Source organism: Pseudomonas entomophila L48 (assembly GCF_000026105.1).
In the GTDB taxonomy this organism is placed as follows: domain Bacteria; phylum Pseudomonadota; class Gammaproteobacteria; order Pseudomonadales; family Pseudomonadaceae; genus Aquipseudomonas; species Aquipseudomonas entomophila.
Map to the genome: position 1 here is coordinate 1,549,607 of NC_008027.1, position 56,336 is coordinate 1,605,942.

General features: G+C 61.6%; 51 protein-coding genes and 1 pseudogene (2 of these 52 running past the window's edge). 35 read left to right on the top strand and 17 right to left on the bottom strand.

Annotated features, from left to right (window positions below):
* The 3 genes from PSEEN_RS06865 to PSEEN_RS06875 all read left to right on the top strand — a co-directional run.
* Positions 1-818, top strand: partial view of an ABC transporter ATP-binding protein gene (locus PSEEN_RS06865; protein ID WP_011532763.1) — the 3' portion only. The gene continues 1,015 nt to the left of window position 1, outside the view; only the last 818 of its 1,833 coding nucleotides appear in the window; the start codon falls outside the window, past its left edge; its stop codon occupies positions 816-818.
* A gap of 219 nt (positions 819-1,037) precedes the next feature.
* Positions 1,038-3,494, top strand: coding sequence for an EAL domain-containing protein (locus tag PSEEN_RS06870; protein ID WP_011532764.1), 2,457 nt, complete (start codon positions 1,038-1,040; stop codon positions 3,492-3,494).
* Between the two features lie 38 nt (positions 3,495-3,532).
* Positions 3,533-4,318 carry an iron-containing redox enzyme family protein gene (locus PSEEN_RS06875; protein ID WP_011532765.1) on the top strand — a complete coding sequence of 262 codons (786 nt, stop codon included), beginning with the start codon at positions 3,533-3,535 and terminating at the stop codon, positions 4,316-4,318.
* 70 nt (positions 4,319-4,388) lie between these two features.
* Here PSEEN_RS06875 and PSEEN_RS06880 read toward each other — a convergent pair whose 3' ends face one another.
* The 4 genes from PSEEN_RS06880 to PSEEN_RS06895 form a co-directional block, all read right to left on the bottom strand.
* Positions 4,389-5,129, bottom strand: a complete 741-nt coding sequence (locus tag PSEEN_RS06880; RefSeq protein WP_011532766.1) for a YciK family oxidoreductase — start codon at positions 5,127-5,129, stop codon at positions 4,389-4,391.
* A 150-nt stretch (positions 5,130-5,279) separates the two neighbouring features.
* A complete protein-coding gene (gene mupP, locus PSEEN_RS06885; protein ID WP_011532767.1) occupies positions 5,280-5,951 on the bottom strand; it encodes an N-acetylmuramic acid 6-phosphate phosphatase MupP in 672 nt (223 codons plus the stop codon).
* 2 nt (positions 5,952-5,953) lie between these two features.
* Entirely contained in the window at positions 5,954-6,652 is a 699-nt protein-coding gene (ubiG, locus tag PSEEN_RS06890) for a bifunctional 2-polyprenyl-6-hydroxyphenol methylase/3-demethylubiquinol 3-O-methyltransferase UbiG (protein ID WP_011532768.1), read from the bottom strand.
* Between the two features lie 63 nt (positions 6,653-6,715).
* Positions 6,716-8,041 (bottom strand): TRZ/ATZ family hydrolase, encoded by a 1,326-nt coding sequence (locus tag PSEEN_RS06895; RefSeq protein WP_044487826.1) that lies wholly within the window; start codon positions 8,039-8,041, stop codon positions 6,716-6,718.
* 111 nt (positions 8,042-8,152) lie between these two features.
* On the opposite strand from PSEEN_RS06895, the gene mtnA reads away from it, so the two are divergent.
* The 21 genes from mtnA to PSEEN_RS07000 all read left to right on the top strand — a co-directional run bounded on the left by mtnA (position 8,153) and on the right by PSEEN_RS07000 (position 35,393).
* Positions 8,153-9,229, top strand: a complete 1,077-nt coding sequence (gene mtnA, locus PSEEN_RS06900; RefSeq protein ID WP_011532770.1) for an S-methyl-5-thioribose-1-phosphate isomerase — start codon at positions 8,153-8,155, stop codon at positions 9,227-9,229.
* A 247-nt stretch (positions 9,230-9,476) separates the two neighbouring features.
* Positions 9,477-12,239: a DNA gyrase subunit A gene (gene gyrA, locus PSEEN_RS06905; protein ID WP_011532771.1), complete on the top strand. Its 2,763-nt coding sequence runs from the start codon at positions 9,477-9,479 to the stop codon at positions 12,237-12,239.
* Positions 12,240-12,370: 131 nt separating this feature from the next.
* Complete coding sequence (gene serC, locus PSEEN_RS06910) at positions 12,371-13,456, top strand: 3-phosphoserine/phosphohydroxythreonine transaminase (protein WP_011532772.1); 1,086 nt, start codon at positions 12,371-12,373, stop codon at positions 13,454-13,456.
* Positions 13,456-14,550, top strand: coding sequence for a prephenate dehydratase (pheA, locus tag PSEEN_RS06915; RefSeq protein WP_011532773.1), 1,095 nt, complete (start codon positions 13,456-13,458; stop codon positions 14,548-14,550). Before serC ends, pheA begins: the two co-directional genes overlap by 1 nt.
* A 178-nt stretch (positions 14,551-14,728) precedes the next feature.
* Positions 14,729-16,969 (top strand): bifunctional prephenate dehydrogenase/3-phosphoshikimate 1-carboxyvinyltransferase, encoded by a 2,241-nt coding sequence (locus PSEEN_RS06920; protein ID WP_011532774.1) that lies wholly within the window; start codon positions 14,729-14,731, stop codon positions 16,967-16,969.
* The gene (gene cmk / locus PSEEN_RS06925) at positions 16,966-17,652 is read left to right on the top strand and encodes a (d)CMP kinase (protein WP_011532775.1); all 687 of its coding nucleotides are present in this window, start codon (positions 16,966-16,968) and stop codon (positions 17,650-17,652) included. Before PSEEN_RS06920 ends, cmk begins: the two co-directional genes overlap by 4 nt.
* 124 nt (positions 17,653-17,776) lie before the next feature.
* Positions 17,777-19,453 carry a 30S ribosomal protein S1 gene (gene rpsA / locus PSEEN_RS06930; RefSeq protein WP_011532776.1) on the top strand — a complete coding sequence of 559 codons (1,677 nt, stop codon included), beginning with the start codon at positions 17,777-17,779 and terminating at the stop codon, positions 19,451-19,453.
* A 313-nt stretch (positions 19,454-19,766) separates the two neighbouring features.
* Complete coding sequence (gene ihfB, locus PSEEN_RS06935) at positions 19,767-20,063, top strand: integration host factor subunit beta (RefSeq protein WP_011532777.1); 297 nt, start codon at positions 19,767-19,769, stop codon at positions 20,061-20,063.
* A 14-nt stretch (positions 20,064-20,077) separates the two neighbouring features.
* Entirely contained in the window at positions 20,078-20,308 is a 231-nt protein-coding gene (locus tag PSEEN_RS06940) for a lipopolysaccharide assembly protein LapA domain-containing protein (protein WP_044487829.1), read from the top strand.
* Positions 20,309-20,631: 323 nt separating this feature from the next.
* Positions 20,632-21,672, top strand: a complete 1,041-nt coding sequence (locus PSEEN_RS06945; protein WP_011532778.1) for an LPS O-antigen chain length determinant protein WzzB — start codon at positions 20,632-20,634, stop codon at positions 21,670-21,672.
* Between the two features lie 668 nt (positions 21,673-22,340).
* Entirely contained in the window at positions 22,341-23,810 is a 1,470-nt protein-coding gene (locus tag PSEEN_RS06950; RefSeq protein ID WP_044487831.1) for a flippase, read from the top strand.
* Complete coding sequence (locus PSEEN_RS06955) at positions 23,810-25,012, top strand: EpsG family protein (protein ID WP_011532781.1); 1,203 nt, start codon at positions 23,810-23,812, stop codon at positions 25,010-25,012. Before PSEEN_RS06950 ends, PSEEN_RS06955 begins: the two co-directional genes overlap by 1 nt.
* Positions 25,009-26,220: a glycosyltransferase family 4 protein gene (locus tag PSEEN_RS06960; protein ID WP_011532782.1), complete on the top strand. Its 1,212-nt coding sequence runs from the start codon at positions 25,009-25,011 to the stop codon at positions 26,218-26,220. Before PSEEN_RS06955 ends, PSEEN_RS06960 begins: the two co-directional genes overlap by 4 nt.
* Positions 26,217-27,254 (top strand): polysaccharide biosynthesis protein, encoded by a 1,038-nt coding sequence (locus tag PSEEN_RS06965; protein WP_011532783.1) that lies wholly within the window; start codon positions 26,217-26,219, stop codon positions 27,252-27,254. The genes PSEEN_RS06960 and PSEEN_RS06965 overlap by 4 nt, the downstream gene beginning before the upstream one ends.
* A 4-nt stretch (positions 27,255-27,258) precedes the next feature.
* The gene (gene wbjC / locus PSEEN_RS06970; protein WP_011532784.1) at positions 27,259-28,374 is read left to right on the top strand and encodes a UDP-2-acetamido-2,6-beta-L-arabino-hexul-4-ose reductase; all 1,116 of its coding nucleotides are present in this window, start codon (positions 27,259-27,261) and stop codon (positions 28,372-28,374) included.
* Between the two features lie 22 nt (positions 28,375-28,396).
* Complete coding sequence (gene wecB / locus PSEEN_RS06975) at positions 28,397-29,527, top strand: non-hydrolyzing UDP-N-acetylglucosamine 2-epimerase (RefSeq protein WP_011532785.1); 1,131 nt, start codon at positions 28,397-28,399, stop codon at positions 29,525-29,527.
* Between the two features lie 13 nt (positions 29,528-29,540).
* Positions 29,541-30,791 (top strand): glycosyltransferase family 4 protein, encoded by a 1,251-nt coding sequence (locus PSEEN_RS06980; RefSeq protein ID WP_044488691.1) that lies wholly within the window; start codon positions 29,541-29,543, stop codon positions 30,789-30,791.
* Entirely contained in the window at positions 30,791-31,756 is a 966-nt protein-coding gene (locus PSEEN_RS06985; protein WP_011532787.1) for a UDP-glucose 4-epimerase family protein, read from the top strand. Before PSEEN_RS06980 ends, PSEEN_RS06985 begins: the two co-directional genes overlap by 1 nt.
* Positions 31,753-32,763, top strand: coding sequence for an MraY family glycosyltransferase (locus tag PSEEN_RS06990; RefSeq protein WP_011532788.1), 1,011 nt, complete (start codon positions 31,753-31,755; stop codon positions 32,761-32,763). The genes PSEEN_RS06985 and PSEEN_RS06990 overlap by 4 nt, the downstream gene beginning before the upstream one ends.
* An 86-nt stretch (positions 32,764-32,849) precedes the next feature.
* On the top strand, positions 32,850-34,844 hold the full coding sequence (locus PSEEN_RS06995; RefSeq protein ID WP_011532789.1) for a polysaccharide biosynthesis protein: 1,995 nt from the start codon (positions 32,850-32,852) through the stop codon (positions 34,842-34,844).
* 210 nt (positions 34,845-35,054) lie between these two features.
* On the top strand, positions 35,055-35,393 hold the full coding sequence (locus tag PSEEN_RS07000) for a ComEA family DNA-binding protein (RefSeq protein WP_011532790.1): 339 nt from the start codon (positions 35,055-35,057) through the stop codon (positions 35,391-35,393).
* Positions 35,394-35,449: 56 nt separating this feature from the next.
* Here PSEEN_RS07000 and PSEEN_RS25990 read toward each other — a convergent pair whose 3' ends face one another.
* A complete protein-coding gene (locus tag PSEEN_RS25990) occupies positions 35,450-35,617 on the bottom strand; it encodes a DUF2897 family protein (protein ID WP_011532791.1) in 168 nt (55 codons plus the stop codon).
* Between the two features lie 183 nt (positions 35,618-35,800).
* On the opposite strand from PSEEN_RS25990, the gene pyrF reads away from it, so the two are divergent.
* Positions 35,801-36,502: an orotidine-5'-phosphate decarboxylase gene (gene pyrF, locus PSEEN_RS07005; RefSeq protein ID WP_011532792.1), complete on the top strand. Its 702-nt coding sequence runs from the start codon at positions 35,801-35,803 to the stop codon at positions 36,500-36,502.
* A gap of 142 nt (positions 36,503-36,644) precedes the next feature.
* Here the strand turns inward: pyrF and PSEEN_RS07010 are convergent, their stop codons facing one another.
* On the bottom strand, positions 36,645-37,646 hold the full coding sequence (locus PSEEN_RS07010; protein WP_011532793.1) for an NADP-dependent oxidoreductase: 1,002 nt from the start codon (positions 37,644-37,646) through the stop codon (positions 36,645-36,647).
* Positions 37,647-37,823: 177 nt separating this feature from the next.
* Here PSEEN_RS07010 and PSEEN_RS07015 point away from each other — a divergent pair, with 177 nt between their 5' ends.
* Complete coding sequence (locus tag PSEEN_RS07015; protein ID WP_011532794.1) at positions 37,824-38,585, top strand: SDR family oxidoreductase; 762 nt, start codon at positions 37,824-37,826, stop codon at positions 38,583-38,585.
* A gap of 5 nt (positions 38,586-38,590) precedes the next feature.
* Here the strand turns inward: PSEEN_RS07015 and PSEEN_RS07020 are convergent, their stop codons facing one another.
* Entirely contained in the window at positions 38,591-39,436 is an 846-nt protein-coding gene (locus PSEEN_RS07020; protein ID WP_011532795.1) for a lipopolysaccharide kinase InaA family protein, read from the bottom strand.
* A gap of 48 nt (positions 39,437-39,484) precedes the next feature.
* A complete protein-coding gene (locus PSEEN_RS07025) occupies positions 39,485-40,672 on the bottom strand; it encodes an MFS transporter (RefSeq protein WP_011532796.1) in 1,188 nt (395 codons plus the stop codon).
* Between the two features lie 122 nt (positions 40,673-40,794).
* On the opposite strand from PSEEN_RS07025, the gene PSEEN_RS07030 reads away from it, so the two are divergent.
* From PSEEN_RS07030 to PSEEN_RS27255, 3 genes and pseudogenes are all read left to right on the top strand, one after another.
* On the top strand, positions 40,795-42,192 hold the full coding sequence (locus PSEEN_RS07030) for an aminotransferase-like domain-containing protein (protein ID WP_011532797.1): 1,398 nt from the start codon (positions 40,795-40,797) through the stop codon (positions 42,190-42,192).
* 968 nt (positions 42,193-43,160) lie between these two features.
* Positions 43,161-43,388, top strand: a pseudogene (locus tag PSEEN_RS27250) (HAMP domain-containing protein); the annotation flags it as partial.
* Positions 43,383-44,246, top strand: a complete 864-nt coding sequence (locus PSEEN_RS27255; RefSeq protein WP_420806623.1) for a methyl-accepting chemotaxis protein — start codon at positions 43,383-43,385, stop codon at positions 44,244-44,246. The pseudogene PSEEN_RS27250 and the gene PSEEN_RS27255, both read left to right, overlap by 6 nt.
* Before the next feature lie 80 nt (positions 44,247-44,326).
* On the opposite strand, the gene PSEEN_RS07040 is transcribed toward PSEEN_RS27255, so the two are convergent.
* Positions 44,327-45,517 carry a benzoate/H(+) symporter BenE family transporter gene (locus tag PSEEN_RS07040; protein ID WP_011532799.1) on the bottom strand — a complete coding sequence of 397 codons (1,191 nt, stop codon included), beginning with the start codon at positions 45,515-45,517 and terminating at the stop codon, positions 44,327-44,329.
* A 145-nt stretch (positions 45,518-45,662) separates the two neighbouring features.
* On the opposite strand from PSEEN_RS07040, the gene PSEEN_RS07045 reads away from it, so the two are divergent.
* Entirely contained in the window at positions 45,663-46,265 is a 603-nt protein-coding gene (locus tag PSEEN_RS07045) for a glutathione S-transferase family protein (RefSeq protein ID WP_011532800.1), read from the top strand.
* A 74-nt stretch (positions 46,266-46,339) separates the two neighbouring features.
* Here the strand turns inward: PSEEN_RS07045 and PSEEN_RS07050 are convergent, their stop codons facing one another.
* From PSEEN_RS07050 to PSEEN_RS07070, 5 genes are all read right to left on the bottom strand, one after another.
* On the bottom strand, positions 46,340-46,711 hold the full coding sequence (locus tag PSEEN_RS07050) for a glutaredoxin family protein (protein WP_011532801.1): 372 nt from the start codon (positions 46,709-46,711) through the stop codon (positions 46,340-46,342).
* Between the two features lie 59 nt (positions 46,712-46,770).
* Entirely contained in the window at positions 46,771-47,316 is a 546-nt protein-coding gene (gene folE / locus PSEEN_RS07055; RefSeq protein WP_011532802.1) for a GTP cyclohydrolase I FolE, read from the bottom strand.
* Positions 47,317-47,385: 69 nt separating this feature from the next.
* On the bottom strand, positions 47,386-47,946 hold the full coding sequence (locus tag PSEEN_RS07060; protein WP_011532803.1) for a Smr/MutS family protein: 561 nt from the start codon (positions 47,944-47,946) through the stop codon (positions 47,386-47,388).
* A gap of 207 nt (positions 47,947-48,153) precedes the next feature.
* Positions 48,154-48,474, bottom strand: a complete 321-nt coding sequence (locus tag PSEEN_RS07065) for a hypothetical protein (protein WP_011532804.1) — start codon at positions 48,472-48,474, stop codon at positions 48,154-48,156.
* 88 nt (positions 48,475-48,562) lie between these two features.
* Positions 48,563-49,156, bottom strand: a complete 594-nt coding sequence (locus tag PSEEN_RS07070) for a cysteine hydrolase family protein (protein ID WP_011532805.1) — start codon at positions 49,154-49,156, stop codon at positions 48,563-48,565.
* Between the two features lie 179 nt (positions 49,157-49,335).
* Between PSEEN_RS07070 and prmB the strand changes: the two genes are divergently transcribed.
* Positions 49,336-50,244 carry a 50S ribosomal protein L3 N(5)-glutamine methyltransferase gene (gene prmB, locus PSEEN_RS07075; RefSeq protein ID WP_011532806.1) on the top strand — a complete coding sequence of 303 codons (909 nt, stop codon included), beginning with the start codon at positions 49,336-49,338 and terminating at the stop codon, positions 50,242-50,244.
* 87 nt (positions 50,245-50,331) lie between these two features.
* Here the strand turns inward: prmB and PSEEN_RS07080 are convergent, their stop codons facing one another.
* A complete protein-coding gene (locus PSEEN_RS07080; RefSeq protein WP_011532807.1) occupies positions 50,332-51,114 on the bottom strand; it encodes a hypothetical protein in 783 nt (260 codons plus the stop codon).
* Between the two features lie 124 nt (positions 51,115-51,238).
* The gene (locus tag PSEEN_RS07085) at positions 51,239-52,198 is read right to left on the bottom strand and encodes an alpha/beta hydrolase (RefSeq protein ID WP_011532808.1); all 960 of its coding nucleotides are present in this window, start codon (positions 52,196-52,198) and stop codon (positions 51,239-51,241) included.
* A gap of 191 nt (positions 52,199-52,389) precedes the next feature.
* Between PSEEN_RS07085 and aroC the strand changes: the two genes are divergently transcribed.
* From aroC to PSEEN_RS07100, 3 genes are all read left to right on the top strand, one after another.
* Complete coding sequence (gene aroC / locus PSEEN_RS07090) at positions 52,390-53,481, top strand: chorismate synthase (protein WP_011532809.1); 1,092 nt, start codon at positions 52,390-52,392, stop codon at positions 53,479-53,481.
* Positions 53,482-53,598: 117 nt separating this feature from the next.
* Positions 53,599-54,753: an MFS transporter gene (locus PSEEN_RS07095; protein ID WP_011532810.1), complete on the top strand. Its 1,155-nt coding sequence runs from the start codon at positions 53,599-53,601 to the stop codon at positions 54,751-54,753.
* The gene (locus tag PSEEN_RS07100) at positions 54,753-55,289 is read left to right on the top strand and encodes an oxidase (protein ID WP_011532811.1); all 537 of its coding nucleotides are present in this window, start codon (positions 54,753-54,755) and stop codon (positions 55,287-55,289) included. Before PSEEN_RS07095 ends, PSEEN_RS07100 begins: the two co-directional genes overlap by 1 nt.
* 4 nt (positions 55,290-55,293) lie before the next feature.
* Here the strand turns inward: PSEEN_RS07100 and PSEEN_RS07105 are convergent, their stop codons facing one another.
* Positions 55,294-55,566 (bottom strand): DUF3509 domain-containing protein, encoded by a 273-nt coding sequence (locus PSEEN_RS07105; RefSeq protein WP_011532812.1) that lies wholly within the window; start codon positions 55,564-55,566, stop codon positions 55,294-55,296.
* Between the two features lie 268 nt (positions 55,567-55,834).
* Here PSEEN_RS07105 and PSEEN_RS07110 point away from each other — a divergent pair, with 268 nt between their 5' ends.
* Positions 55,835-56,336 carry the 5' portion of an ankyrin repeat domain-containing protein gene (locus PSEEN_RS07110; protein ID WP_011532813.1) on the top strand. It continues 20 nt past the right edge of the window, so 502 of the gene's 522 nt are visible here — the first part of the coding sequence; its start codon is at positions 55,835-55,837; its stop codon lies off the right edge, out of view.

The following is a 56,336-nucleotide window of genomic DNA, read 5'->3' on the forward strand; positions in this document are numbered from 1 at the left end:
CGGCAGGTGGTGCGCTGAGCCGGCTCAATGAGCTGCTGGCGCGTGCCGACGAACCGCAGTATCCGGCGGCCAGCGATCCGTTCGCCGGGCGCGAGACGGTGGGGCTTGAAGTGCGCGACCTGCGTTTTGCCTACGCCGATGAACCGGTACTCGACCAGCTCAACCTGTCCATTGCCCCGGGCGAGAAGGTGGCCATCGTCGGGGCCAGTGGCGGTGGCAAGAGCACCCTGGTGCAGTTGCTGCTGGGGTTGTACAGCGCCCAGGCCGGAACCATTCGCTTCGGTGGCGCCAGCCTGCAGGAGATCGGCCTGGAGACGTTGCGCGAGAACGTCGCGGTGGTGCTGCAGCACCCGTCGCTGTTCAACGACAGCGTGCGCGCCAACCTGACCATGGGCCGCGACTGCAGTGACGAAGCCTGCTGGCAGGCGCTGCGCATCGCCCAGCTGGACGCCACTATCGCCGCCTTGCCCCAGGGGCTGGACAGCGTGGTCGGGCGTTCCGGGGTGCGCTTGTCCGGAGGCCAGCGCCAGCGATTGGCGATTGCCCGCATGGTGCTGGCCGAGCCCAAGGTGGTCATCCTCGACGAAGCCACCTCGGCACTGGACGCGGCCACCGAGTACAACCTGCACCAGGCCCTGGCGCGTTTCCTCAGCGGCCGCACCACCCTGATCATCGCTCACCGCCTGTCGGCGGTGAAGCAGGCTGACCGGGTGCTGGTGTTCGACGGCGGGCATGTGGCCGAGGATGGCGGTCACCAGCAGTTGATCGCCGAGGGTGGGCTGTACGCCAAGCTGTACGGGCATTTGCAGCAGACTTGAGAGACTGTGCGGGCTTCGCCAGCAAGGCTGGCTCCTACAGGGCGGCAGCGCGGCCCCTGTAGGAGCGGATTCATCCGCGAAAGCGCCCCATCAGGCACCGACAATACCGCAGAGTTGATACTTTCGACGGTCATCCCGCTCCCACAGGCATGGCAAATGGCCTACGCTGTGCTTGTCTAGGTCGATTCGTGCCTTATCTGCCGCAGTGACAGGGACCACATGAAGGGAAATCGGACGCTCGAGGCACCAAGGCTGCTGGGTATCATCTGGCCTTTCGTCGCCGTTGTGGTCTTCCAGGTGCTGCTGGGCAGCCTGAGCCTCTATGCATTGTCCGCCATGCGCGCCTATGTGGCGGGCGAGAGCCTGTGGTCCAAGGCGCAGAAAGATGCCATCTACTATCTGAGCCTCTACGCCGAAGACCGTGACCCGCGGACGTTCGAACGCTACCAGCGAGCCATCCTCGTACCCAAAGGTGACCATGACCTGCGCCTGGCCCTGGATCGCCCCGAGCCGGATCTTGAGGCCGCACGCACGGGTATCCTGCAGGGGGGCAACCACCCCGACGACGTTGCCCGGATCATCTGGTTCTACCGCAATTTCCGCCATATCAGCTACATGGAAACCGCCATTGACCTGTGGGATATCGGTGACGACTACCTGCGCCAGCTCGATGTGCTGGCCGTGCAGATGCGCGACGGCTTCAACGCCGGTGGCGTCGAGGCGCGGCAGGTGCTGGACTGGAAGGCGCATATCGTTGCCATCAACGATGGCGTGACGCCTGCCGCCAGGGCATTCAGCGATGCGCTGGGCGAAGGCTCGCGGGTACTGCTCAAGGTGCTCATGCTCACCAACCTCGCCACGGCGCTGTTCCTGATCGCCATGGCCTGGCGGCGCTCGAGCAAGTTGCTGGCCCAGCGCCAAGCCTTCGCCATCGCCTTGCAGGAGGAGAAGGAGCGGGCGCAGATCACCCTGGAGTCGATCGGTGACGCGGTGATCACCGCCGATGTCCACGGCTGCATCGCCTACATGAACCCCGCTGCCGAGCAGTTGACCCACTGGCAGGCCGCCCAGGCCCAGGGGTTGCCGCTGGCGGCGCTGTTCAGCCTGCTCGACGAAAGCGCCGAAAGCGACAGTCGCACCCTGGTCGAGCAGGTGCTCAGTGGCAGCCTCAAGGGCGGGGCCGAGCATGCCCGGCTGATCCAGCGCCTGGACGGCAGCACCGTGTCGGTCAACCTGGTGGGGTCGCCCATCCTCACCGAGGGGCAGGTCAGTGGCATCGTCGTGGTGCTGCACGACATGACCCAGGAGCGCCAGTACATCGCCAACCTGTCCTGGCAGGCCACCCATGACGCACTCACCGGCCTGGCCAACCGACGCGAGTTCGAGTATCGCCTGGAACAGGCGCTCAATGCCCTGGCGCGTCAGGCCGGGCGTCATTCGCTGATGTTCCTCGACCTCGATCAGTTCAAGCTGGTCAATGACACCTGCGGGCATGCCGCGGGCGATGAGTTGCTACGGCATATCTGTGCGGTGCTGCAATCCGGCCTGCGCGAGGGTGATACGCTGGCCCGGCTGGGCGGTGACGAGTTCGGCGTGCTGCTGGAGAACTGCCCGCCGGATCAGGCCGAACGCATCGCCGAGCACCTGCGCCAAGCGGTGCAAAGCCTGCATTTCGTCTGGAAGGGGCGGCCCTTCGTCACCACGGTCAGCATTGGCCTGGTGCACATTGCCCAGCCGCCCGGCACCCTGGAAGCCTCGCTGCGCGCCGCCGACATGGCCTGCTACATGGCCAAGGAGAAAGGCCGCAACCGGGTCCAGGTGTACCATGCCGACGACAGCGAGCTGTCCATGCGTTTCGGCGAGATGGCCTGGATCCAGCGTCTGCACGTGGCCCTGGAAGAAAACCGCTTCTGCCTCTATGCCCAGGAAATCGCGCCCCTGCGCCCGCAGGAGGGGGCCGGGCATCTTGAGATCCTGCTGCGCCTGCACGACGAGAACGGCCGTACCATCCTGCCGGACAGCTTCATACCCGCCGCCGAACGCTATGGCCTGATGACTGCTCTTGATCGTTGGGTGGTGCGCAGCGTGTTCCAGGTGGTGCGCCAGTGCCTGGACGAAGGCCGTGAGGGGCCGCTGGCGATGTGCGCGATCAACCTGTCGGGGTCGAGCATCGGCGATGACAAGTTCCTCGACTACCTGCAGCGGCTGTTCGAGGAGTTTTCCATTCCGCCTTGGTTAATTTGTTTTGAAATTACCGAAACCAGCGCGATCGCCAATCTGGGCAGTGCGATTCGATTCATCAATGAATTGAAGGCACTGGGCTGCAAGTTCTCCCTGGATGACTTCTGTGCCGGAATGTCGTCATTCGCCTATTTGAAGCATTTGCCTGTAGACTTCCTGAAGATCGACGGAAGTTTCGTCAAGGACATGCTCGATGACCCGATCAACCGGGCGATGGTCGAAGTGATCAATCACATCGGCCACGTCATGGGCAAGCGGACCATCGCCGAGTTCGTCGAGACCCCGTTGATCGAGCAGGCGTTGCAGGAGATCGGCGTGGATTACGCCCAGGGCTACCTCATCGAACGCCCGCAGGTCTTCACCTGCGACAGCCTGCAGCGCCAACGGATTGCCGCGAGGCCCCTCCTGCACCGGGCGCCGGGGACCTTTCGCTGAACTTTGCCCGGTCATCACAGGGAATCAAGGAGCTGACAGTGATTGACTCGTTCGTAAGGATCGGACCATTGATGGATCCGGCCAGTTATCCGGATTGGGCCCAGCAACTGATCGAGGATTGCCGCGAAAGCAAGCGCCGAGTAGTCGAGCACGAGTTCTATCAGCGCCTGCGCGATGGCCAGCTGCGGCCGGCCACCATCCGCCAGTACCTGATAGGTGGCTGGCCGGTGGTCGAACAGTTCTCGTTGTACATGGCCCACAACCTCACCAAGACCCGTTACGCCCGCCACCCCGGAGAAGACATGGCGCGGCGCTGGCTGATGCGCAACATCCGCGTCGAACTCAACCACGCCGACTACTGGGTGCACTGGTGCCAGGCCCATGGCATTCACCTGCACGAGTTGCAGGCGCAGGAAGTGCCGCCGGAGCTCAACGGGCTGAACGACTGGTGCTGGCGGGTGTGCGCCACCGAGTCGCTGGCCATCTCGATGGCGGCCACCAATTACGCCATCGAAGGTGCCACGGGCGAATGGTCGGCGGTGGTCTGCTCGACCGACACCTACGCCCAGGGCTTCCCCGAGGAAACCCGCAAGCGCGCGATGAAGTGGTTGAAGATGCACGCCCAATACGACGATGCCCATCCGTGGGAAGCGTTGGAGATCATCTGCACCCTGGCTGGCGAGAACCCCACGCTGGGGCTGCGCACCGAACTGCGCAGGTCGATCTGCAAGAGCTACGACTGCATGTTCCTGTTCCTGGAGCGTTGCATGCAGCTGGAAGGGCGTCAGCAGGGGCGGGTGCGCCCGGCGCTGGCGGCAGGCTGAAAAAATTCGCCGGCAAGCCGGCTCCTACATGGTCGATCCCGTAGGAGCCGGCTTTCCGGCGAACAGAGCCTTACTGCGCGTTCAGCGCCTGCCCGTTCACGTCCTTGCTGTCCGGCCCCATCAGGTACAGGTACACCGGCATGATCTCTTCAGGCAGCGGGTTGTTCTGCGGGTTCTCGCTCGGGTAGGCCTGGGCCCGCATCGCCGTGCGCGTGGCGCCTGGGTTGATGCTGTTGGCGCGTACCGGCGCGACACCTTCGAGTTCATCGGCGAGCGTCTGCATCAGCCCTTCGGTGGCGAACTTCGATACGCCATAGGCGCCCCAGTAGGCCCGCCCCTTGCGCCCGACGCTGCTGGAGGTGAACACCACCGAGGCGTCCTCCGACAGCTTGAGCAGCGGCAGCAGGGTGCTGGTGAGCATGAAGGTGGCGTTGACGTTGATGTGCATCACGCGCATGAAATTGTCGCCGGACAACTGCTCCAGCGGTGTGCGCGGGCCGATGATCGACGCGTTGTTGAGCAAGCCGTCGAGGCGCCCGAACTGCTCCTCGATCATCACCGCCAGTTCGTCGTACTGGTGGGGCAGGGCGGTTTCCAGGTTGAATGGAATGACCACCGGCTGTGGGTGGCCGGCGGCTTCTATCTGGTCGTACACCTCGTTGAGGTTGGCCTCGGTCTTGCCCAGCAGCAGCACGGTGGCGCCCAATGCTGCATAGGCTTTCGCGGCGGCGGCGCCGATGCCACGGCCGGCGCCGGTGACCAGGATGATCCGGCCCTTGAGCAGGTCGGGGCGGGCGGTGTAGTCAAACATCGGTCTGTCCTTAAATCGTTTGCGATCAATGGGGGCTGCCATGCAGCCCATCGCGACACAAGGCCGCTCCCACAGGCGACAGGTGACCCTTGTGGGAGCGGCCTTGTGTCGCGATGGAGGGCGTAGCCCTCCCTGGTGCGCGAAATCGGATCAGCAGCCGCACAGCGCGCTGTCGATCACCTTGCGCAGTTCCAGCGGGTGGTCCACCACCACGTCGGCGCCCCAGTTGTTGGGGTTGTCCTCTGGATGAATATAGCCATAGCGCACGGCCGCGGTGCGGGTGCCGGCGTCGCGGCCGGACTCGATGTCGCGCAGGTCGTCACCGACGAACAGTACGCTGGCCGGGTCGAGGTCGAGGGTCTTGCAGGCCAGGATCAACGGCTCGGGGTCGGGCTTGCTGTTCTTCACGTGGTCCGGGCAGATCAGCAGTGCCGAGCGCTCGGCCAGGCCCAGCCGTTGCATGATCGGCTCGGCGAAGCGCACCGGCTTGTTGGTGACCACGCCCCACAGCAGGTTGCCTTTCTCGATGTCGGCCAGCAGTTCCGGCATGCCGTCGAACAGCTTGCTGTGCACCGCGCAATCGCGCTGGTATCGCTCGAGGAACTCCAGGCGCAACGCTTCGAAGCCTTCCGCGTCCGGGTCCATGGCGAAGGTCGCGGCGACCATGGCCCGGGCACCACCGGAAATCACGTCGCGGATGCGTGCGTCGTCGATGGTCGGCAGGCCGCGGTCGGTGAGCATTGCCTGGCAGATGGCGATGAAGTCCGGCGCCGTGTCCAGCAGGGTGCCGTCCATGTCGAAGAGTACTGCTCGCAGGCGCATGCTCATTCCTCGCGCAGGGTCTGGATCATGTAGTTGACGTCGACGTCGTTGCTCAGCTTGTAGTGCTTGGTCAGCGGGTTGTACGTGAGGCCGATGATGTCCTTCACTTCCAGCCCGGCGACGCGGCTCCAGGCGCCCAGCTCGGAAGGGCGGATGAATTTCTTGAAGTCATGGGTGCCGCGCGGCAGCATCTTGAGGATGTATTCGGCGCCGATGATGGCTAGCAGGTAGGCTTTTGGGTTGCGGTTGATGGTCGAGAAGAACACCTGGCCGCCCGGCTTGACCATGCGGTAGCAGGCGCGGATCACAGACGATGGATCGGGCACGTGCTCGAGCATCTCCAGGCAGGTGACCACGTCGAACTGCTCGGGCATCTCCTCGGCCAGGGCTTCGGCGGTGATCTGCCGGTACTCGACGTCCACGCCGGACTCCAGCTGGTGCAGCTGGGCTACCGCCAGCGGCGCCTCGCCCATGTCGATGCCGGTGACGGTGGCGCCGCGCTGGGCCATCGCCTCGCTGAGGATGCCGCCGCCGCAACCGACGTCCAGGACTTTCTTGCCTGCCAGGCTCACGCGCTCGTCAATCCAGTTGACCCGCAGCGGGTTGATGTCGTGCAGGGGCTTGAACTCGCTCTCGCGGTCCCACCAGCGATGGGCCAGGGCCTCGAACTTGGCGATTTCGGCGTGGTCGACGTTGCTCATGTGAACAGTCCTCTGAAACTTCGATGAAAGTGCTACAGGCCGGCAGCCGTGGCTGCCGGCCGGCTATTCGTTGCGCCCGCCGATGCGGGCTCCCCAGGCGCGGGCGGTACTGGCCAGCGCGGCTTCGTCCATCTGCGTCAGGCAGCGATCCTGAACCAGGGCGTGGCCGGCGACCCAGACGTCTTTCACGCAGTCGCGGCCGGTGGCGTAGATCAGTTGCGAGACCGGATCGTGCACCGGTTGCTGCTGCAGGCCGGAGAGGTCGAAGGCGACCAGGTCGGCGGCCTTGCCCACTTCCAGCGAGCCGGTAATCGCTTCCAGCCCCAGTGCCCGGGCGCCATTGAGCGTGGCCATGCGCAGGGCGCGATGGGCGTCCAGGGCCGTGGCCGAGCCTGCGACCGCCTTGGCCAGCAGGGCGGCGGTACGGGTCTCGCCGAGCAGGTCGAGGTCGTTGTTGCTGGCGGCGCCATCGGTACCGACCGCTACATTCACGCCAGCCTGCCACAGGCGCTCCACCGGGCAGAAGCCACTGGCCAGCTTGAGGTTGGATTCGGGGCAGTGGACCACGCTGGTGTTGCTTTCTACCAGCAGCGCCAGATCTTCGTCGCTGACCTGGGTCATGTGCACCGCTTGCAGATTGGGGCCGAGCAGGCCCAGGCGGGCGAGGCGGGCCAGCGGGCGCTCGCCGTTACCCTTGAGGGCCTGCTCGATTTCGCCAGCGGTCTCGTGGATATGCATGTGCACGGGCGCGTCGAGCTGGTCGGCGATGATGCGGATCTTCTCCAGGTTCGCGTCGCTGACGGTATAGGGGGCGTGCGGGCCAAGGGCGACGGTGATGCGCGGGTGGTGGCGCAGGTCGCCGAACAGCTCGATGGCCAGGTGCAGGCCTTCTTCCGGCGTGCGGGCGCCGGGAATGGGGAAGTCCAGCAGGGGGACGGCGATCTGCGCGCGGATGCCACTGCGGTGCACGCGGTCGCAGGCTTCGCGAGGGAAGAAGTACATGTCGGCGAAACAGGTGATACCGCCCTTGAGCTGTTCAGCAATGGCAAGGTCGGTGCCGTCGCGCACGAAGGCTTCATCGACCCAGCGCCCTTCGGCCGGCCAGATGTGCTCCTCGAGCCAGGTCATCAGCGGCAGGTCGTCGGCCAGCCCCCGGAACAGCGACATGGCGGCATGGCCGTGGGCGTTGACCAGGCCGGGGGTGAGCAGGCAATCGGGGAGTTCCCGCACCTGATTCGCCAAGGGCGCGCGCTCGCGCGGGCCGAGCCAGGCGATCTGGCCATCGCGGATGCCCAGCGCATGATTTTCCAGCACCACGCCAGCCGGCTCCACGGGTACCAGCCAGCGTGGCGCCAGCAACAGGTCTAGAGGGGGCATGGAGGAGGGCATGCGCGGTATATACCAGGGTCGGTTCGGTTAAACGCGCAGTATACCCGAGCGGCCGCGGCTGAGGGTCGCTATAATCGCCGCCTTTTGATGCCAGGGCGACGGGGAGAGGCGATGCGCGAGCAACTGATGGCGGCGGAGACGGTGACGGGCATCGAATGGCACGATGGCGCGCTGCACCTGCTCGACCAGCGCCTGCTGCCGCTGGAACAGTGCTGGCTGACCTGCACCGATGTGGCGCAGGTGGCCGAGGCGATCAGCGAAATGGTGGTGCGCGGCGCCCCGGCAATCGGCATTAGCGCCGCCTACGGGCTGGTACTGGCGCTGCGTCAGCGCCTGGCTGAAGGCGAGGGGTGGGAGGAGTCCCTGGAAGAGGACTTCCTGATGCTGGGCGAGGCGCGCCCCACGCCGGCCAACCTGTTCTGGGCGCTCAACCGCATGCGTGAGCGCTTGCAGCGCCTGCGCCCGGGCGATGATGTGCTGGCAGTCATGGAGGCCGAGGCGATCGCCATTCATGAAAGTGACCGTGAGGCCAACCTGACCATGGCCCAGTTTGGGGTCGAGCAGATCCGCAAGCACCAAGGCAGCGAACAGGCCCTGCTCACCCATGGCAACGCCGGGGCCCTGGCCACCGGTGGCTTCGGCACTGCCTTGGGGGTGATTCGCGCCGCCACGCTGGAGGGGATGGTCGAGCAGGTTTATGTCTGTGAATCCCGTCCGTGGCTGCAAGGGTCACGTCTCACTGCCTGGGAGTTGGCCGCCGACGGCGTGCCGGTGACCGTGGTTGCCGACGCGGCGGCAGGGCATCTGATGAAGACCAAGGGCATCAGCTGGGTGGTGGTCGGCGCCGACTGCATTGCCGCCAACGGTGACGTCGCGGCGAAGATCGGCACCTACCAGATAGCGGTGGCGGCCATGCATCACGGGCTGCGCTTCATGGTGGTGGCGCCCAGCAGCAGCATCGACCTGAACCTGGCCACGGGCGAGGATATTCCGCTGGAAACGCGAGGCGTGGAAGAGCTGCTGGAAGTGGCTGGCATTCAGGTGACGGCCGACGTCGAGGTATACAACCCGGTGGTCGATGTCACGCCGGCCGATCTGATCGACGTGATCGTCACCGAAAAGGGTGTGGTCGAGCGCCCGGATGCGGCGAAAATAGCCCAGCTGATGTGTCGCAAACGCCTCCATTGAGGCGTTTTTCAATTCATTCGGATGGTGGTGCACGGCAACCTGCCACATCTCCCATGCGTCCAGCGTTTGTGATACCATCCGGCAGTTTCCAAGGCCGTTCTTTGCAGCGGCCTTCATTGCGCAGATCCATGGCACAACTCATTGATTTGTCGTATGTCGTCGCTTCCCTTCACGCAGCGGCGGCGAGCTTCGTTCGTCCTACGAGGGACCAGGCGAAGTTTCACCAGAAAAAGGAATCAGGCTTCTCATGGGCGAACTGGCCAAAGAAATCCTCCCGGTCAATATCGAAGACGAACTGAGACAGTCTTACCTCGACTACGCGATGAGCGTGATTGTCGGGCGAGCGCTGCCCGATGCGCGTGACGGCTTGAAGCCCGTGCATCGACGCGTTCTCTATGCGATGAGCGAGCTGGGCAACGACTGGAACAAGCCGTACAAGAAATCCGCCCGTGTGGTCGGTGACGTGATCGGTAAGTACCACCCGCACGGCGACACCGCCGTGTACGACACCATCGTGCGCATGGCGCAGCCGTTCTCGCTGCGCTACCTGCTGGTCGATGGCCAGGGCAACTTCGGTTCGGTGGACGGCGACAACGCCGCGGCCATGCGATACACCGAAGTGCGCATGGCCAAGCTGGCCCACGAACTGCTGGCCGACCTGCACAAAGAGACCGTCGACTGGGTTCCTAACTACGACGGCACCGAGCAGATCCCGGCGGTCATGCCGACCAAGATCCCCAACCTGCTGGTCAACGGCTCCAGCGGTATCGCCGTGGGCATGGCCACCAACATCCCGCCGCACAACCTGGGCGAAGTGATCGATGGTTGCCTGGCGCTGATCGATAACTCCGACATCACGGTCGATGAACTGATGCAGTTCATCCCGGGGCCGGACTTCCCGACAGCAGGCCTGATCAACGGTCGTCAGGGCATCATCGAGGCCTATCGCACCGGCCGTGGCCGCATCTATATGCGCGCCCGCTCGGAAATCGAAGACATCGACAAGGTTGGCGGCCGCCAGCAGATCGTCGTCACCGAACTCCCCTACCAGCTGAACAAGGCGCGTCTGATCGAGAAGATCGCCGAGCTGGTCAAGGAGAAGAAGATCGAAGGCATCACCGAGCTGCGCGACGAGTCCGACAAGGACGGCATGCGCATCGTCATCGAGCTGCGCCGCGGCGAGGTGCCGGAGGTGGTGCTCAACAACCTCTACCAGCAGACGCAACTGCAGAGCGTGTTCGGCATCAACATCGTCGCCCTGATCGACGGTCGTCCGCGCCTGCTGAACCTGAAGGACCTGCTCGAGGCGTTCGTCCGTCACCGCCGTGAGGTCGTGACGCGTCGTACCGTGTTCGAGCTGCGCAAGGCCCGTGAGCGCGGCCACATTCTTGAAGGTCAGGCGGTTGCGCTGTCCAACATCGATCCGGTCATCGCCCTGATCAAGGCTTCGCCGACGCCGTCCGAGGCCAAGGAAGCCCTGATCAGCACCGCCTGGGAATCCAGTGCCGTGCAGGTGATGGTCGAGCGTGCCGGCGCCGACTCCTGCCGCCCGGAAGACTTGCCGGAGCAGTATGGCCTGCGTGAAGGCAAGTACTACCTGTCGCCGGAACAGGCCCAGGCCATCCTCGACCTGCGTCTGCACCGCCTGACCGGCCTGGAGCATGAAAAGCTGCTGGCTGAGTACCAGGAAATCCTGGAGCAGATCGGTGAGCTGATCCGCATCCTCAGCAGCGCCGAGCGCCTGATGGAAGTGATCCGCGAAGAGCTCGAAGCGATCCGTGCCGAGTACGGCGATGCCCGTCGCACCGAAATCCTCGACGCCCGTCACGACCTCAACTACGGCGACATGATCCCCGAAGAAGAGCGCGTGGTGACCATCTCCCACGGCGGCTACGCCAAGACGCAACCGTTGTCCGCCTACCAGGCCCAGCGCCGTGGCGGCAAGGGCAAGTCGGCGACCGGCGTGAAGGACGAGGACTACATCGAACATCTGCTGGTCGCCAACAGCCATGCGACGCTCCTGCTGTTCTCCAGCAAGGGCAAGGTTTACTGGCTCAAAACTTATGACATTCCCGAGGCCTCCCGCGCCGCCCGTGGTCGTCCGCTGGTCAACCTGCTGCCGCTGGAAGAAGGTGAACGCATCACCGCCATGCTGCAGATCGACCTGGAAGCCCTGCAGCAGCACGCCGATCCGGAAGAAGAGCTGGAAGACGGTGACGACGGTGTGATCGAGGGTGAGCTGGTCGAGGTCGAGGAAGCCGACGAGGAAGATGGCGATACGCCTGAGTGGGCTGCCGAGCCTACCGGCGCCTACATCTTCATGGCCACTGCCTCCGGTACCGTCAAGAAGACCCCGCTGGTGCAGTTCGCCCGTCCGCGCTCCAACGGCCTGATCGCCCTGAAGCTCAAGGAAGGTGACACCCTGATCGCCGCCGCTATCACCGACGGTGCCAAGGAAGTCATGATGTTCTCCGACGCCGGCAAGGTGATCCGCTTCGCCGAGAGCGTCGTGCGCGAAATGGGCCGTACTGCCCGTGGTGTGCGTGGCATGAAGTTGGGCAAAGGGCAGCGCATCATTTCCATGCTGATTCCGGAGTCCGGCGCGCAGATCCTCACCGCCTCCGAGCGCGGCTTCGGCAAGCGTACGCCGCTGTCGAAGTTCCCGCGTCGTGGCCGTGGTGGTCAGGGTGTGATCGCCATGGGCACCAAGGGGCGCAACGGCCTGTTGACCGGTGCTATCCAGGTGCAGGAAGGCGAAGAGATCATGCTGATCTCCGACCAGGGCACGTTGGTGCGCACGCGGGTTGGTGAGGTGTCCAGCCTGGGCCGTAACACCCAGGGTGTGACGCTGATCAAGCTGGCCGCCGACGAGACGTTGGTCGGCGTGGAGCGTGTCCAGGAGCCATCCGAGGAAGAGCTCGACGAACTGATCGAGACGGACGAGGAGGGCGCCCCGCTCGATGCGGTGGGCGAGGACAACGCGGGTGCTGAAGAGGCGCCTCAGGAATAAGTGAAGCAACAACCCGAGCGGGGCGACCAAGGTCGCCCCGTTTGACTGATTGGAACAGGCAACGCCGCTCCTACAGGGCTTGGCGAGCCTGCAAGTTACGATTTGTTCTATTTGGCAGAGCGAGAGTGGATGTGAGCAAACGAGCCTTTAACTTCTGCGCAGGCCCGGCCGCGCTTCCCGATGCTGTCCTGCAGCGTGCCCAGGCCGAAATGCTGGACTGGCGCGGCAAGGGCCTGTCGGTGATGGAAATGAGCCATCGCAGCGACGACTACGTGGCCATCGCCGAAAAGGCCGAACAGGACCTGCGCGACCTGCTGTCCGTCCCCTCCAACTACAAGGTGCTGTTCCTGCAGGGCGGCGCGAGCCAGCAGTTCGCCGAGATTCCGCTGAACCTGCTGCCGGAAAACGGCGTCGCCGACTACGTCGAGACCGGTATCTGGTCGAAAAAGGCCATCGAAGAGGCGCGCCGCTTCGGTAGCGTCAACGTTGCCGCCAGCGCCAAGGCTTACGATTACCTGGCGATTCCGGGCCAGAACGAATGGAAGCTGAGCAAGAACGCTGCCTACCTGCACTATGCGTCCAACGAAACCATCGGTGGCCTGCAGTTCGACTGGGTGCCCGAGGCCGGTGACGTGCCGCTGGTGGTTGATATGTCCTCGGACATCCTCTCGCGCCCGATCGATGTTTCCCAGTACGGCCTGATCTACGCCGGCGCACAGAAGAACATCGGCCCCAGCGGCCTGGTCGTGGTGATCGTGCGCGAAGACCTGCTGGGGCGTGCCCGCAGCAGCTGCCCGACCATGCTCGACTACAAGGTCTCGGCCGACAACGGCTCGATGTACAACACCCCGGCCACCTACTCCTGGTACCTCTCGGGCCTGGTGTTCGAGTGGCTCAAGGAGCAGGGTGGCGTCGAGGCGATGGAGCAGCGTAACCGCGCTAAGAAAGACCGCCTGTACGGGTTCATCGACAGCAGCGAGTTCTACACCAACCCGATCAGCCACAACGCCCGCTCGTGGATGAACGTGCCGTTCCGCCTGGCCGACGAGCGCCTGGACAAAGCCTTCCTCGCGGGTGCCGATGCCCGCGGCCTGCTGAACCTCAAGGGGCATCGTTCGGTTGGCGGCATGCGCGCCTCGATCTACAACGCCTTGGGGCTGGAAGCGGTCGAAGCCCTGGTCGGCTACATGGCCGAGTTCGAGAAGGAGCACGCTTGATGTCCGATCAGGAACTCAAGGCGCTGCGCGTTCGCATCGACAGCCTCGACGAGAAGATCCTCGAGCTGATCAGCGAGCGTGCCCGTTGCGCCCAGGAAGTCGCCAAGGTCAAGACCGCCACCCTCGCCGAAGGCGAGAAGCCGGTGTTCTACCGCCCCGAGCGCGAGGCGGCGGTGCTCAAGCGCGTCATGGAGCGCAACAAGGGGCCGCTGGACAACGAAGAGATGGCGCGGCTGTTCCGCGAAATCATGTCGTCGTGCCTGGCCCTGGAAGAGCCGCTCAAGATCGCCTACCTCGGCCCTGAGGGCACCTTCACCCAGGCGGCGGCCATGAAGCACTTCGGCCATGCGGTGGTCAGTCGCCCGATGGCGGCCATCGACGAGGTGTTCCGCGAGGTGGCGGCCGGTGCCGTCAACTTCGGCGTGGTGCCGGTGGAGAACTCCACCGAAGGTGCGGTCAGCCATACACTGGACAGCTTCCTCGAGCACGACATGGTGATCTGTGGCGAAGTCGAGCTGCGTATCCACCACCACCTGTTGGTGGGTGAGAACACCAAGACCGACAGCATCACCCGCATCTACTCCCATGCCCAGTCGCTGGCCCAGTGCCGCAAGTGGTTGGACGCCCACTATCCGAACGTCGAGCGCGTGGCGGTGTCCAGCAATGCCGAGGCGGCCAAGCGGGTGAAGGGCGAGTGGAACTCGGCGGCGATCGCCGGTGACATGGCGGCCAACCTGTACGGTCTGACCCGCCTGGCCGAGAAGATCGAGGACCGCCCGGACAACTCCACGCGCTTCCTCATGATCGGCAGCCAGGAAGTGCCGCCGACCGGCGACGACAAGACCTCGATCATCGTCTCCATGAGCAACAAGCCGGGTGCGCTGCATGAGCTGCTCGTGCCGTTCCATGAGAACGGCATCGACCTCACGCGCATCGAGACCCGTCCGTCGCGTAGCGGCAAATGGACGTACGTGTTCTTCATCGACTTCGTCGGCCATCACCGTGACCCGCTGATCAAGGCGGTACTGGAGCAGATCAGTCAGGAGGCCGTGGCGCTGAAGGTGCTGGGTTCCTATCCGAAGGCGGTGCTTTGATTTGAGATTACTGGGGCCGCTTTGCGCCCCATCGCGACACAAGGCCGCTCCCACAGGTATTGTGCAGGCCTTGAAACTGTACTGGATCCTGTGGGTGCGGCCTTGTGTCGCGATGGGCTGCAACGCAGCCCCAATGGGTCTCGCAGATTGCCTAGATTTCTGAACAGGGTTCGCACTCGTGGTTGATGCTGTAACAAAACAATCCGCACCGCTTATCGGTCGGCTGGTCGTGGTCGGCCTCGGCCTGATCGGCGGCTCGTTCGCCAAGGGCCTGCGCGAAAGCGGCCTGTGCCGCGAAGTGGTCGGTGTCGATCTCGATGCCGAGTCGCGCAAGCAGGCCGTGGCGCTTGGCGTGGTCGATCGCTGCGAGGAAGACCTCGCCGCCGCCTGTGTCGGCGCCGACGTCATCCAGCTGGCGGTGCCGATCCTGGCCATGGAGAAGCTTCTGGCGCGTCTGGCTCAGCTTGACCTGGGCGATGCGGTGATCACCGATGTGGGCAGTGCCAAAGGCAACGTGGTGCGTGCCGCTCGCGAGTCTTTCGCCGAGCGTCTGCCACGCTTCGTGCCGGGGCATCCGATCGCGGGTTCCGAGCAAAGTGGCGTGGAAGCTTCCAATGCGGCATTGTTCCGCCGCCACAAGGTGATCCTCACGCCGTTGCCGGAAACCGACCCGCAGGCACTGGCCCTGGTCGATCGTTTGTGGCGCGCGCTGGATGCCGACGTCGAGCACATGTCGGTCGAGCGCCACGACGAAGTGCTTGCCGCGACCAGTCACCTGCCGCACCTGCTGGCCTTCGGTCTGGTCGACTCGCTGGCCAAGCGCAATGAAAACCTGGAGATCTTCCGGTACGCTGCGGGGGGCTTCCGCGATTTCACGAGAATCGCTGGCAGCGACCCGATCATGTGGCATGACATCTTCCTCGCCAACCGCGAGGCTGTCCTGCGCACCCTTGATACATTTCGCAGCGACCTCGACGCCTTGCGCGACGCGGTCGATGCTGGGGACGGGCACCAGCTGCTGGGTGTGTTCACCCGCGCCCGGGTTGCCCGCGAGCATTTCAGTAAAATCCTGGCCCGCCGGGCCTATGTGGACGCTATGAACGCCAACGACCTGATTTTCCTGGCCCAACCTGGTGGCCGCGTGTCCGGACGGATTCGCGTACCAGGCGACAAATCGATCTCGCATCGCTCGATCATGCTCGGCTCGCTGGCCGAAGGCACCACCGAGGTGGAAGGTTTCCTTGAGGGCGAGGACGCCCTGGCAACCTTGCAGGCCTTCCGCGACATGGGCGTGGTCATCGAAGGCCCGCACCATGGCCGCGTGACCATTCATGGTGTTGGCCTGCACGGCCTCAAGCCGCCACCCGGGCCGCTGTACGTCGGTAACTCCGGCACCTCGATGCGCCTGCTGTCCGGCCTGCTGGCAGCGCAGCCGTTCGACACCACCATGACCGGCGATGCCTCGCTGTCCAAGCGCCCGATGAATCGCGTAGCCAATCCGCTGCGTGAAATGGGCGCGGTGGTCGAGACCGGTCCTGAAGGCCGTCCGCCACTGACCATTCGTGGTGGTCACAAGCTCAAGGCGTTGAACTACACGCTTCCAATGGCCAGCGCCCAGGTCAAGTCCTGCCTGCTGCTGGCTGGCCTGTACGCCGAAGGCACCACCACCGTCACCGAGCCGGCGCCAACCCGCGACCATACAGAGCGTATGCTGCGTGGCTTCGGTTACTCGGTCCAGAGCAACGGTCCGGTCGCCTCCCTGCAGGCGGGCGGCAAGCTCAGTGCAACCCGCATCGAAGTGCCGGCGGACATCTCTTCCGCCGCGTTCTTCCTGGTGGCGGCTTCCATCGCTCAAGGTTCCGAACTGGTGCTCGAGCATGTCGGGATCAACCCGACCCGCACCGGAGTGATCGACATCCTGCGCCTGATGGGCGGCGACATCACCCTGGAAAACCAGCGTGAAGTCGGTGGCGAGCCGGTGGCTGACCTGCGCGTGCGCGGGGCGAAGCTCAAGGGTATCGAAATCCCCGAGCACCTCGTGCCACTGGCAATCGACGAGTTCCCAGTACTGTTCGTCGCCGCGGCCTGCGCCGAAGGGCGTACCGTGCTGCGTGGCGCCGAAGAGCTGCGGGTCAAGGAGTCGGACCGCATCCAGGTGATGGCTGATGGTTTGATCACCCTGGGCGTGAAATGTGAACCGACTCCGGACGGTATCATCATCGAGGGTGGCCAGATCGGTGGCGGTGAGGTGCACGGCCACGGCGACCACCGTATTGCCATGGCCTTCAGCGTTGCATCGCTGCGTGCCAGCGCGCCGATCGTCATCCATGACTGCGCCAACGTCGCCACCTCCTTCCCGAACTTCCTGGCACTGTGCGCCGAAGTCGGTATCCGTGTCGCCGAAGAGGGCAAGTCGTGAGTTCGCAAGCACCGGTCATTACCATCGATGGGCCGAGCGGTTCGGGCAAGGGCACAGTGGCCGGCTTGCTGGCCCGTGAGCTGGGCTGGCGGCTGCTCGACTCCGGCGCCCTGTATCGATTGCTGGCGTTCAACGCCAGCAATCATGGTGTCGACCTGACCAACGAAGAGCTGCTCAAAGCCCTGGCTGCCCATCTGGATGTGCAGTTCATCGCCGCCGAGCCGGGCAAGCTGCAACAGATCATTCTCGAGGGCGAGGATGTCAGCAATGTCATCCGCACCGAGACCGTTGGTGCGGGTGCTTCGATGGTTGCCTCATTGCCGGCGGTGCGCGAGGCGCTGCTGCAGCGCCAGCGCGCCTTCCGCGAGGCGCCCGGCCTGATCGCCGATGGCCGCGACATGGGCACCGTGGTGTTCCCGGACGCGCCGTTGAAAGTCTTCCTCACCGCCAGCGCGGAGGAGCGTGCCCGTCGCCGTTACCTGCAGTTGAAGGGCAAGGGTGAAGATGTTAGTCTGTCAAGTCTGCTAGATGAGATCCGTGCGCGCGATGAGCGTGACACCCAGCGCGCAGTGGCCCCGCTCAAGCCGGCGGCCGATGCGATTCAGCTGGATTCCACGGAGCTGTCCATCGAGCAGGTGCTGCAACGCATCAGAAGCGAGCTCGCGCTACGCGACCTCATCTGATGGAGAGGAGAGCCGGCAGGGGCACCAGTCAACGTCCTGCCAGCTTTTCTTTACTTAAACGAAACCCACATTGTCTGGAATGTGGCTATGGGCGTCTGTTTCGCCCGAATCTACAGGAATTAAAATGAGCGAAAGCTTTGCAGAACTCTTTGAAGAAAGCCTGAAAACCCTCAATCTTCAGCCGGGTGCCATCATCACCGGTATCGTTGTCGACATCGACGGCGACTGGGTTACCGTTCACGCTGGCCTGAAGTCCGAGGGCGTCATCCCGCTCGAGCAGTTCATCAACGAAGCTGGCGAGCTGACCATCAAGGTCGGTGACGAAGTTCACGTTGCGCTGGACGCGGTCGAAGACGGCTTTGGCGAAACCAAGCTGTCCCGTGAAAAAGCCAAGCGCGCCGAGTGCTGGATTGTTCTGGAAGCTGCTTTCGCTGCCGAAGAAGTGGTCAAGGGCGTTATCAACGGTAAGGTTAAGGGCGGCTTTACTGTCGACGTTAACGGCATCCGTGCGTTCCTGCCGGGCTCCCTGGTTGATGTCCGCCCAGTGCGCGACACCACCCACCTGGAAGGCAAAGAGCTGGAATTCAAGGTCATCAAGCTGGACCAGAAGCGCAACAACGTTGTCGTTTCCCGTCGCAGCGTCCTGGAAGCCGAAAACAGCGCCGAGCGCGAAGCTCTGCTGGAATCGCTGCAGGAAGGCCAGCAGGTCAAGGGTATCGTCAAGAACCTCACCGACTACGGTGCGTTCGTCGACCTGGGCGGCGTCGATGGTCTGCTGCACATCACCGACATGGCCTGGAAGCGTATCAAGCACCCGTCCGAGATCGTCAACGTTGGTGACGAGATCGACGTCAAGGTCCTGAAGTACGATCGTGAGCGCAACCGCGTTTCGCTGGGTCTGAAGCAACTGGGCGAAGACCCATGGGTTGCTATCAAGGCTCGCTACCCAGAAAGCACTCGCGTCATGGCTCGCGTCACCAACCTGACCGACTACGGCTGCTTCGCTGAGCTGGAAGAAGGCGTTGAAGGCCTGGTGCACGTTTCCGAAATGGACTGGACCAACAAGAACATCCACCCGTCGAAAGTCGTTCAGGTTGGCGACGAAGTGGAAGTCATGGTTCTGGACATCGACGAAGAGCGTCGTCGTATCTCCCTGGGTATCAAGCAGTGCAAATCGAACCCATGGGAAGACTTCTCCGGCCAGTTCAACAAGGGTGACAAGATCACCGGTACCATCAAGTCGATCACCGACTTCGGTATCTTCATTGGCCTGGACGGCGGCATCGACGGTCTGGTTCACCTGTCGGACATCTCCTGGAACGAAGCCGGCGAAGAAGCCGTGCGTCGCTTCAAGAAGGGCGACGAGCTGGAAACCGTTATCCTGTCGGTTGACCCAGAGCGCGAGCGTATCTCCCTGGGTATCAAGCAACTGGAAGACGATCCGTTCTCCAACTTCGTTGCTCTGAACGACAAGGGCGCGATCGTCAAAGGTATCGTCAAGGAAGTTGACGCCAAAGGCGCCATCGTTACCCTGGGCGACGACATCGAAGCTACTCTGAAAGCTTCCGAAATCAGCCGTGATCGCGTTGAAGACGCTCGTAACGTGCTGAAGGAAGGCGAAGAGATCGAAGCCAAGATCATCAGCGTCGACCGCAAGTCCCGCGTTATCAGCCTGTCCATCAAGTCGAAGGACGACGCTGAAGAGCGCGAAGCCATCCAGAGCCTGAAAAACGCTCCGGAAGCGGCTGCCGATACCACCATGGCTGCGCTGCTGCGCGAAGCAATGGCCAAGCAGAACTGAGTTCTGTTTGATCGGTAAAAAGGGCGACCCTCGGGTCGCCCTTTTTTTTGCTTGCAGGGCTCGATGCTCCTTGCTTTGAAGTAACTCTTGCCTCGAGAGGGGCAAGAGTCGCTCTTTAGAGCTGTTGCCTCGTTCTGGTGGTTATCATGTGTGTGTCGAAGAGCTCTCGAGGCAGGCGAGGGTGTTCCTTCGGGCTTGTAGTCCTCTTCTTGAATTTTTTTGTTAAGTCAAGAACTGCCCTGTTCAAATCTGTCGGAGCGTGCTAAAAACTGATTAAGCAATGATCTAGCTGCTTGATAACGAAGGGAAAAATATGACGAAGTCGGAGCTGATCGATCGAATTGTCACCCATCAGGGGCTGCTCTCGTCCAAGGACGTGGAGTTGGCCATCAAGACCATGCTTGAGCAGATGTCGCAGTGCCTGGCCACTGGGGATCGTATCGAGATCCGTGGTTTTGGCAGCTTCTCCTTGCACTACCGTGCGCCGCGAGTGGGGCGTAATCCAAAGACGGGTCAGTCTGTGAGTCTTGAGGGGAAATATGTGCCGCATTTTAAGCCGGGAAAGGAGTTGCGTGATCGGGTCAATGAAGAGGAGCATGTGCCTCATTGAGGGAGAGAGTTCTGATGCGTAACTTTAAGCGTGCCGTGATCATGCTCCTCGTGCTGCTGTTGTTGGCGTTGGTGCTATTTTTTGTGCTGGAAAATCAACAAGTGGTCTCCCTGACGATTTTGGGTTGGTCGGCTCCAGCAATGCCAGTAGCAATCCCAGTCCTTGCTGCATTGATTGTTGGGCTCCTTGTCGGGCCTCTTCTTGGTGCGTGCTTGTTTGTGCGTCGCAAAGGCGTCAGTTCCTGATTGGCATAAGGTCGGTAATGCTGTTGCCTGCTTTTTTTTGTGGGGATATGCTGCAAGCGGCTGGTGATGCTTTAGGTCTGTGGCGGGGGGGGGATTGCTAGGGGCCGTATCGCCGTCTTTGCCATGGTGCACGTTCGGCTTCGAAGTGAGAGCCAACCCTTTGTTTGGAGCATTCTGTCGTATCGTGGCAAAGGCTAGGAACTCTGGTGTCACGTAGCTATCTATAGGGGGCTGTGGTGTGCGGCGATGGGTAGGCCTGGTGGGTGAGTAAGTTTTGAAGGGTGAGGCGTACAAGTTATGGTTTCAAAGGTTAAGATAATAAAATGAATGTAGTGCAAGATGGTCGTGAACGGGCGGGTGAAATTGATTTTATTGAGCTCCTTGTTGTTCTCTTCAAGGAGTGGCTTCTTGTTGTCAAAGTGGCGTCTTTGGTATTTGCTCTTGGTTTGGTCTATGTGTTTTATGTTCCATCACGTTATGAGGCCAAGCTGTTTACGATTCCGCCTACTCAGAACGATATTGCGCAGTTGAATTATGGGCGCGGTGGTTCTGCCGAGTTGCCTTTGATTTCTGTTGGGGATGTCTATTCGAGCTATGTGCGTAACCTCAATTCTGAGTCGATGCGCATGGAGTTTTTTAATGATGTCTATTTTCCATCTTTAGCGGAGAAGCAGAAAACGTCTCTGCGTAGTGATCTCTATCGGCAGTTTTTTGCCGCTCTAAGTATTTTGCAGGGCGGTAAAGATCAGTCTGATCGTTACTTGATTACTGCGAGCAGTAGTAGCCCGGAAGAGGCTGCTAAGTGGGTTAAGCAATATACTCAGATGGCCGGTGATCGGGCCAAGCGTGAGGTGCTGAAGAATATCTACAGCGATGCGCTCGTCAAGGCGGACAACCTCGAGAAGCAGATCAGGCGAGAGCAAGAAAGTGCGCGCCGGGAACGTGACGACCGTATTGCACGACTGACTGAGGCGCTAGTAATTGCTCGATCCGTTGGTCTTGTAAAACCACCGATCATCTCTGCAGAATTGACCGCACAGATGAATGGTTCTCTTACTTATATGAGGGGTAGTGATGCTCTGGAGGCAGAGATCGCCAACCTGAAAAAACGCTCATCCGATGACCCGTTTATCAGCAATCTTCGTCAGAGAGAGGCGGAGGTGAGCTTCTACCGGTCGCTGCGAATTGATCCCGCCTTGATCGAAGTTTACCAGCAGGATGGCGACTTGATCGTTCCTGATAGGCCAGTTAGCCCTAAGTCGTTGCTTGTCCTTCTGATCGCTTTGTGCCTGGGGCTCGCAGCGGGTGCGTGTTTGGCGCTAGCTCGACATGGATGGGTGCGACGAACGGTTGTGTCAAAGTGAGGAAAGCCCCTCAGGCATACGGAATTGTTGGATAAGCGTTCTTTAAAATGTAAGAATGGGGGGCTTTTGGCTTGAGGCAGGATTGATGGGGCGTGCTTGATTGACTGTGATGCTGGCTAGTGGGCGAGCCGATTTCCGCAGTTCACGGGCAAGCTCTTGTCTTGACGAGTATCGTACGCTCCACGACCGCTGAATTTCGGCCTTATTGGCCTGCCGGTGCTTGTGTGAGAGGGCATGGCGCTGCAAGTACGGATCCGTCGATGCTGTCATATTGGTGGCAGCTGCAGTCTTGAAGCAATTTCTTGAGCCAATTTACGAGATTGGCGGCATGCGGTGCTCGATTGTGGTTCAGGGATCGAATGCTTGCAATCGCTCCAGTTTTTATCCGTGAGCCCCAGTGAGGTGGTGGTGATGGCGCGGGAAGATGAGAGTGATACTCATTTCTTAAAAAGCTACAGTATTGGCCCCCATTTATCCGAATAGTAATCTGCCTGGATGGTTTTAGCTGTGAGTTTCCATTGGTGCGTTGATTGCCTGCTTTTTGCTGGGAGGTAGGAGTTTGTGTAAGTTGTGTTCAAGGTTTAATAAAGTTGACGCCTTATTATTGCTGATGCCTTGATGCAGGCAGAGGTTTAGGGGTGGTGCTTGGAAGGTTTGGCAGAGGCGGTATGAGCTCGATTTCTAAGGTTGTTAAAGGTGCGCTCCTGAATCTTGGCGGGCTCGGGCTCCCTATGGTTGTTGCTTTTTTTTCCATCCCTTATCTAATTGAGTTGTTAGGGGCGGAGAAGTTTGGTCTGCTGGCGTTGATTTGGGCAGTTGTTAGCTATGCAGGAATATTCGACCTTGGTCTTGGTCGAGCATTGACTCAGCAAATTGCAGCCCACGATGCAATGGGGGCGCATCAAAAATTGGGTGGGCTGATTGGAACCGCTTATGGTCTGATGCTGCTGGTCAGCGTTGGGCTGGGTCTATTGATGTTTCTACTTTCGACTTCCATTGTTGGGGTTGTAAAAGGTGTAACAAATATAGAGGAAACCGAAGCAGCATTTCATGTCATGGCCGCTTCGGTGCCATTTATTATCCTGGCCTCGGGGTTTCGGGGCGTCCTTGAAGCGCGGCAGGCATTTGGCCAGGTCAATTATGTTCGGCTGCCGCTTGGTATCTACACCTTCGTCGGCCCGGTTGTTGTAGCTTGCCTGTTCGGTGCGCGTTTGGATCTGATTGCTGTTGCTCTTGTTCTGGGGAGAGTAATGGCGTGTGTTGCCTATCTTTGGTTTGTGGTCAAGTCTGCGGCGATTGAGGAGCACCGAACTCTCGCTTGGGAAAGTAAACATGTAAAATCTTTATGTGCCAGCGGTGGATGGTTGTCCGTGGCAAGTGTGGTTGGGCCGGTCATGGGGTATGCGGATCGTTTTGTTCTTGGTGGAATAATTTCAGCTACTGCAGTCGCATACTATGTCACGCCAAATGAACTGGTTACCAAGTTGTGGATTCTTCCTGGTGCACTGACTGCAGTGCTTTTTCCGCTGTTTTCGAGCGACTTATCAGGCGCCGGTCGGTCCGCTACTGTCAGGCTGTTCGATTTTTCTAGCATGATCATTTATTCAATGATCGCACCATTGTCTCTAATTCTTGCGGTTTTCTCGTACGAAGTGCTCAAGCTATGGGTGGGTGCTGAGTTTGCAGTTGAGGGGCAAGCGATACTGGTCATTTTTGCTTTCGCAATTCTTATAAATTGCATGGCGCACGTTCCATTGACGTTGTTGCAGGGCGGGGGCGATGCCCGTTTGGTAGCGCTATTGCAGGTTGTAGAAATCCCCATGTTTCTTCTTGTGCTTTGGTGGCTCACGCTTAAGTTTGGAGTGTTGGGCGCGGCCAGTGCGTGGGTGTTGCGTGCGGTGTTCGATACAATATTGATGCTGTATTTGGCTTGTCGAAAGCTGAATGTCAGCTTTGCACGCCGGGCGGGGCTTGCATTATTGGGCGTGATAGCGCTACTGGGATGCTACCTTTTGATTCGAGATGCAGCTGTTACTGTGCGGTTGTTGATCGTGGGTGTTATTTGCGCTGCATTCGCACTCGTGATCGTCTGGTGGACTGCAAAGTCCATGAAGTTTAAGCTGAAGATGCAATCCTGATGGAGTTGGTAAGCCGCTTTTACGATGTCTACACCCTCGTTCTCTTGGCAGTTTGGTCAGGGGTGCTTTTTGTATGGGTGTTGGATGGAAAGCATTCCCGTTGGGAGGGGGTCATATTCAAAGCACTGGCTTTGATGTTGATTATTTTTTCCGCGACCCGTTATGAGACGGGGTATGACTGGCCGGCTTACAAAGAGTTTTATTTGTTGGGCGATCAGTTGGAGGGTCGGTACGATTTTGAACTTGGCTTCAGAGTGCTGGCGGGCCTGCTGCGAGAAGTGAATGCTGGGTTTTCTGTTTTTCAATTTTTAGTTAGCGCTCTTCAGGTCTTTTTTACGACCCTATTTATTCGTAAGTTTTTCAAGGGGTTGTCAATTTTTGCATTGGCGATTTATTACACGATACCTGATCTGTACTTGATTAACTCGTTTTCTCTGATGCGGCAAGGGTTGGCGCTGTCACTGTTTCTTTGTGGGGCTATTTATTATATTGAGCGAAAGTCCTTTCGTTCGTTTGTATTGTTTGCGGGTGCGTTGATGTTTCATATGTCAAGTGCATTTGCAGTGTTTGCTTTTTTTGCAGTCCGTATGTTGATGCCGGGATACGTGCTTTTTGCTTTTTGCGCGTGGGGACTTTGCCTGCTGTATCTGGCGGGCGTGAGTGTGCCAGGGGTGTTGATTGGGGTGATGGTTAAACTTCCCTACCTCGATAAATATGCGATCTATGGCAGTCTCGATACGCCTAGTGCAAGTATTGCCTATAAGGTGTTATTTGTTGCGCTGTTTCAGTCGTTGTTCTTGTTGGCCTGCTACCGTAGGCGCTTGTTGGTGCGGGCGGGCAACTACGGCGTTGAAGAGGCTTTTGGCTTTGGCTTGGCTTGCCTGGCGGTTATAATTAGTTTCTTTTTCTGGGCGTATCCAACATTTCTTTCGCGGTTTCAGGCGTTTTTTGTATTCTTCCTGATCGGTTGGGTGCTGCAGGCGTTTGATTTTTCCAGGTGCGGAAATCGTTTTATTCTATTTTGTGCGGTGTTTGGCTTGGTGGGCGCGCTGTATGTGAAGTTTGTTCTAACTACTATATCGATAGTGTACTTCCCATATCAGAGTGTTTTTTCCGAGAATATAGAATTTCTTAGTACCGGCTCTGAGAGGACAGATAAACTATATGATGAGTTGCGCTGGCTTTGGCGGGGGGTTGAATGAATAAGGTCCTGTTGCTGACAACTAAGTACCCCTGTGGGGCTGGGGAGGGTTGGCTGACGAATGAGCTGGCGGAGTGTTTTTCGCGTGAAGGGAAAGATGTTTCCGTGCTCGCGTTGAGTTGGGAGTATGGGGACGGTGAAAGTGCTGTTATCGATCTCAATGGGGTGAAGGTCTATCGAAGTCGTCTCTGGAAGTTTTTTTATAAAAAGAATTTCATTTGTGCAATGCTCAAGATTTTTCTGTTCTCGCTTCTGGTGCGACTTCGCTACAAGAAGCAACTCATGAGGGCTGATCTAATTGTTGCGACGACGCCCTGTATTGTTATCTGGGGGTTATTGGATTTTTTCTGGCGTAAGCCAAAAGCTAGGAAGTATCTGGTCCTCTGGGACTTTTTCCCTTATTACATGCGGGATCTCTGGGGCTCCGGGAGGAGCAAGTTATTCAAGCTTTTTGTTGGGTGGGAGAATCGGCTCTATAACCAGTTTGATGCAATCGGTTGCATGACCAAGGGTAGTGTGGAGTTTCTAGAGAAGAACTACACGATCAATCGTCGCCGTGTTGGATTGCTACCGCTTTGGACCAAGCAGCTACCTCAGGTCAGGGTTGATGCTGCAGAGCGCCTGGCACTTCGTAAAAAATATGGTATCGACGAAAACTCCTTTGTTGCGGTGTATGGTGGTGCGATGTCTGTCGTTCAAGGGTTGGACAATATTCTCAATCTTGCCGCCAGCTTGAAGCAGGAGCCTGCCTACCAGTTTGTCTTCATCGGTCGTGGTAGTGAACTGCCACGCTTACGTGCGCGTGCCGAGGATGAGGGTTTAACTAATGTTAAATTTATTGATTACGTGCCTCGTGACGAATACGAAAAAATTATTGCAGTGTGCGATGTAGGGATCGTCTCGTTGGCGGGGCAGCATGCTGTGCCGAGTTTTCCATCTAAATCGATCGATTATTTGAAGGTGGGTCTGCCAATTTTGGCGTCGATTGATCGCTATACTGAGTTTGGTTCTATTTTGATTAACGATATGAAGGCCGGTCTTTGGGTAGAGGCGGGGGACCCCGGCTCACTCGGACGGGCGCTTGCGGAAATGCATCAGGATAGCGTATTTTTGTCCGAATGTGCGCTAAATGGTCGGCGCTACTACGAACAGGAAATGAAAGTCGAGTCGGCTGTCACAACTATTATTGCAGCATGCGAGGAAGTATGAATTTCAAAGGAAAAACTCTCCTGATCACCGGCGGTACCGGTTCTTTCGGTAATGCGGTACTGAAGCGCTTCCTGGAAACCGATATCGGCGAGATTCGTATCTTCAGCCGTGATGAGAAGAAACAGGATGACATGCGCAAGCGCTACGCGAGCGCCAAGCTGAAGTTTTACATCGGTGATGTGCGTGATTATCAAAGCATTTTGAACGCAACGCGTGGTGTCGATTACATCTTCCATGCCGCAGCGCTAAAGCAGGTGCCATCCTGCGAGTTTCACCCTCTGGAAGCGGTGAAGACCAACGTTCTGGGTACTGAGAATGTCCTTGAAGCGGCCATTCAGAACGAAGTCAAACGCGTTGTCTGCCTGAGTACCGACAAAGCCGTCTATCCGATCAACGCCATGGGTATCTCGAAGGCGATGATGGAAAAGGTCATGGTCGCCAAGTCGCGCAACGTCGATGACGACAAGACGGTCATCTGCGGTACGCGCTACGGCAACGTCATGGCCTCCCGCGGCTCGGTCATCCCGCTGTTCATCGAGCAGATTCGCGCCGGCAAGGCCCTGACCCTGACCGACCCGAGCATGACTCGCTTCATGATGACGCTGGCCGATGCGGTCGACCTGGTACTGTACGCCTTCGAACATGGCAACAATGGTGACCTGTTCGTACAGAAAGCCCCTGCCGCGACCGTCGAGGTCCTGGCCAAGGCTCTGACCGCGCTGGTTGGCAAACCTGAGCACGCGATCCAGGTGATTGGTACTCGCCATGGCGAAAAACTCTACGAGGCCCTGCTGAGCCGTGAAGAGATGGCCTGCGCCGAGGATATGGGCGACTACTTCCGCGTACCGCCAGACCTGCGCGACCTGAACTACGCCAAGTTCGTCGAAGAGGGCGAGACCAAGATCTCCCGTACCGAAGATTACAACTCGCACAACACCGAGCGCCTGGACGTTGAAGGCATGCAGAAACTGCTGCTGAAGCTCGATTTCATGCGCGCCATCCAGCGCGGTGAGCACGCCACGCCTGAGGAGTGACCTGATGAAAGTTCTGATTACCGGCGCCAATGGCTTCGTCGGTCAAAACCTCATCGCCCACCTGAGCGAGCGCAGCGACGTCAAAGTGTTGCGCTTTACCCGCCAGAATGCCCTGGAAGACCTGCCTTGCCTGGTGGCCGAAGTCGACTTCGTGTTCCACCTGGCGGGCGTCAATCGTCCGCAGAATCCCGAAGAGTTCGAGGTCGGCAATGCCGACCTCACACGCGTGCTGTGTGACGCTATCGCCGACTCGGGGCGCAAGACGCCGGTCATCTACACCTCGTCGACCCAGGCCGAGTCCGACAATCCGTATGGCCGCAGCAAGCTTGGCGCCGAAGAGGCCCTGCTGTCGCTGAAGGCCCAAGGTGTACCGGTTCATGTGCTGCGCCTGCCGAATGTCTTCGGCAAATGGGCGCGCCCGAACTACAACTCGGCCGTTGCGACCTTCTGCCACAACATCATTCGTGGCCTGCCGATTACCATCAATGATCCGAGCGCGCGCCTGAACCTCGTCTACATTGACGATGTGGTGCGCCACTTCATCGAGGTAATGGACGGCAAGCTGCAGGGCGAGGCCGCCGACGAAGTGGCGCCGGTCTACAGCACTACCGTCGGGGAAATGGCCGCGCATCTCGAGGCTTTCCGCGACAGCCGTGCCTCGATGATTACCGAGCCAGTCGGTACCGGGTTGATCCGCGCGCTGTATTCGACCTACCTGAGCTATGTGCCGCCAGAGCGCTTCACCTACGAAGTGCCCAAGCACGGTGACCCGCGTGGCGTGTTCGTGGAAATGCTCAAGACCAAGGATTCCGGCCAGTTTTCCTACTTCACCGCGCATCCCGGCATTACCCGTGGCGGCCATTACCACCACTCGAAAACCGAGAAGTTCCTGGTGATCAAGGGTGAGGCCCGTTTCTGTTTCCGCCATATCACCACCGGCGAATTCTACGAGCTGCGCACCACGGGTGAAAAGCCGGAGATCGTCGAAACCGTGCCAGGCTGGACCCACGACATCACCAACGTCGGCCAGGACGAAATGATCGTCATGCTCTGGGCCAACGAGATCTTCGATCGCGAACGTCCGGATACATACGCCCGCCCCGTGGGCACCGAAGCTTGACTCACTGCTTCAGGAATCTGCTATGAAAAAAATGAAAGTTGTCACCGTGGTGGGTACTCGCCCGGAAATCATCCGTCTGTCGCGGGTAATGGCCGCACTCGATGAGCATTGCGAGCATGTGCTGGTGCACACTGGGCAGAACTATGACTATGAACTGAATGAGATCTTCTTCCAGGACTTGGGTATCCGTAAGCCAGACCACTTCCTGAATGCTGCCGGTGCCACGGGTGCCGAAACCATCGGCAACGTGATCATCGCCGTGGACCGCGTCCTGGCAGAGGTGCAGCCAGAAGCCGTGCTGGTACTGGGCGATACCAACAGCTGCATGGCCGTGCTGCCGGCCAAGCGCCGCAAGATCCCGACGTTCCACATGGAAGCGGGTAATCGTTGCTTCGACATGCGCGTCCCTGAGGAAATCAACCGTCGTATCGTCGACCACACTGCGGACGTGAACCTCACCTACAGCACTATCGCCCGTGACTACCTGCTGCAGGAAGGCCTGCCGGCGGACCGCGTCATCAAGACCGGCAGCCCGATGTTCGAAGTGCTCAACCACTATCGTTCAGGCATCGACCAGTCCGATGTGCTGACCCGCCTGGGGCTCGAGCCCGGCAAGTTCTTCGTCGTCAGCGCGCACCGTGAAGAGAACATCGATTCGGACAAGAACTTCCTCAAGCTGGTGGACGTGCTCAACACGGTGGCCGAGCAGTTCGACATGCCGGTGATCGTTTCCACTCACCCGCGCACGCAGAAGCGCGTGGATGCCATGGGCGTCACTTTCCATCCGAACGTGCGCTTGCTCAAGCCGCTCGGCTTCAAGGACTACAACAAGCTGCAGCTCGATGCCAAGGCGGTACTGTCCGACAGTGGCACGATCAACGAGGAAGCCTCGATCCTGAACTTCCCGGCGCTGAACATCCGTGAAGCCCACGAGCGCCCTGAGGGGATGGAAGAAGCGGCAGCCATGATGGTTGGCCTGGAAGTCGACCGAGTCTTGCAGGGCCTCGCCATTCTCGAAAGCCAGGCACGCGGCGATGAGCGCAGCCTGCGCCTGGTAGCCGACTACAGCATGCCGAACGTATCGGCCAAGGTGGTGCGTATCGTCCACAGCTACACGGACTATGTGAATCGCGTTGTCTGGAAAAGATACTGATTTCGTGGAGCGCCTGACAGAGAAGCCGCTGAAGGTATTGGTGGTCACTCAATACTTCTGGCCCGAAAACATGCGGATCAACGACCTGGTCCGCGATTTCGTCGACAGAGGTCATGAGGTCACCGTGCTGACGGGGGTTCCGAACTACCCCGAAGGTACGGTGTTCGAGGACTACCAACAAGATCCACAACGCTTCGGCGCCTACCAGGGTGCCGAAATCGTTCGCGTGCCCATGCGCGCAAGGGGCAAGGGTAGCCTGCGGCTGGTATTGAACTACGCGACCTTCTTCCTCAGCGCGTCGACCATCGGCGCGTTCAGGTTGCGTGGTCGTCCTGCCGATGCGGTGTTCGTCTACGCCGTTTCGCCGATCATGGCGGCCATTCCGGCCATCGTGATCGGGCGGCTGAAGCGCGCGCCGGTATTTGTCTGGGTGCTCGACCTGTGGCCGGAAACCCTGCGGGCGGTGGGCGTCATCAAGCATCCGCGGGTGCTTGGGCTGGTGGGCAGGGTGGTGTCGTGGATCTACAACCGCACCGACTACCTGTTGATGCAGTCCCATGGATTCTTCGACAACGTCCGGCGCTACTGCACTCGGCCGATCAGCGAGGATCGTCTGGTCTACTTCCCCAGTTGGGCCGAGGATGACTTCTCGGCGGCCAGCGCGCCCAGCACGCTGATCGAGGCGGACACTTCGCAGTTCACCGTGGTCTTTGCCGGCAACCTGGGAGAGGCGCAGGACTTCCCTGCAATTCTTGAAGCGGCCGAGCAGTTGCGTGGCCGCGTGTCCGTGCGCTGGGTGATCGTTGGCGATGGCCGGATGAGCGAATGGCTCGCCGAGCAGGTGCGTGCGCGTGGGTTGGACAATGTCCATCTGCTCGGGCGTCACCCACTGGAGGCCATGCCAGGGTTGTTCGCGATGGCTGATGCCTTGCTCGTGTCGCTCAGGACCAATGACGTGTTCGAGAAGACGATCCCCGGAAAGGTGCAGGCGTACCTGGCCTCGGGCCGGCCTTTGCTGGGCATGATCAACGGTGAGGCCGCACGGGTCATCGACGAGTCTGGCGCGGGACTTAGCTGCAATTCCAGTGACGCGCAGGGCTTGGCGAACATCGTAAGGCTGATGGTTGAGCGCTCGCCTGCGCAGCGCCAGGAAATGGGCGAGGCCGGGCGTCGTTACTACCTGGAACACTATTCGAAATCCCGTTTGATGGATCATCTGGAGTCGCTGATGCGCAAGGCGACTCAACGCAAGGGAACCCAATGATGTCGCATAGAGTGTTGTTGACCGGTTCTACCGGTTTCGTCGGCAAGGCTGTGCTGCAGCGGTTGCTGGACCGAGGTGATACCGTGGTCGCGGCATTGCGCCAGGCTTCTGCGAACTCGGGGGGCAAGGTCGAAGTGTTCCGTTTCACCGAGCTGGATGATGCGTGTGACTGGCAGGGCGGTGTAGCGGGGGTTGATACCGTTATTCACTCCGCTGCACGGGTGCACGTGATGAACGACACCGAGGCGGATCCGCTTGCGGCGTTTCGCCGGGTCAACGTGGCGGGCACGCTCAACCTTGCGCGCCAGGCTGCGGCGGCTGGGGTTCGGCGATTCATCTTCATCAGTTCGATCAAGGTCAATGGCGAGGGTACCCCAAAGGGTCAGCCCTATACCGCCGATGACCGGCCGGCCCCCGCAGACCCCTACGGCGTCTCGAAGCGCGAGGCGGAGGATGGCCTGCGCGAGCTGGCCGCGCAAACGGGCATGGAGGTGGTCATCATCCGCCCGGTGCTGGTCTATGGCCCTGGGGTCAAAGCCAACTTCCTGGCCATGATGCGTTGGTTGGACAAAGGGGTACCGTTGCCGTTCGGTGCCATCGACAACCGTCGCAGCCTGGTCGCCCTGGGGAACCTGGCGGACCTGGTGGTGACCTGCATCGACCACCCGAATGCCGCCAACCAGACGTTCCTGGTCAGTGATGGCGAAGACCTTTCGACTAGCGCGCTGCTGCGGCGCATGGCTCAGGCGCTGGGCCGTCCGGCGCGGTTGTTGCCGGTGCCAGGCGGCCTGTTGGCGCTGGCGGCCAATGCACTGGGCAAGCGCGCGCTGTCCCAGCGCCTGTGCGGCTCGCTGCAGGTGGATATTCAGAAAACCCGGTCGCTGCTGGATTGGACGCCGCCATTGAGTGTCGATGCGGCGTTGACCTTGACGGCCCGTGATTATCAGGAAAAGACAGGAAAATGACTCAAGGGTGGCTGATTCCACTGGTCGTGTTGCTATCCTTCGCCTTGACGGCGTTGTTGCGCCGGTATGCCCTGGCGCGAAGCATCATGGACATTCCCAACGCACGTAGTTCGCATGCCGTGCCTACCCCGCGTGGCGGTGGCGTGGCGATCGTCCTGGCGTTCCTGCTTTCCCTTGGCGCGCTGGGCGCCTTGCAGATGGCAAGCCTCGACACGCTGGTCGCCCTGGGCGGTGCGGGCGGCCTGATCGCGGTGATTGGCTTCATGGATGACCATGGGCACATCGCCGCGCGGTGGCGTTTGCTGGGGCATTTCGCCGCGGCGGCCTGGGCACTGTTCTGGCTGGGCGGGTTCCCGCCGCTGGATGTGTTCGGTGTCCGGATCGAACTGGGCTGGGTTGGGGCGGTGCTGGCGGCGTTCTACCTGGTGTGGCTGCTGAACCTGTACAACTTCATGGATGGCATCGATGGTATCGCCAGCGTCGAAGCCATCTGTGCCTGCCTGGGGGCCTGCCTGCTGTACTGGGTGGGTGGCCATGAACAATTGGCCGTGTTGCCATTGCTGTTGGCCGCTGCGGTCTGCGGCTTCCTTTACTGGAACTTCCCGCCGGCGCGGATCTTCATGGGGGATGCCGGCAGCGGTTTCCTGGGGATCGCGCTGGGTGTCCTGTCCTTGCAGGCGGCGTGGGTGTCCTCGCAGCTGTTTTGGGGTTGGCTGATCCTGTTGGGCGTGTTCATCGTCGATGCGACCTTCACCCTGGGCCGTCGGTTGGCACGGGGCGACAAAGTATACGAAGCGCACCGTAGCCACGCGTACCAGTTCGCCTCGCGCAAGCATGGCAAGCACTTGCCCGTGACGCTGGCCGTCGCGGCGCTGAACGTGTTCTGGTTGTTGCCGTTGGCCTTGTGCGTCATGCTGCTGAAGCTGGACGGCTTGCTGGCGGTGATCATCGCCTATGCGCCATTGCTGGTGCTGGCCGTACGCTACCGAGCTGGCTCGCTGGAATAGTGGGCGATTGTCGTTGATTGATAGGTCCTGCGACTCGTTCAGAGTGCGGTTTCAAATGTGGAGCGGTAAAGGTGTCCGAAGGGCTTATGGATAGAATGCGATCAATTCTGCTGGGGTTGCCACGTCGGCAAAAGCGGCTTCTGCAAGTGGCCACCGATGTGCTGCTGGTATGGGGCGCGTTGTGGCTGGCGTTCGTCGTGCGTCTGGGCGTCGACGAGTTGGCTGGCCCGTTGCGAGAGCATTTCTGGTTGTTCCTGGCGGCCCCGGTCGTGGCAGTACCGTTGTTCATCCGTTTTGGCATGTACAGGGCGGTCATGCGCTATTTCGGTAACGATGCCCTGATCGCGATCATCAAGGCGGTCAGCCTGTCCTCGCTGATTCTGGGTGTCCTGGTCTACTGGTACAGCAATCACCAGAACGTTGTGCCGCGCTCGATCATCTTCAACTACTGGTGGCTGAGCCTTGTCATGGTTGGCGGATTGCGCCTTGCCATGCGTCAGTATTTTCTCGGTGACTGGTTCACGGCGGCCCAGCACATGCCGTTCACCAGCCGTGACAATGGCTTGCCAAAGGTCGCCATCTACGGCGCAGGCTCTGCTGGCAACCAGCTGGTGGCGGCATTGCGCCTGGGCAAGGCGATGCGTCCGGTCGCATTCATCGACGACGATGACAACATCGCCAATCGCGTGATTTCGGGCCTGCAGGTCTACAAGCCCAAGCACCTGCAGCAGATGATCGACCATACCGGCGCCGAGGAAGTGCTCTTGGCGATTCCATCGGTGAGCCGTGGTCGCCGCCGGGAAATTCTTGGTTTCCTCGAGGGCTTCCCTCTGCATGTGCGCAGTGTTCCCGGCTTCATGGACCTGGCCAGCGGCCGGGTCAAGGTCGATGACATTCAGGAAGTCGACATCGCGGACCTGCTGGGGCGTGATGCGGTCCCTGCCCAGGAAGGCCTGCTGCAGCGCTGCAACACTGACTTGGTGGTCATGGTCACGGGGGCGGGCGGTTCGATCGGTTCCGAACTGTGCCGCCAGATCCTGTCGCTCAAGCCGCGTACCTTGCTCCTGTTCGAACACAGCGAGTTCAACCTCTACAGTATTTTGTCCGAGCTCGAGCAGCGTGTGGCGCGCGAGTCCTTGCCGACCCGGGTCCTGCCGATACTCGGCTCGGTGCGAAACCAGTCGCAACTCGTGGACATCATGCGCACCTGGCGTGTGGACACCGTTTATCATGCGGCCGCGTACAAGCATGTGCCGATGGTCGAGCACAACATTGCCGAAGGCGTGCTGAACAATGTCATGGGCACGCTCTACACGGCCCAGGCAGCGCTCCAGGCAGGTGTCGCCAACTTCGTGCTGATCTCCACGGACAAGGCTGTTCGCCCGACCAATGTCATGGGCAGCACCAAGCGCCTCGCGGAGATGACCTTGCAGGCGCTGAGTCGCGAAGTGGCCCCGGTGTTGTTTGGTGACAGCGGCAATGTCTCGCAGGTCAACAAGACGCGCTTCACGATGGTGCGCTTCGGCAATGTGCTGGGGTCGTCGGGGTCCGTCATCCCGTTGTTCCACAAGCAAATCAAGGCTGGTGGCCCGCTCACGGTCACGCACCCGAAGATCACGCGCTATTTCATGACCATTCCCGAAGCGGCCCTGCTGGTCATCCAGGCGGGCTCGATGGGGCAGGGCGGGGATGTGTTCGTGCTCGACATGGGCGAGCCTGTGCGGATTGTCGAGTTGGCGGAAAAGATGATCCATCTCTCCGGGCTGAGTATCCGTTCGGAGCGCAATCCCCATGGCGATATTTCCATCGAGTTCAGCGGCTTGCGCCCAGGCGAGAAGCTCTATGAGGAATTGCTGATCGGTGACAACGTCGCGGCGACGCAGCACCCGATGATCATGCGGGCCAACGAGGACTACCTGTCGTGGGACGTGCTGAAGAACGCTCTTGGTGAACTGCTGGCGGCATTGGCGCTCGACGATTACGCCCGCGTACGTCAATTGCTCAGGGAAATGGTGAGCGGTTACGCACCGGATGGCGAGATCGTCGACTGGATCTATCAGCAGCGCCGATTCGATCCTTGAATCAGGTTGCCCTGGTTTTCGGGAGCCCATGCAGTTGCATCGGCTCCCGTTTTTATTTTTAGGCAATGCCCAGGAAGAATTTTCCTACATCGGAAGTGTTGTCAGTTTAATTTGGTAAACATTGGAGAGTACCCAGGCAGACTTCGAGCCGTTAGTTTTGAGGGGCAACCAAGGAAATGTTGCTCAACGATCTAAAAGGAGTCTTCAATCATGCGCAATACTGTTTTTTCCTACCTATTGTCAGCCCTGTTCGCCAGCCTCTCGCTCACGGCCAATGCCTCTTCCACTCCCTCCGCCCCGACGTCCAATGCGCCGATCACCGTGCCGCACGCCGCTGCCGGGCAGAGCAGCCTGAAAATCGACCTCAATAGCGCCGATGCCCAGGTGCTGCAGAGTCAACTCGATGGTATTGGCCGTGCGAAGGCCGAGGCTATCGTGGCTTATCGCGAAGAAAACGGGCGCTTCACATCCGTGGATGAGTTGCTGGAGGTCAAAGGTATCGGCAGTTCGCTGCTGGAGCGCAATCGCGGCAAGCTGAAGGTGGAGTAACCCAGTCAGCCGATGATCGACTGGCCGTTAGCGGTTCGATCATCGGCTTTGCGTATTCAACGGTCCTGGTTCTCCTTGGCATCCATTTCTGCGTTACGTTCATGGACTTTCTTCAACTGCTCTTCCGTCAAGGGCAGTTTCTTGGCGGTATCTCGAAGCAACATCAGGCCCCCGACGATCGAACCCAGGGCTATGATCAGTATCAACCAGGCATACCAAGGCATTGTATTCTCCCGCGTCGTGAATGGCTAAAGCACCTGCAGGTGCAGGTTTGAGCCAGACCTGAGTGAGTAGGTTCAATTATAGTTAGGCCCGGCCCCCTGGCCAATTCACTCAAGCCATGGCCCCCAAAGCACACCACTTCGTTTACAATGCGCGCCGTTTTCGACTTGCCAAGAGACCTGACCATGTCCGCCTGCCAGACGCCCCTGATCGTCGCCCTGGATTTCCCTACCCGTGACGCCGCCCTGAAGCTGGCCGACCAGCTCGATCCTGCGCTGTGCCGGGTGAAGGTTGGCAAGGAGCTGTTCACCAGTAGCGCATCCGGAATCGTCGAGACTCTCTGCGCCAAGGGTTTTGAAGTGTTCCTCGACCTCAAGTTCCACGATATCCCCAACACCACGGCCATGGCGGTGAAGGCGGCGGCGGAGATGGGCGTGTGGATGGTCAACGTTCACTGCTCCGGCGGCCTGCGCATGATGTCGGCTTGCCGCGAGGAGCTGGCCAAGCGTAGTGGTCCGCAACCGCTGCTGATCGGCGTGACCGTGCTGACCAGCATGGAGCGCGAGGATCTGGCCGGTATTGGCCTGGATGTCGACCCGCAAGTGCAGGTCCTGCGCCTGGCGGCGCTGGCACAGAAGGCTGGCATGGACGGTCTGGTGTGTTCGGCGCTGGAGGCTCCGGCGTTGAAGGCTGCGCATCCTTCGTTGCAACTGGTCACCCCCGGTATTCGCCCGGCAGGCAGTGCCCAGGACGATCAACGGCGTATTCTGACCCCGCGCCAGGCGTTGGATGCCGGCTCCGATTACCTGGTGATCGGTCGTCCGATCAGCCAGGCGGCAGACCCGGCCAAGGCTTTGGCTGCCGTGGTGGCCGAGATCCGCGGCTGACAACGGGCAGGGGCCGCGTTATGCGGCCCATCGCTGTAGGAGCGGCTTCAGCCGCGGTCACCCGCGAAATGGGGCCAGACACCGTGTTGCCTGTATCGCGGCTAAAGCCGCTCCTACAGAGTACGCTGCTCTCTATGCGCCCTCAGACCTTCAGCACCAGCTTGCCGAAATTCTCTCCGCTGAACAGCTTTAGCAGCGTCTCGGGGAAGGTCTCCAGCCCCTCCACCACATCCTCCTTGCTCTTCACTTTGCCGTTGGCCAGCCACCCAGCCATCTCCTGCGCAGCCTTGCCATATTCCTTGACGTAGTCCATGACCACGAAGCCTTCCATGCGTGCACGGTTGACCAGTAGCGACAGGTAGTTTGCCGGCCCCTTCACCGCCTCCTTGTTGTTGTACTGGCTGATGGCGCCGCAGATCACCACCCGGGCCTTGAAATTCAAGCGCGAAAGCACGGCATCCAGAATATCGCCGCCAACGTTGTCGAAATACACGTCCACGCCGCCGGGGCATTCGCGCTTGAGGCCGGCCAGCACGTCTTCGGCCTTGTAGTCGATGACACCGTCAAAGCCCAGCTCATCTTTCAGGTATTGGCACTTCTGCGCCCCCCCGGCAATACCGATCACCCGGCAACCCTTGAGCTTGGCAATCTGCCCGGCAATGCTGCCGACCGCGCCGGCGGCGCCTGAGATTACCACCGTCTCGCCGGCCTTGGGCTGGCCGACATCGAGCAGGGCGAAGTAAGCGGTCATGCCGGTCATGCCAAGCGCGGAGAGATAGCGCGGCAGGGGGGCGAGCCTGGGGTCGATCTTGTACAAGCCTTGCGGGGCGCCCGTGTAGTAGTCCTGCACGCCCAGTGCACCGTTCACATGGTCGCCGACCTTGAATTCCGGATGCCGCGAGGCGATCACCTCGCCGACCCCCAGGGCACGCATCACCTGGCCAAGGGCCACGGGCGCGATATAGGACTTGCCCTCGTTCATCCAGCCACGCATCGCGGGGTCCAGTGACAAGTACAGGTTCTTCACCAGTACCTCGCCCTCGGCGGGTTGCTCGGTGGCGACCTCCTCATAGGTGAAGTCTTCGCGACGCACGGCGCCGACCGGGCGCTTGGCAAGCAGGAAACGGCGGTTGCGGGTGGACATGGCGATATCTCCTGAAATGGGGTAGTCGGGGCAGGATGATCGGCTGCGATCCTATCCTGCGTCACGCAAGATCACCGCGAACGATAGTAGTCCAACCGCAGCCCTGATGATGCTGCCCAGGTGGTCGGCAGGCTGACTAGACTCAGGCTCGAATCCAGTTCCCAGAAGGAGCCAATGATGGGCATGACGTTCTCCGGCCAGGTCGCACTGGTCACTGGCGGTGCGGCGGGCATCGGTCGGGCGACCGCCCAGGCTTTTGCGGCAGAAGGCCTGAAGGTTGTGGTAGCCGATCTCGATGCGGTGGGTGGCGAGGCTACGGTTGCGCAGATTCGCCAGGCGGGCGGTGAGGCGCTGTTCGTGGCCTGTGACGTGACCCACGACAGCGACGTGCGGCAACTGCATGAAAGGATCGTCGCGTCCTATGGTCGGCTTGACTACGCCTTCAACAACGCTGGTATCGAGATCGAGAAAGGCCGGCTGGCCGAAGGCAGCGAGGCGGAGTTCGACGCGATCATGGGGGTCAACGTCAAGGGTGTCTGGTTGTGCATGAAGTACCAGTTGCCCCTGTTGTTGGCCCAAGGCGGTGGGGCGATCGTGAACACCGCGTCAGTGGCGGGGTTGTCGGCGGCGCCGAAGATGAGCATCTATGCGGCCTCCAAGCACGCGGTGATCGGTCTGACCAAGTCGGCAGCTATCGAATACGCCAAGAAAGGCATCAGGGTCAACGCGGTATGCCCGGCGGTCATCGACACCGACATGTTCCGCCGTGCCTATGAAGCAGACCCGCGCAAGGCCGAGTTCGCTGCGGCGATGCACCCGGTCGGGCGCATCGGCAAGGTCGAGGAGATCGCCAGTGCGGTACTTTACCTGTGCAGTGATGGGGCGGCGTTCACTACCGGGCATAGCCTTACGGTCGATGGTGGCGCATTGGCGATCTAGGCGCGTTACCACAGGCTCTCGATCTTGCCCTCGAGGAAGATATCGCGTCGTTTCAGTCGACCAATGTCCTGATGCTTGGCTATTTCGTAGACACGCTGGAAGTCTGCCTCGCGGATCTGCGGGAAGTAACGCTCCACTGCCTGTTTCACCTTGGCGTCATAATCGATTTCGGTAATGAAGCGATAGATGTGCCGGTAGTAGAAGAAACCGAACTGGAATGCCAGGGTCTCGCTGAAGAAGGCTGTCGGGACCGAAAAGCTGTTCTCAAGGTCGATAGCCATGGCAGGCTCGCCGACTTGCTCCGGCAGCATGACATTGGCAGCCCAGAGATCCATGTGGGTGATGCCTTGGGCATGGAGGGCATGCAGCAACTCAAAGGTTGCGTCCAGCAGCTGGTCGACCGCCTGCGGGCGAGCGAGGATCCAGTTGTAGCCATCGAGGTAGCCATCGAGACGGTGGCTGATCAGGAATACATCTTCGATCAATCCCACCTTCGAGCGGCTGTAGCCAAAGCCCACCAGGCCGGGTACGCGCGCGCCGCGCCGGTTGGCCTCACAGGTGTTGACCAGCTCCTCCAGGGTCCAGTCGAACATGCCGTTGCGCTTGCGCATGCCGTGCTGGACGCGCCACTTCTTCTTGAACGAATCAAGCCGCTCGCGCTTGGTGAACAACCGGCTGCTGGCACACTCCAGCGGGGCACTGACTCGTTTGACGTCGGGCGTGAGATCGATCAGACGCTTGAGCGCTTGTCGGGTCAAAGTCGGGAGTTCTTTCTGCAGGTGCAGCGTAGTGCGTTGGTGCTTGAGGGTAATGGGGTAGTCGTTGCTGTGGGGCCAGGAAAAGCGTGTCACTCTGCGTCCTTGCTGCTGTCAAATTGCTATCGTCAATTCCTTGGCATATTACATTTTTTTTACATTTTTCCTACAAATTTTAATATTTCGCTCTTTACGCAGGGACGCAGGCTGCAACAGGTGTCTTGCTACCAGCAGGCAACCAGCTACCAAACCGATGCCGTACAGCATCAGTGCGCGGTCGCTCCCCAGTTGGTCACTCAACATTCCCACAAAAATCACCGGCAAGCTGAAGCCGCAATAGGCCAGCAGGAAGAAACCGGCAGTGGCGCGGGTTTTCTCATTGCCTGCCAGTTGGCATACCCCGGTCAGCCCCCCTAGGTAAATGAAGCCATAGCAGGCACTGCTGGTGGCGATCGCGCCCAGCAGCACAGCAGGCAGGTAGCCGGTGTGTGCGCCCCAGGCTAGGAGGGTGTAACTGCACGGCAGGATCAGCAGCCCCAGCAAGGTTGCCCGCGTGCTGGACAGGCGGCGCGCGATGGGCTGGAACAACAGGCCGCAACTGATCACGCAGAAGGTCGAGAAGCCCGACCAGGTACTTAGCCCATGCTGGCGCAGGATATCCGGCAGGAGGGCGATGACCAGGCCGACGCAAGCCCAGGCCAGGAAAATCGCCATGCCATAGGCCAGGCTCCCTTTGGGGTAGAAAGGCAAGCGCAGCATGGCGCCGCGTTGGGCCGGGCGTGGGTCGGGCAGACGCCAGGCCAGTAGCAGAGCGAGGGCGGCAAGTGCCAATTGCAGGTGGAAGCTGCCTGGGGTGAGTGTAGGGCCGCGCAGCAGAAACAGGCTGGTCAGCGCCGCACCCAGGCCAAAACCCAGGGAAGTGCTGGCGGTGACCCAGTTGGCTGCGCGGCTGCTGTGCTGTGGCGCCATCAATTCCCCCATGTAGGCGGTGGCCGTGGCCGAGGCCAGGCCGGTACCCAGTCCCAGGAACAGGCGTGCCACGCCCAGCGCTTCCAGGCTGGGCATCAGCAGCATGATCAGGGTGGCGATCATCGACAGTGCCAAGGCCACGAGAATCAGTGGGCGGCGCCCGACCCGGTCGGCGAGGCCGCCGAGTGCCAGCAGTACCGGCAGCACGCCGAGCACATAGCCGGAGAAGGCCACGGCAGTGGCGGCTGCGCCTCGCCCGGACAGGTCGGCGTAGGCGATGTAGAGGGGCGCCTGCAGGTTCACCGCCAGGGTGATCAGGCACAGGGCGAAGGCCAGCAAGGCCGGGGCATGACGAGTGGGCATCGCAGGCATCCGTATGGGCGGGAGTGTCCGGTGCAGCTTCGAGGTTGTGGCATGTCATCGACAAGGCACACGCCCGGCGCATTTGTGATTAACTGTTTGCCTGAAAATAGCGAACACTTGCCATGCGCCTCGAACTCGACCGTCTTCACCCCACGCCTTTGGTCCAGCAACTGACCGAGCAATTGCAGGCTTGGGTCGAACAGCAGCGCCTGCGTCCCGGGGCGCGGTTGCCCTCGATTCGGGCCCTGGCACGGGATCACGCGGTGAGCGCCTCCTGTGTGATCGAGGCGTACGATCGCCTGGTCGCAAGCGGCTGGTTGGAGGCGCGTCACGGAACCGGCTTCTTCGTGGCTGAGCGCAAGGCTGGTTTGCAGGGCGATGCCGGCATGGCTTGGGGGGAGGGCATCGATGGCCGCTGGCGGCAGTTCCGTGAGGGCCACGACGATTTGCTCAAGCTCGGTTGCGGCTGGCTGCCGGTGGCGTGGCGCGCCGAAGCCGAGTTGGCCCAGGCCGTGCGTCAGGTGAGCCGTGGCGCGCCGGAGGCCTTGTTCGACTATTGCCCGCCATTGGGCCTTGCCAGCCTGCGCCTGCAGTTGCACAAAGGGTTGGCGAAGCTGGACATTGCGGCGGCGCCGGAACGCATCCTGACCACTCAAGGGGTCAGCCACGCCCTTGACCTGTTGGTGCGTACGCTGCTGGCACCTGGTGATACCGTGCTGGTGGAGCGGCCGGGCTACTACAACCTGTACAACCTGCTGCGTCTTCACCAGGTCAAAATGCTTGAGGTGCCACGCACGGCAGCCGGGCCCGACCTGGCGGTGCTCGAGCGTTTGATGACCGAGCACCGGCCACGTTGCCTGTTCACCAACAGCCTGTATCAGAACCCTACGGGTTCCAGCCTGACGCCGAAAGTGGCGTATCGATTGCTGGAGCTGGCGCGGGAACATGATGTGCGGATCATCGAGGACGATCTCTACGCCGACTTCCAGGAGGGCGCGGCGACGCGCCTGGCAACCCTCGACAGCGAGCAGCGGGTCATCTACCTGGGCAGTTTTTCCAAGACCCTCAGCAGTTCGCTGCGGGTTGGCTACCTGGTGGCTGAAGAGGCACTGGTGGCTCGCCTGGCCGAACTGAAAATGGTCAGTGGTATCGGTACCTCGCGCTTCGCCGAGCAGGTGGTCGGGCAGATGCTTGCCAATGGCAGCTACCGCAAGAGTGTGCAGCGTCTGCGCGTGCGCCTCGGGCAGCACATGGCGAAGGCGCTCGGGCAACTGGAGGTCTGTGGTTGGGAGGTGTTCTGCGAGCCTTACGGCGGCATGTTCGTCTGGGCTCGCTCGCCCGGACGCGATTTCGCCGAGCTGGAGCAACTGGCGCTGGAGCAGGGCGTGCTGTTGACGCCAGGCAGCGCCTTCGATCCGCAAGGGCGTGCAAGCGAGTGGCTACGGATCAATGTCGCCTATGGGCAGGACGTCCGCGCCCAGACCTTCTTCCAGCACGCCGGGCGACCTTCAGCAATCTGAAAACGACACGTTCATAGCTATTTGACACCATTGCGTCGTTCAGCTCTTGTGAGGGCGTCGATGCCATTGTCACTCTTGCCGTTCGGAACAGTCCGGCAATGCGAGGGGTAACGGTGATGGTGGCGACCCGGCACGGTGTACTGGCCAACCTGGGCATGGCCCGCAAGCTTGGCCTGGGGTTCGCGTTGGTCTTGCTGCTGACGCTGGTGGTGGCGGTGATCGGCGTGTATGCGCTGACCAGTATCGGTCAGCGCTTCGACGGGCTTCGGCAGATGGCGCAGTTCAACGCCGAGCTGTCGAGGCTGCGCCAGCACGAGCAAGCGTTCGCCTTGCGTTCGGACATCAAGGAGGCCGAGGCCTTGCGCGGCGGGCTGAAAAGCCTGCTGGAGCGAGCCCAGGGCGTGCCAGCACTGGCGTCTGCGCAAGCAGACCTGTCTGCCTACGGCCAAGTGTTCGATCAGTTCGTCCAGGTGGTGCAGGCCAAGGAACTGGCGCTGGACATGGCCAGTTGGTCGGTGTCCAGCGTGGCCAACAACCTCGATGTGTTGCAGGCGGGCCTGGCCGATGACGGCGCCTACACCCTTAAGCAATCTCAAGGCCAGCAAGGTACTGAGTTTCTTGAGCAGGCGGGGCAGGTGGCCCAGGTATCGCGGCTGATGCTGCAGGCGATGGATGAGGCCCGGGTACGCCTGGACCAGAGCCGCAAGGGCGTCGAGTCTGGCCAGGGGCGCATCGCCCAGACCGTGGAAGCGGCAGGCTTGGTCGAACAGCTCAAGGGGGCGGTCGGCGATGCGGGTTACCAGAGTGTACTCGGCGAAGTGGCCGGGCATATCGCCAGCTTTTCCGAGAAGCTCAACGAGTACACCGACCTGTTGAGCCAGGAGCAGGGCATCAAGGCTCAGTTGCAAGCCAGGGCCGAGCAGGCCACGGCGCAGGTCGACCAGGCGTACGCGGCTCAGGAGCAGGCGATGCAGGGCGAGCTGGCGCGCAACGTGGTGGCCATCGCTGCCGCCACCGCCCTGGCATTGCTGGTTGGAGTGCTGGCTGCCTGGTTGATTACCCGTGCCGTGGTCGCGCCGCTCAAGCGGGTGATCGCCCGGGCCAGGCGCATTGCCTCAGGTGAGCTGGGCATCGAAGCGGAGACGCCGCGCAAGGATGAAGTGGGGCAACTGTTGCAGGCCATGCAGCAAATGGCCGAAGGCTTGTCGGGCGTGGTGAGTGGTTTGCAGCAGGGAATCGAGCAACTGGCCGGTAGCGCCCAGGCATTGTCGGCGGTCACCGAGCAGACCAACCGCGAGGTGGGCAGCCAGAAGGACGAAACCGAGCAGGTGGCCACCGCCATGCAGCAGATGACCGCCACGGTGCACGATGTGGCGCGCAATGCCGAGCAGGCGGCGCAAGCCGCGCAAGCCGCCGATGACAAGGTCGGCTCGGGGCAGCAAGTGGTGCGCCAGAGCATGCAGCGTATCGAGCAGTTGGCCGCGGCGGCTGAAACGGCCAGCAACGGCATCGACAGCCTCAGTGCCGAGATCCACACCATCGGTAATGTTCTGGAGGTGATCAAGAGTGTCGCTGAACAGACCAACCTGCTGGCGTTGAACGCCGCCATCGAGGCGGCGAGGGCGGGTGAGCAGGGCCGCGGTTTCGCCGTGGTGGCCGACGAAGTGCGGGCGTTGGCCCGGCGCACGCAGCAATCCACCGAGGAGATCGAGCGCCTGGTCGCCAGCCTGCGCGGCAACGCCCAGCAGTCGGTGGCGCAGATTCGTGGCAGCACCGAGCTGGTGCGCCTGGCGGTGGCCGATACGCTGCAGACCGAGAGTGCCCTTGGCAGCATCGCTGCGGCGGTGTCGCTGATCCAGCAGATGAACCAGCAGATCGCCGCAGCGGCCGAGCAGCAGAGTTCGGTGGCCGAGGAGATCAGCCGTAGTGTCACGCAGATTCGCGGGAGTGCCGATCAGGCGGCGTTGGCCATGGAGGATAACGCCCGGTCCAGTGTCGAACTGGCCCGGCTGGGGGATGACCTGAAGGGGATGGTGGGGCATTTTCGCTTGTGAAACGTTGCAAGGCCCGGTTCGCCGGCAAGCCGGCTCCTACAGATGTTCGGTAGGCGCTGGCTTGCCGGCGAACGGCTGTTTCAATCCTTGCGCGGGCTCAGGATCAGCAGGGTCAACACCCCCGCCACGATCCCCCAGAACGCCGAGCCGATCGAGAACAGGGTGAAGCCCGACGCCGTCACCATGAACGTGATCAGCGCCGCCTCGCGTTCACGGGCCTCGCCCATGGCCACGCTCAGGCCGTTCATGATCGAGCCGAACAGCGCCAGGGCGGCAATCGACAGCACCAGCTCCTTGGGCAGCGCGCCGAACAGCGCCGCCAGGGTGGCGCCAAAGGTGCCGGCCACGCCATAGAAGATTCCACACCAGACCGCTGCGGTATAGCGCTTGGCCGGGTCTTCATGGGCATGCGGGCCGGTGCAGATCGCCGCGCTGATCGCTGCCAGGTTTATGCCGTGAGAGCCGAACGGTGCCAGCAGCAACGAGGCGAAGCCGGTGGCCGAGATCAGCGGCGAGGCGGGTACCTGGTAGCCATCGGCGCGCAGTACCGCGACGCCGGGCATGTTCTGCGAGGTCATGGCCACGACGAACAGCGGGATGCCGATGCTGATGGTCGCCGCCAGCGAGAAGCTCGGGGTAGTCCACACCGGCGTGGCGATCTCCAGTTGGAAACCGCTGAAGTCCAGCAACCCCAGGACACCGGACAGCGCCGTGCCGACCAGCAGCGCGGCGAGTACGCAATAGCGTGGCGACAGGCGTTTGACCAGCAGGTAACTGAAGAACATGCCCAGCACCAGCAGGGTGCGGTGCTGCGCGGCGACGAAGATCTCGCTGCCGATCTTGAACAGGATGCCGGCCAGCAATGCCGAGGCCAGCGAGGCGGGGATGCGCCTGACCAGGCGTTCGAAGCTGCCGGTCAGCCCACAGATCAGCACCAGCACGGCGCAGGTGATGTAGGCACCGATCGCCTCGCTGTAGCTGACCCCGCCCAGGCTGGTGATCAGCAGCGCCGCGCCAGGTGTCGACCAGGCCACCGTGATGGGTGTGCGATAGCGCAGCGACAGGCCGATACTGCACGCCGCCATGCCGATCGACAGTGCCCAGATCCACGATGAGATCTGCGCGCTGGTGAGCCCCGCCGCCTGGCCGGCCTGGAACATCAGCACCAGCGAGCTGGTATAGCCGGTGAGCATGGCGATGAAGCCGGCGACCACCGCCGACGGAGAGCTGTCCGCCAGCGGCCGCAGGCGCGCGGAGGTGGCATCGGTCATGGGGTAATTCCTTGTACAGGTGTAAGCATTTTTTGCAGGCTACCGCGTCATGGGGCGTTTCTTGCCATACAGCAGCCATTGCATTTAACCGTACAGTCGCCAACTATTGGCCTCGGATAGGCAACTGCGTGAAAGGGGAGGGGCGATGTACAAGGTGTATGGGGATTACCAGTCGGGCAACTGCTACAAGGTCAAGCTGATGCTCAGCCTGCTTGGCCGCCCGTATGAATGGCATTCGGTGGATATTCTCAAGGGTGAGACCGAGACCCCCGAGTTCCTGGCCATGAACCCCAACGGCAAGGTGCCGGTGCTGCAGCTGGAAGATGGCACCTGCCTGTGGGAGTCCAACGCGATTCTCAACTTCCTGGCCGACGGCAGCGAGTTCCTGCCCAGCGAACCGCGCCTGCGTACCCAAGTGCTGCAGTGGCAGTTCTTCGAGCAGTACAGCCATGAACCCTACATTGCCGTGGCGCGTTTCATCCAGTTCTACCTGGGGCTGCCGGACGAGCGCATCGAGGAGTATCGCAAGTTGCACAAGGGCGGGTACAAGGCCCTCAAGGTGATGGAGCGGCAGTTGCAGATGACGCCATACCTGGTCGGGGACCAGTATTCGATTGCCGATGTGGCTTTATATGCCTACACCCATGTGGCCCATCAGGGCGGGTTCGACCTGGCCGATTTCCCGGCGGTGAGAGCCTGGCTGGAGCGGGTGGCGAGCCATCCGCGGCATGTGCCTTTGGTGGATTGAGCACGGGCCCTGTTCGCCGGCAAGCCGGCTCCTACGAGTACCAGTAGGAGCCGGCTTGCCGGCGAACAGCGCTGTCAGATCGCGGCGAAGCGTTTGTCCAGGTAGGCGATGATGTCCTTGGATTCGTACATCCAGGTGACCTTGTCGCCTTCCTCGATGCGCAGGCACGGCACCTTCACCCGGCCACCGCCTTCGAGCAGCGCCTGGCGGTGCTGCGGGTCGTTCTTCGCATCACGCAGCGCCACCGGCACATTGAGGCGGTGCAGGGTGCGGCGGGTCTTGACGCAGAACGGGCAGGCATGGAACTGGTACAGCGCGAGGCCTTTGGCCTCCTGCTCGACACCGGCCTGGGCCGTGGCATCGCGCTTTTTCTTGGCCGGGCGGCTGATCCAGTCAGCGAACACGATGAGCTGGCCGAGGCCGACCCGCAGGGCTTTGACGATCATGGGCAACTCCTGAAAAGAAAAAGCCGACCCAAATGGGTCGGCTCCGGATCACAGGCCGATCACTTGATCAGGCTGAGGAACTCGCTGCGGGTGGAGGCGTTCTCGCGGAACTCGCCGAGCATCACCGAGGTGAGCATGGTCGAGTTCTGCTTCTCGACGCCGCGCATCATCATGCACATGTGCTTGGCTTCGATGACCACGGCCACGCCCGCGGCGCCGGTCACCTGCTGGACGGCCTCGGCGATCTGGCGGCTGAGGTTTTCCTGGATCTGCAGGCGACGGGCGAACATGTCGACGATCCGCGCAACCTTCGACAGGCCGAGCACCTTGCCCTGGGGCAGGTAGGCGACATGGGCCTTGCCGATGAACGGCAGCATGTGGTGTTCGCACATCGAGTACAGCTCGATGTCCCGGACCAGCACCATTTCGCTGTTGTCGGAGCTGAACAGCGCACCGTTGGTCACTTCTTCCAGGGTCTGCTCATAACCGCGGCAAAGGTATTTCATGGCCTTCGCAGCCCGTTTCGGCGTGTCGAGCAGGCCTTCGCGGGAGACGTCCTCGCCCAGCTGGCTGAGGATCTCGGTGTAGTTCTGTTCCAGGGACATGGATCTACCTGTGGAAAATTTCGCAAAGACGAAGGGTACGGCGCCAAGCACGGCGCTGCAAGCGCGATGTCATTCGTCGCGGCCTTCGAGCATGGTTCGCTTGAGCATGACGTACAGCGCGCCGGTGCCGCCGTGGCGGGCCTGGCAGGAGGCAAAGCCGAGCACCTGCGGGTGTTGGCGCAGCCAGGTGTTGACGTGGCTCTTGATCATCGGGCGCTTGCCATCGATGCGCGCGGCCTTGCCGTGGGTCACGCGCACGCAGCGCACTTCGAGCTTGGTGGCTTCGGCGATGAAGTCCCACAGGGTTTCGCGCGCTTTCTCGACGCTCATGCCGTGCAGGTCGAGGCTGCCCTCGAAGGCGATCTGGCCGAGTTTGAGCTTGCGGATCTGGCTTTCCTGCACGCCGTCGCGGCGCCACATCAGTTCGTCTTCGGCGCCGACGTCAATCACGAACTGGTCGGACAGGCCGTCGACGACCAATGGCTGGTCGCTACGGATGGTCGCCGCTTGGCGCAGGCCGGCCAGCTGCTTGCGGTCGGCCTTGGGTTTGCCGACTTCGGCGCGATCGTGCTGGATCGGCTTGACCCCGCGCACTTCGCTGCGGAAGAGGGAAAAATCGTCGTCTTGCATGGTGCCTCCACGTGGGCGGCGTAGTTTACGCGACTGGGCGTCGGAGTGAAGCCTTGGGTTGTGCCTGTGAGGCCGGCGCTCATCGAACTCAGCACAACCTGTAGGAGCGGCTTTAGCCGCGATCACCCGCAGAGCGGGTGAATAGACACCGCGGTGCCTGCATCGCCGCTGAAGCCGCTCCTACAGAGGGCCTTGATGTTCAACAGGTCAGTCGTGTTTCTTCATCAGGTGTGGCGCCAGGTTCAGCCCGTGCCCACGGCGCAGGCGAATGCGGTTGCGGCGCCAGCCGCGTACACCGAAGTACAGCAGCAGGATACCGACCACCGCGAGTGTCGCCGCCAGCGGCTGGTTGGCGTTGAGTTCGGCGAGGGCGGGGTAGCTGCCCAGCAGGCCGGCGACGCCGGCCATGGTGAGAAGGATGCCCAGCGTCGCGAGCAGTACCGAGAAGGCGGCGCCCAGGCGCGCGCCCCAGTTGCTCGGTTCGCGCTGGCGCAGGCGCTTGGCATCGAAACGGCCTTTGAGCTTCATTCGAAGTCCTCTGGATCTTTGTAACGCTGATCCGGATTTCGACCTGCGGGCTGTCCTTGGGTTCCGCCCGTCCGCCGGACGGTCTCGGTCAGACCAGGCTGGCGGTGGGGGCGACGCAGGCGAAGTTGTCGGCCATCACGGCCATTTCGCACTGGTGGATCTGCGCGGCGGAGATCACCGTATCCTTGAGGGCAAGGTCACGGGTCGCCGAGGCATCTTCCACCAGGGTGCAGCGATAACCATAGTCCTTGGCGCGGCGCACGGTGGTGCTGACGCTCGAGTGGCTCATGAAGCCGCAGACGATCAGGTCCAGCGGGCCGAACGCCTGCAGCGTTTCGTGCAGCTTGGTGTTCTTGAACGCGTTGGGCATGCGCTTTTCAATGACGACTTCGCCCTCCAGCGGCTCCAGGCCGGGGATGAACTCACCCCCTGGGCCCTGCGGGTCGAAGCGACCGCCGACGGTACCGAGGTGGCGGACGTGGATGATCGGACGGTTGGCCTTGCGGGCGGCGTCGAGCAACCTGACGATGTTCGCCACGGCCTCGTCCATGCCCGACAGCGCCAGCGGACCGCTCAGGTACTCCTTTTGCGCATCGATGACGATCAGGCTGGCTTGGCCCAGCTTGGCCGGCGGGTAGTCGCGGCCAGTGAGGCGGAACATCGTGGTTGGAACGGAGGACATCAAGGGCTCCTTGGATAGGGCTTTTGTATACCTATTCTCCCTCGCCTTGGCGTCAATGTGAATGGTTGACATTGCAGGCGGCATGGTTACTGGCCTGGGGCTATTCATTCGGCCATCGGAGAAAACAAATGTGTGGTGTGGGCTGTTAGACTTTTGTCCTGTCTGAAAAGGAGTACCCCGTGATCACATCCCGCCTGCGCACCCTGCGCGACCATATCCGCTGGGCGGTCAGCCGCTTCCATGAGCACGAGCTGTTCTTCGGCCACGGCGCCGACAATGCCTGGGACGAGGCCCGGCTGCTGGTGCTCGGTTCGGTACACCTGCCGTGGGAGGTGGCCGACAGTTACCTGGACTGCCAGCTGGAGGACGATGAACGGGTACGCCTGCAGCACCTGCTCAAGCGCCGCATCGAAGAGCGCGTGCCTACCGCCTACCTGCTGGGCGAGGCGTGGTTCTGCGGCATGTCGTTCATCGTCGATGAGCGCGTGCTGGTGCCTCGCTCACCCATTGGCGAGTTGATCGAAAAGCGTTTCGAGCCTTGGCTGGCGACGGAACCGGCACGCATTCTCGACCTGTGCACCGGTTCCGGTTGCATCGGCATCGTCGCTGCGGATGTGTTCCAGGACGCCGAGGTGGTGCTGGCCGACCTGTCCTTCGCTGCGTTGGAAGTGGCCAACCAGAACATCGAGCGCCATGGCCTGGAGCAGCGGGTCTATACCGTGCAGGGGGATGGCTTCGGCGGGCTGCCGGGGCAGCGCTTCGACTTGATCCTGTCCAACCCGCCGTATGTCGACGCCGAGGATTTCGATGACATGCCGGCCGAGTACCACCACGAGCCCGAGTTGGGCCTGGCCTGCGGCAACGATGGCCTGGACCTGGTGCGGCGGATGCTGGCCGAAGCGGCCGATCACCTGACCGAGAAGGGCTTGCTGATCGTCGAGGTGGGCAACAGCCAGGTGCATGTCGAGGCGCTGTACCCGGAAGTGGACTTCGCCTGGCTCGAGTTCGAGCGCGGTGGCCACGGGGTGTTCATGCTGACCGCCGAGCAGTGCCGCAAGCACCAGGATCTGTTCAAGTCGCGGGTGTGATTTGAATGGGGCTGCCTTGCAGCCCTTTCGCCGACAAGCCGGCTCCTACGCGGTATTTTCTGTAGGAGCCGGCTTGCCGGCGAACAATCAGCGGGTGGCGATCCAGATCAACAGCCCCGCCTGGAACACCGCGAAGGCCACCAGGCAGGTGATGGTGAAGCGCAAGCCGCTGTCCTCGCGACGGTACTTGGACACGCGCTCGTCACGCTCACGCAGCTGGGCTTCCTTCTCCATCAGGTTCTGCTCGGCCTGCTGCAGCATGCCGGCCGCCTCGATGATATCGACGCGCTGGACCTTCTCGGTGTTCCAGCCACCCTTGAGCTGGCCCACCGCGGTTTCCACCACGCGCCCCTTGAGCAACTGGCCATCGGCGTATTCCACGGCCAGGCCGACGCTGGCCAGCACGTGGTCGCGGCGCAGGCGAGTGTCCTCGTTGAGTGCATCCTTGTTCGGCAGGTTCATGCCTTCGACCCGGTAGTGCGAGCAACGTTGTTGCAACCATTGCACCGCCTGGGCCAGCAGGAAGCGACCGAGACCGCGGTTCAGCGGTTCGAGTTGCAGGCCACTGTCGCTGCCGATGCGCACCAGGCGCTGTTCGTGGTCGACGCGGATGTCCAGCTGGTTCTGTTCCTTGCGCACTTTCTGCCCGGGCAGGCGGATTTCCATGCGCAGCAGGCTGTGGGCCTTGTCGTGGCGCTCGGCGTAGCCGAACTGGACGAAGCGCAGCGGCCGCGCGCCGCTGTTGCGGTCGGTCGGCAGCGGCGCCAGGCGCAGCAGCTGGAAGTGTTCGGCGGCAAGCTCCGCCCAGGGCTGGGGGGCGCTGTCCGGGGCTTGTTCTTCTGTCGCCTCGGCGGCGGGGGCATCGGTCATCAGGGCAATCCTCAAGTGCACGGCGGCCGGGTGTTCAGCGGGCCTCGGCGCCGTGATCACGACCTTCATAGCTGCATTATCGGCAGCCTGGCCAAAGACCTGAGTATTGTCGGTGATCGCCCCTTCAGCTCGATGGCAACTGGTGGATGAAGGCGACGATCCGTTCACCCAGCTCGCGCGCCAAGGGCAGTTCCGGGTTGAGGTAGCTGTCGCGTTGCTGGCGGATATCTCGGGGGCTGATGCGCAGCACATGGTTCATGCCGTCGATCAGCGCCAGCTCGGCGTCGGGCTTGGCGGCCTTGAGACGTTCGGCGTCGGCCACCTCGACTTGCACGTCGTTGCGCCCCTGGACGATCAACGCGGGCACCTTGAGGTGGGCAAAGGCTGCCGCCGGGTCCTGGCGCAGCAGCGAGATCAGGTACGGCTGCACGCTGGGGCGGAATACCTGGCGCAGGGGCGCCGGCACGTCCAGGCTGGTCTGCCCGGCCTGCAACCTGTCGATCAGCGCCACGGCGGCGTTCAGTTGCGCAGGGGGCAGGCGTTGGGCCAGTTGCTCACGCAGCACCTGCGCCACCGGGCGGCCACTGCCGGCCAGGGTGATCACCGCGCTGGCGCCGGCCTGTTCGGCGGCCAGGCTGGCGATCAGTGCGCCTTCGCTGTGGCCGACCAGGATCAACGGGCCAAAGCGTGGGTCATGGCGCAATGCCTGGCCCCAGGCGACGACGTCGGCCACGTAGCGTTCGACGCTGAGGTCGCGCTCGTCGGGCGTGGCCGGTTGGCTGGCGGCCACGCCGCGCTTGTCGTAGCGCACGCTGGCGATGTGCTCGCCGGCCAGCAGCAGGGCCAGGCGCTTGAGGTTGTCGATGCGCCCGGAGGCGGGGTTGTTGCCATCGCGATCGGTGGGGCCGGAGCCGGCGATGATCAGTACCACCGGAGGCGGGGTGTCCTGTTGCGGCAACAGCAGGCTGCCGTGCAGCACCCCCTGGCCGGTGTCCAGGTCGATGGGGCGTTGCAGCACGGTGGGGGTGGCCTGGACGAGGCCAGCGCAGAACAGCAGGAGGAGGGCGGCGAGGCGCGACTTCATCAACGGGTACTATCTGGGGAGGTCTGGTTTCGACCTTGGGGTTTGTGGAAGGTTCGCTGCCCCATTCGCCGGCAAAGCCGGCTCCTACAGTGACAGCGCTGATCTTGAGGTCAGCACGGACCACCATTACCGTGGTGTTTTCCGTATACTGGCCGCTTTCGTTCACTTCAGGCTGATCTCGCGGAGCGTCCATGTCCGGCAATACCTACGGCAAGCTGTTCACTGTCACCACCGCTGGCGAAAGCCATGGGCCGGCGTTGGTCGCCATTGTCGATGGGTGCCCGCCGGGCCTCGAGATCTCGCTCGCCGACCTGCAGCACGACCTCGACCGGCGCAAGCCCGGCACCAGCCGGCATACCACTCAACGCCAGGAACCGGACGAGGTGGAGATCCTCTCCGGCGTCTTCGAAGGCCGTACCACCGGCTGCTCAATCGGCCTGCTGATCCGCAACACCGACCAGAAGTCCAAGGACTACTCGGCGATCAAGGACTTGTTCCGCCCGGCCCACGCCGACTACACCTACCACCACAAGTACGGCCTGCGCGACTACCGCGGCGGTGGCCGCAGCTCGGCGCGCGAGACCGCCATGCGCGTGGCCGCCGGCGCTATCGCCAAGAAGTTTCTCGCCACCCAGGGTATCCGTGTGCGCGGCTACATGAGCCAGCTCGGCCCCATCGAGATCCCGTTCAAGACCTGGGATTCGGTGGAGCAGAACGCCTTCTTCAGCCCGGACCCGGACAAGGTGCCGGAGCTGGAGGCGTACATGGACCAACTGCGCCGTGACCAGGATTCGGTGGGTGCGAAGATCACCGTGGTCGCCGAAGGCGTGATGCCGGGCCTGGGCGAGCCGATTTTCGACCGCCTCGACGCCGAGCTCGCCCACGCGCTGATGAGCATCAACGCGGTCAAGGGCGTGGAGATCGGCGCCGGTTTCGCCAGTGTCGCCCAGCGTGGCACCGAGCACCGTGACGAGCTGACCCCCGAAGGCTTCCTCAGCAACAACGCCGGCGGCATTCTCGGCGGCATCTCCTCGGGCCAGCCGATCGTCGCCCACCTGGCGCTCAAGCCTACTTCGAGCATCACCACGCCCGGTCGTTCGATCGATGTCGATGGCAATCCGGTCGAGGTAATCACCAAGGGCCGTCACGACCCTTGCGTCGGCATCCGCGCCACGCCGATCGCCGAAGCGATGATGGCCATCGTGCTGATGGATCACCTGTTGCGTCATCGCGCACAGAATGCCGAGGTGAAGGTGGGTACCCCAGTTTTGGGGCAGCTCTGATATCAGGGTGAGCCCTTTCGCCGGCAAGCCGGCTCCTACAGGTAGGACACAGCCTCGGTAGGCGCCGGCTTGCCGGCGAAGGGACCGCAAGGCCAAACCGAGTCATCGATCAAGCCCATGCCCTCCATCCCCTACTGGCGCCTGTCCAGCTTCTACCTCTTCTACTTCGCCCTGCTCGGTGCCACCGCGCCGTTCCTGGCCCTGTACTTCGATCATCTGGGCTTCTCCCCAGCACGCATCGGCGAGTTGGTGGCCATCCCCATGTTGATGCGCTGCCTGGCCCCCAATCTCTGGGGCTGGCTGGGTGACCGCACGGGCCAGCGTCTGCTGATCGTGCGCCTGGGCGCATTGGCAACACTGGCGACCTTTTCGCTGATCTTCTTCGCCAAGAGCTACGCCTGGCTGGCGCTGGTCATGGCGTTGCACGCGTTCTTCTGGCACGCCGTGCTGCCCCAGTTCGAGGTCATCACCCTGGCCCACCTGCATGGCCAGACATCACGCTACAGCCAGGTACGGTTGTGGGGCTCGATCGGCTTCATCCTCACTGTGGTCGGGCTGGGTCGCGTGTTCGAATGGCTGAGCCTGGACATCTACCCGGTGGCGCTGGTGACCATCATGGCGGGCATCGTCGTCGCCAGCCTGTGGGTGCCCAACGCCCAGCCGGTGGAGCAGACCGAACGGCAAGGGGCAGTGGGTTTCCTCAGGCAACTGGCGGCCCCCGGTGTGATGGCCTTCTATATTTGCGTCGCGCTGATGCAACTCAGCCATGGCCCTTACTACACCTTCCTCACCCTGCACCTGGAACACTTGGGCTACAGCCGTGGCGCCATCGGCCTGCTGTGGGCGCTGGGGGTAGTGGCCGAAGTGCTGGTGTTCATGGTGATGAGCCGGATCTTCGCGCGGGTATCGGTACGCCGGGTGCTGATGGCGAGCTTCCTGCTGGCCGCCATGCGCTGGCTGTTGCTGGGCAACCTGGCCGAGATTCCGGCGGTGCTGGTGTTCGCCCAGGTCCTGCATGCCGCCACGTTCGGTTGTTTCCACGCCGCCAGCATCGCCTTCGTCCAAGCCAGCTTCGGTGCGCGTCAGCAGGGCCAGGGGCAGGCACTGTACGCGGCGCTGTCCGGTACCGGTGGTGCGTTGGGCGCCCTGTATTCAGGCTACAGCTGGAAATGGCTGGGCCCGCACTTCACCTTTGGTATGGCCAGCGTCGCGGCACTGGCCGCAGCCGTTATCATTGCCCTCCGTCTGAAAGAAAGCAGGAACGACCCCTGATGAGCATCCTCAGTGTTTTCGACCCGTCCAGCCCGGAACTGCCGAACAAGGTGTTGACCCACCACGACGATATCGTCGCGACCCTGGCCGAACAGGGCCTGCGTTTCGGCCGCTGGCAATCGGGTGCGCGGCTGCGTCCAGGCAGCAGCCAGGCCGAAGTGCTGGAGGCCTGCCGCCAGCCCCTCGATCAATTGATGACTGCCCACGGCAGCGCGGCATTCGCCGTGCTCAGCCGCGAGGGGGGCGATCCGGGCCAGAATGATCTGCGTGACGAGCATGTGCATGACTGCGAGGAAGTGTTCGCGGTGATCAGCGGGCGCGCCCAGGTCAGCCTGCGCCTGGGCGGTTTTGTCTACGCCGTGTTGTGCGAGAAGGACGACGCACTGGTGATTCCAGCAGCGGTACGGCGCTGGCTGGACCTGGGAGATGCCCCGTTCTGCCTGGCGTTGCGCCTGTTCGGCAGCGAGCAGGGCATGCAGCCTCGCTTCACCGGCGATGCCGACGCCCGGCAGTTCCCGGGGCTCGACGAATGCTGAGCGGTCAGCGATAGGTGGGCAGGGCGAAGCGCTGCTGGCTCTGTAGCCGCGAGATCACCGGCAGGTCACTGGCCTGCTCGGCCAGGTCGCGGCGAATGGCACTGATCGCCCAGGACAGCTGTTCGGCGCTGTGCAGTTGTGCGTAGGACAGCACACGACGGGTCACCACGCCATCGGCGGCGCGCAAGGTCAGCAGGATGCCGCCGTCGGGCCGTGATTGGGTGGCGACCTGGTAGGCAGAGAAGACCGACGTGAATTTTTCCTGGATGAGGTCCATGGCAACTCCTGGCTGTTGTGTTGGCAGACGTGAGTTGAGGTTTGCAGTGAGCATGCCAGTCTTCGCATTTCAATAAAATGCTTGTAAATCAACTGGTTATATTGATTTTCAATCTCGGAGCCATTGCAATCTGCAATGTCGTGCAAAATGCACAGTGCAATTTGCACGGTCATAGGTTTCTTCTTTTCTCTCCATAGAATCTGACGTTTTGACCCCTGGTCGGTCCTTGGCCAACACTTGGCATCACGAAATTGCCAGGAGGTTCCCGATGTCCGACCAACAGCCCGCCACCCCGTCCGCCGAAGCGGCCGCAGCCTTTGCCGAGGAAGTCTTCGAACTCGCCCGTCGCGGTGATGCGCAGAGACTTGAACAACTGCTCGTCAGAGGCCTGCCTGTGGATCTGCGCACCCACAAAGGCGACACCTTGTTGATGCTGGCCAGCTACCACGGTCATCACGAAGCCGTGAGGGTGCTGCTGGCCCATGGCGCAGACCCGCTGGTCGCCAACGACAACGGCCAGTTGCCCATCGCCGGGGCGGCCTTCAAGGGTGACTTGGCAATGATCCGCTTGTTGCTGGAGCACGGCGTGCCCGTGGACGCCGCCGCTGCTGACGGGCGTACCGCATTGATGCTGGCGGCGATGTTCAATCGCCTGGAGATCCTCGAGCACCTGCTCGCCCAAGGGGCCGACCCGGCGCACCGCGACGCGGCGGGTACCACGGCACTGATCGCGGCGCGGACCATGGGCGCGGTAGACACTGCCGCGCGCC

Bases quoted from the DNA above. Each gene is read 5' to 3' on its own strand.
- PSEEN_RS06870 (WP_011532764.1), top strand. From the start codon at position 1,038: ATGAAGGGAAATCGGACGCTCGAGGCACCAAGGCTGCTGGGTATCATC.
- PSEEN_RS06880 (WP_011532766.1), bottom strand. From the start codon at position 5,129: ATGTTTGACTACACCGCCCGCCCCGACCTGCTCAAGGGCCGGATCATC.
- mupP (WP_011532767.1), bottom strand. From the start codon at position 5,951: ATGCGCCTGCGAGCAGTACTCTTCGACATGGACGGCACCCTGCTGGAC.
- ubiG (WP_011532768.1), bottom strand. From the start codon at position 6,652: ATGAGCAACGTCGACCACGCCGAAATCGCCAAGTTCGAGGCCCTGGCC.
- PSEEN_RS06895 (WP_044487826.1), bottom strand. From the start codon at position 8,041: ATGCCCTCCTCCATGCCCCCTCTAGACCTGTTGCTGGCGCCACGCTGG.
- mtnA (WP_011532770.1), top strand. From the start codon at position 8,153: ATGCGCGAGCAACTGATGGCGGCGGAGACGGTGACGGGCATCGAATGG.
- gyrA (WP_011532771.1), top strand. From the start codon at position 9,477: ATGGGCGAACTGGCCAAAGAAATCCTCCCGGTCAATATCGAAGACGAA.
- pheA (WP_011532773.1), top strand. From the start codon at position 13,456: ATGTCCGATCAGGAACTCAAGGCGCTGCGCGTTCGCATCGACAGCCTC.
- rpsA (WP_011532776.1), top strand. From the start codon at position 17,777: ATGAGCGAAAGCTTTGCAGAACTCTTTGAAGAAAGCCTGAAAACCCTC.
- ihfB (WP_011532777.1), top strand. From the start codon at position 19,767: ATGACGAAGTCGGAGCTGATCGATCGAATTGTCACCCATCAGGGGCTG.
- PSEEN_RS06940 (WP_044487829.1), top strand. From the start codon at position 20,078: ATGCGTAACTTTAAGCGTGCCGTGATCATGCTCCTCGTGCTGCTGTTG.
- PSEEN_RS06945 (WP_011532778.1), top strand. From the start codon at position 20,632: ATGAATGTAGTGCAAGATGGTCGTGAACGGGCGGGTGAAATTGATTTT.
- PSEEN_RS06950 (WP_044487831.1), top strand. From the start codon at position 22,341: ATGAGCTCGATTTCTAAGGTTGTTAAAGGTGCGCTCCTGAATCTTGGC.
- PSEEN_RS06955 (WP_011532781.1), top strand. From the start codon at position 23,810: ATGGAGTTGGTAAGCCGCTTTTACGATGTCTACACCCTCGTTCTCTTG.
- PSEEN_RS06960 (WP_011532782.1), top strand. From the start codon at position 25,009: ATGAATAAGGTCCTGTTGCTGACAACTAAGTACCCCTGTGGGGCTGGG.
- PSEEN_RS06965 (WP_011532783.1), top strand. From the start codon at position 26,217: ATGAATTTCAAAGGAAAAACTCTCCTGATCACCGGCGGTACCGGTTCT.
- wbjC (WP_011532784.1), top strand. From the start codon at position 27,259: ATGAAAGTTCTGATTACCGGCGCCAATGGCTTCGTCGGTCAAAACCTC.
- wecB (WP_011532785.1), top strand. From the start codon at position 28,397: ATGAAAAAAATGAAAGTTGTCACCGTGGTGGGTACTCGCCCGGAAATC.
- PSEEN_RS06985 (WP_011532787.1), top strand. From the start codon at position 30,791: ATGTCGCATAGAGTGTTGTTGACCGGTTCTACCGGTTTCGTCGGCAAG.
- PSEEN_RS06990 (WP_011532788.1), top strand. From the start codon at position 31,753: ATGACTCAAGGGTGGCTGATTCCACTGGTCGTGTTGCTATCCTTCGCC.
- PSEEN_RS06995 (WP_011532789.1), top strand. From the start codon at position 32,850: ATGGATAGAATGCGATCAATTCTGCTGGGGTTGCCACGTCGGCAAAAG.
- PSEEN_RS07000 (WP_011532790.1), top strand. From the start codon at position 35,055: ATGCGCAATACTGTTTTTTCCTACCTATTGTCAGCCCTGTTCGCCAGC.
- PSEEN_RS25990 (WP_011532791.1), bottom strand. From the start codon at position 35,617: ATGCCTTGGTATGCCTGGTTGATACTGATCATAGCCCTGGGTTCGATC.
- pyrF (WP_011532792.1), top strand. From the start codon at position 35,801: ATGTCCGCCTGCCAGACGCCCCTGATCGTCGCCCTGGATTTCCCTACC.
- PSEEN_RS07010 (WP_011532793.1), bottom strand. From the start codon at position 37,646: ATGTCCACCCGCAACCGCCGTTTCCTGCTTGCCAAGCGCCCGGTCGGC.
- PSEEN_RS07015 (WP_011532794.1), top strand. From the start codon at position 37,824: ATGGGCATGACGTTCTCCGGCCAGGTCGCACTGGTCACTGGCGGTGCG.
- PSEEN_RS07025 (WP_011532796.1), bottom strand. From the start codon at position 40,672: ATGCCCACTCGTCATGCCCCGGCCTTGCTGGCCTTCGCCCTGTGCCTG.
- PSEEN_RS07030 (WP_011532797.1), top strand. From the start codon at position 40,795: ATGCGCCTCGAACTCGACCGTCTTCACCCCACGCCTTTGGTCCAGCAA.
- PSEEN_RS27255 (WP_420806623.1), top strand. From the start codon at position 43,383: ATGGCCGAAGGCTTGTCGGGCGTGGTGAGTGGTTTGCAGCAGGGAATC.
- PSEEN_RS07040 (WP_011532799.1), bottom strand. From the start codon at position 45,517: ATGACCGATGCCACCTCCGCGCGCCTGCGGCCGCTGGCGGACAGCTCT.
- PSEEN_RS07045 (WP_011532800.1), top strand. From the start codon at position 45,663: ATGTACAAGGTGTATGGGGATTACCAGTCGGGCAACTGCTACAAGGTC.
- PSEEN_RS07050 (WP_011532801.1), bottom strand. From the start codon at position 46,711: ATGATCGTCAAAGCCCTGCGGGTCGGCCTCGGCCAGCTCATCGTGTTC.
- folE (WP_011532802.1), bottom strand. From the start codon at position 47,316: ATGTCCCTGGAACAGAACTACACCGAGATCCTCAGCCAGCTGGGCGAG.
- PSEEN_RS07060 (WP_011532803.1), bottom strand. From the start codon at position 47,946: ATGCAAGACGACGATTTTTCCCTCTTCCGCAGCGAAGTGCGCGGGGTC.
- PSEEN_RS07065 (WP_011532804.1), bottom strand. From the start codon at position 48,474: ATGAAGCTCAAAGGCCGTTTCGATGCCAAGCGCCTGCGCCAGCGCGAA.
- PSEEN_RS07070 (WP_011532805.1), bottom strand. From the start codon at position 49,156: ATGTCCTCCGTTCCAACCACGATGTTCCGCCTCACTGGCCGCGACTAC.
- PSEEN_RS07080 (WP_011532807.1), bottom strand. From the start codon at position 51,114: ATGACCGATGCCCCCGCCGCCGAGGCGACAGAAGAACAAGCCCCGGAC.
- PSEEN_RS07085 (WP_011532808.1), bottom strand. From the start codon at position 52,198: ATGAAGTCGCGCCTCGCCGCCCTCCTCCTGCTGTTCTGCGCTGGCCTC.
- aroC (WP_011532809.1), top strand. From the start codon at position 52,390: ATGTCCGGCAATACCTACGGCAAGCTGTTCACTGTCACCACCGCTGGC.
- PSEEN_RS07095 (WP_011532810.1), top strand. From the start codon at position 53,599: ATGCCCTCCATCCCCTACTGGCGCCTGTCCAGCTTCTACCTCTTCTAC.
- PSEEN_RS07100 (WP_011532811.1), top strand. From the start codon at position 54,753: ATGAGCATCCTCAGTGTTTTCGACCCGTCCAGCCCGGAACTGCCGAAC.
- PSEEN_RS07105 (WP_011532812.1), bottom strand. From the start codon at position 55,566: ATGGACCTCATCCAGGAAAAATTCACGTCGGTCTTCTCTGCCTACCAG.